Genomic DNA, 50,237 nt, shown 5'->3' on the forward strand with positions numbered 1-50,237 from the left:
GACGGTGCCGATGAGCGTTCCCAGCGACCGCAAGTCCTTCTTCGGCAAGATCTTCACACGGAGGGCGGCATGAGCCTTCTCAGCCTCTTCTCCCGGCGCGGCTCCGCGCCGGTGGCGCGCGAGCGCCTTCAGCTGATCATCGCCCACGAGCGGGCCGACAACGGGCGCTCCGACCTCGTTGTGACGCTGCGCGAGGAGATCCTCGCCGTGATCGCCAAGCACGTCGCCATCGAGCGGGACAAGGTCTCGATCACGGTGGAGCGCGGCGAGGGGGTCTCGACCCTCGGCGTCGACATCGAGCTGCCGCTGCCCGCGGCCGCCAAGCTCACCGGCGTCATCGAGACGGCGGCGAAGACCAAGCTCGCCGCGGCCTGAACGGCCGCGGACGCTCCCTACCGCGGCCGCAGGATGAAGGGCGGCGGGTTGTCGGGCTGCGTCGTCACGACCGCCGCCGGACGGATCACCGACCCTTCGGGCAGGCTCACACGGAAGCGGCCGATCAGGCGCGCGAGGGCGAGCGTCGCCTCGAGCAGCGCGAAATGGGCGCCGATGCACACGCGCGGACCCGCCCCGAACGGCAGGTAGGCGAAGCGCGGCGGCGGGGCCGCTCCCGGCAGAAAGCGGCCGGGATCGAACGCGTCCGGCTCGGGCCAGAGGCGCCGGTGCCGGTGCAGGACCCAGGGCGAGATCATCACCACGTCGCCGGGCTCGACCGTCCGTCCGCCGAGGTCGTCCGCCTCGCGGGCGGCGCGGGCGAGGACGAAGGCCGGCGGGTAGAGGCGCAGCGTCTCGTCGACGACCGCCCGCGTCAGCGGCAGGCGGCGCTCGCAGCCGTCGCCGAGATCGTCCCCGGCCGCCCGCGCCTCCGCGGCGACCGCCTCCTGGATATCGGGCGCCAGCGCCATCAGGTAGCTCGCCCAGAGCAGGGCCGCCGCCGTGGTCTCGTGGCCCGCCAGGATCAGGGTCGCGACTTGGTCCCGCAGCTGGTCGGGCGTGAAGGGGTGCCCGGTCTCCGGGTCGCGGGCCGCCACGAGGAGATCGAGGAGGTCGCGCGCGGCATGCGGCTGCGGGTCCGCGGCGCGCCGGGCGATGATGCGGTCGAGGAACGGGATCCAGCGGCGCCGGAACCGCGCGCGGGCGAGATCGAGGGGCGCCGGCCAGGACAGCGGCAGCAGCATGTCGAGGAGATGGGGCCGCCCCATCCGCTCGGCGTACTCCGCCACGAACCGCCGCAGCGCCGCGCCGTCGCTCTGCATGCCGACCGAGAACATGGTGCGGCCCGCGATCTCGAGGGCGAGGCCGTGCAGGGCGGGAAACAGCGGGACGGGCCCCTGCTGCGCCTGCGCCGCGAGCAGCGCCGTCGTCGCGTCGACCGCCCCCAGGATGTGCGGCACGAGCGCCTCCACGGCGCGCGGCGTGAAGGCCGGGGCGAGCGTCCGGCGCTGGTGGCGCCAGGCCGCGCCCTCGCTGATCAGGAGCCCGTCGCCGAGCACCGGGCGCAGGATGCGCACCGAGGCGCGGGTCCGCGCGTAGGCGGCCTGGTTGTCGATGAGGACGCGCCGGATCGCGTCCGGGTCGCTCACGATGAAGGTGTGCCGCCCGAGGAGGCGCCGCTGCACGATCGGCTCCTCGTAGGTGCGCTGCGGCCACGCCTCGACGGCGTTGCGGCGCAGGGCCGAGAGGTAGGCGGGCAGCGGCAGGTCGCGCGCCGGGGGCTCCGGCACCGGCGGCCTGGGACGCGGGCCCGGCGGCAGGCACAACGGCGCGTCGAGGGTGGTCCGACCCGAATCCATGACTGTCCCTGCCCGGGCCCCCGGCCCGCTTGATGCCGGAGCCGGCCGGAGGTGTAAACACGCCCGGATGCCGCCCGAGCCCCGCCCTCTTCCCTGGACCATCGACGGCGAGGGCCTGCGCCTCAGCGTCCGGCTGACGCCCCGCGGCGGCCGGGACGCCCTCGACGGGGTCGGCACCGGGGCGGACGGGCCGGCGGTCCTGCAGGTGCGCGTGGCCGCGCCGCCGGTGGAGGGCGCCGCCAACGCCGCCCTCATCGCGCTGCTCGCCAAGACGCTGCGGACGCGCCGCTCCGACATCGTGGTCCTGTCCGGCGAGACGGCGCGCCTGAAGGTCCTGCGCCTCGCGGGCGACGGACCGGCGCTCGCCGAGCGCCTCGCCGCCGTCCTCGGCGGCGTGTAGGGAAGGAATCGTCGCCCGGGGCGCTGGCCCTGCGGCCGGCCGCACCTACCTCTCCGCCCTCCCCCGTTCCCGCCCATCGACCCGAGCCTCCATGACCCTCGACCAGGGCCTCGCCTTCGGCCTGATCGGCTGCACCGTCCTGCTCTTCATCTGGGGCCGGCTGCCCTACGACCTCGTGGCGCTCCTCTCGCTGGTGGCGGGCGTCGCCATCGGCATCGTGCCGGCATCGAAGGCCTTCGACGGCTTCGCCGACGACATCGTGATCATCGTCGCGAGCGCCCTCCTGATCAGCGCCGCCGTCTCCCGCTCCGGCGTTGTCGAGAGCCTGATGCGCCCCGTCCTGCCCTACCTGCGGGCGCCGGGGCTGCAGGTGCCGGTTCTCGCCGGCGCGGTGATGGTCCTGTCGATGGTGACGAAAAACATCGGCGCCCTAGCCATCTTCATGCCGGTCGCCCTCCAACTCGGCCGCAAGACCGGCACGCCGGTCTCGCGGCTCCTGATGCCGATGTCCTTCGCCTCGCTGATCGGCGGCCTCGTCACCCTGGTTGGGTCCTCCACCAACATCATCGTCGCCAAGGTCCGCACCGACATCGTCGGTGAGCCCTTCGGCATGTTCGACTTCACGCCGGTGGGTCTCGGGATCGCGCTGATCGGCCTCGCCTTCCTGGCGGTCGGTTACCGGCTGCTGCCGAAGGACCGCAAGCCCGCGGGCTCTGGCATCTCCTTCTCGCTCGCCGCCTACGTCACCGAGGCCCGGCTGCCGGAGGGCTCGACGCAGGTCGGCGTCACCGTCCGGGAGCTCGAGGCGCTGGGCGACGGCGACGTCGCCGTCCTCACCGTGATCCGCGAGCGCTTCCGCCGCTACGTGCCGGGACCGGACTGGCGGCTGCGCGCGGACGACGTGCTGCTCCTGGAGGGGGAGCCGGAAGATCTGGAGCGGCTCGTGGCGCGGGCCGGCCTGGAGCTGACGGAGGGGCCCGCGGCGGCGGGCGGGCCGGTGAAGGTCGCCGAGGCCGTGGTGCCCTCCGACTCGCCGCTCGCCGGCGTCACGGTGGCGGGCGCCGACCTGCGGGACGCCCACGGCATCAGCCTGCTGGCAGTGAGCCGCAGCGACGGCGGCGTGACCGGGCGGCTCGCCAACCTGCGCCTGCGGGCCGGCGACGTGGTGGTGCTCCGCGGCGGCGGCGACGCCCTCGCCGACGCGCTCAAGGCCCTGCGCCTGCTGCCGCTCGCCGAGCGCAGCCTCAGCCTCGGGCACAGCCGGCGCGGCTACATCCCCATCGTGGTGCTCGGCGTCGCGATGCTGCTCATCGCACTTCACGTGGTGCCGGTGGCGATGGGCTTCTTCGGGGCGGCGGTGGCGCTGCTGCTCTTCCGGGTGCTCACCATGGAGGAGGCCTACGAGACGATCGAGTGGCCGGTGATCGTGCTGCTCGGCGCGCTGATCCCGGTGAGCGACGCGGTGCGCACCACCGGCGGCACCGATCTCGTGGCGGGCTGGATGTCCGGCCTCGTGCAGTACGTGCCGCCGATCGGCGCCGTCGCGCTGCTGCTGGTCGCCGCGATGGCGGTGACGCCCTTCCTCAACAACGCCGCCGCCGTGCTGGTGATGGCGCCGATCGGCGCGAGCCTCGCGGGCAAGCTCGGCCTCAACCCGGACCCCTTCCTGATGGCGGTGGCGGTGGGCGCGGCCTGCGACTTCCTCACCCCCATCGGCCACCAGTGCAACACGCTGGTGATGGGTCCGGGCGGCTACCGCTTCGGCGACTACGCCCGGCTCGGCCTGCCGCTCTCGCTGATGGTCGTCGTCGTCGGCACGGGGTTGATCGCGCTGTTCTGGCCGCTCTGATCCGGGTTCTCCAGCTCGGCCGCCAGCCGCAGCAGGGTCCGGCGCAGCCAGGCATGGGCCGGATCCGCGTCGTAGGAGGCGTGCCAGAGCATCGCCACCGCCACGTCGTCGAGGGCGACGGGCGCCGGGCTGACGCTGAGGCCGAGCGTGCCGGCGAAGAAATGCGCCACCCGCGCGTGCATCGTCGTGATCACCGGCGCGTCACGCACGAGGAAGGGCACGGCGACGAAGCTCGGCGTCGTCACCGCGAGGCTGCGGCGCAGGCCGAGCTTGGCCAGGGCATCGTCCACCACGCCGTGCGCCGTTCCGCGCAGGCTCGTCAGGACGTGGGGGAAGCGCAGGTAATCCTCCAGCGAGATCGGCGCGTCGAGGCCGACGCAGGCCGGGTTGAACAGGCAGACGTAGCGGTCCCGATAGAGCAGACGCGTCTTGTGGTGGGCTTGTCCCTCCGAGAACAGGCCGATGCCGAGATCGACCTGATCGGCATCGAGCTCGCCGAGGATGCGGGTGCGGTCGATCGTGCGCAGGAGGAGCCGCACGCCCGGCGCCTCCGCGCGCAGATAGGCGAGGAGCCGCGGCCCGAGCAGCACCTCGACGCTGTCGGGCAGGCTGACCGTGAAGATCCGCTCGACGGTGGCCGGATTGAAGCTGTCCTCGCGGCGGACGAGGCACTGGATCTGGCGCAGGGCCGCCCGGACAGGCTCGGCCAGCGCCATCGCCCGCGGCGTCGGGCGCATGCCCTCCGGCGCGCGGGTCAGCAGTTCGTCGCCGAACGTCACGCGCAGCCGGCCGAGCGCGCTGCTCATGGCCGACTGCCCGATCCCGATCCGGGCCGCAGCCCGCGTGACGCTACGCTCGGCCAGCAGCGCGTCGAGGGCCACGAGGAGGTTGAGATCGACCCTCGCCAGATCGACGTGATCAATAGTCATTACCGATCCAATCGGTTTGTTCCATGCTGCAGTGCAAAGCATATTCGTCTCACACGCAAGGGCGACGGGCCGCTTGCTCAGCAGGAAGACACGAAACTATGACCATCCGGACCACGATCCTCGCCGCCGCAGCCCTCCTCCCGGCCCTCTTCGCCACGACGACTGCGGACGCCGAGGGCCTGAAGCCTGCGCGCGGCGGCAGCATCGATCTCGGCACGCTCGCGGGCGTCGCCTACTACACGGCGGAGCCCGAGGGCTACCGCGTCGTCGTCACCCTGGCGCCCCGCGCGGCGGCCCCTTCCGTCCGCTTCGAGGCGGTGCTCGCCGAGGGCCAGAGGGTGACCCTCTCGGCTCCCCGCGGCACCGGACAGGCGGCCGAGGCGGTCGAGATCACCCGCCGGGGCGAGACCGTCACGGTGGCCCCGGCCCGCGGCGCCCAGGCCGCGGTGCAGGAAGCCGCCGCCCTGAACTAGGCCCGCCACCGGGACGGGGTCCGCCGCGCGGCGGGGCCCGTCTCGAATCTGCGCGCTCTCACCCGCCGATGAACAGCCCCGCGATGGCCGCGCTCGTGAGGTTCGAGAGCGTGCCGCCGAGGATGGCGCGCAGGCCGTAGCGGGCGATCTCGGCGCGGCGCTCGGGTACGAGGCTCGAGAAGCTCGCGAGCTGGATCGCGATCGAGGCGAGATTGGCGAAGCCGCAGAGGGCGAAGCACAGGATCGCGGTCGTGCGCGGATCGAGGCTGCCCGCCTTAAGGGTCGGGGAGATGTTCGCGTAGGCGAGGAACTCGTTGAAGGCGATCTTCTGGCCGAGCGCGCTGCCGACGAGGCCCGCCTGCTCCCAGGGGACGCCGAGGAGCCAGGCCAGCGGCGCGAACACGATACCGAGGATCGCCTCGATCGAGGCGGCCGGGTAGCCGACGAGGCCGCCGAGCCAGCCGACGATGCCGTTCGCCAGCGCGATCAGGCCGACGAAGGCGATCAGCATGGCGCCGACCGCGGCGGCCACCGCGAGCCCCTTCTGCGTGCCGTCGGCCGCCGCCTCGATGACGTTGACCGCCCTTCGCTCGCCGAACTCGACCCGCGTCGTCACGATCCGCGTCGGCGCGTCGGGCGGCACCAGGATCTTGGCGTAGAGGAGCCCGCCCGGGATCGCCATGAAGGAGGCGGCGATGAGGTAGGTCATCGGCACGCCGAGCGCGGCGTATCCCGCGAGGATCGAGCCGGCCGTCGAGGCGGCGCCGCCCGTCATCACGGCGAACAGCTCCGAGCCCGTGAGCAGCGGCAGGAAGGGCCGCAGCGCGACCGCGATCTCGCTCTGACCGATGAAGATGGTGGTGACCGCCGCGAAGGATTCGATCGGCGAGGTGCCGAGCACCCGCCGCAGGCCCGCGCCGACGAGGCGGGCGAGCCTCTGCATGAGCCCGAGATGGTAGAGCACGCCGATCAGCGCCGAGACGTAGAGGATCTGCGGCAGCACCCGGAATGCGATGACGAAGCCGCCGCCGCCGAACAGCTCGAACATCTTCGGATCGACGAGGCCGCCGAACAGGAAGGCCGCGCCCCGGTCGCCGTAGGCGAGGACCTGCGCGACGACGTCCGCCACCGCCCCGAGGGCCGCGCGGCCGGTCGGCACGAACAGGATGAGGGCGCCGAGACCGAACTGGAGGCCGAGCCCGGCGAGCACGGTGCGCGGCCGGATCGCCCGCCGGTTCGTCGAGGCCAGGACCGCGACCGCGATGAGGAGCGCGATGCTCGCACCCGCGTGGAAGACGCGCTCGACCATTCGATCCCTGCCCCTCTCGCCCTTCTTATCGCGGCTCTCATGCGCGATCTGGGCCAGAAGCGCCACGCCGCGGGGTCCTGCCTCCCTGGACCGAGCGGGCCGGTCCGCTAGCTTCCGGCGCCGGGCTGGGTGCCGGGAGAGCGGATTTGGCGGAAGGCTTCGCGCTGCAGGGCGCGGTCGGGGTCGTCACCGGAGCGGCGAGCGGCATCGGGGCGGCGCTCGCGATCGCGTTGGCGCGGCGGTCCTGCGACCTCGCCCTCGTGGACCGCGACGCCGAGGGGCTGAAGGCCGTCGAGGCGGCCGTCGCGGCGGCGGGCGCGCGCGCGAGCCGGCACGTCCTCGATCTCGCGGACGGGGACGCCATCCTGGCGCTGAGGGACGCGGTCGAGGCGCGTCACGGCCGGGTGAGCCTCCTCGTCAACAACGCGGGCGTGGCGCTCGGCGGCACCTTCGCCGAGACGGATCTCGCCGATTTCGAGTGGCTGATGGACGTGAACTTCCGCGCCGTGGTGCGGATGACCCACGCCTTCCTGCCCCTCCTGCTGCGCGAGCCCGCCGCGCAGGTCGTCAACATGTCGAGCCTCTACGGGTTGATCGCGCCGCCGGGCCAGGCGGCCTACGCGGCGAGCAAGTTCGCGGTGCGCGGCTTCAGCGAGGCCCTGCGTCACGAGCACGCCGGCGGCCGCCTCGGGGTCAGCGTGGTCCATCCGGGCGGCGTCGCGACGAACATCGCCCGCAGCGCGCGCCACCCGAAGGGCCTGGACCCGGCCGCGATCGAGCAGGGCCGCCGAGCCTTCGAGCGCTTCCTGCGGCTCGCGCCGGAGGCGGCCGCCGCCGAGATCCTGCGCGGCATCGAGCGGCGGGCGCCGCGGATCATCGTCGGCACGGACGCGCGCCGCGTCGCCCTGATCCAGCGCCTGATGCCGGTCGGCTACTGGCGCCTGATCGCCCGCCTCTCCGGACTGGAGCGCTGACACCGCATGGCGAGCCTGCGTGCCCACGTCTTCGCCTGGATGGTCCGCCGCAGCGTGCGCGACCGGCTCGGCCGGACCATCGACGTCGCGCGGCTGCGCCGCACCTTCGAGGCCCCGGGCTTCATCGAGCCCCGCGGCGTCACCTACGAGCCGGGCACGGTCGGCGGCATCCAGGGAGAGTGGGTGCGGCCGGCCGGCGGCGTGGCCAGGGTGCGCCTGTTCTACCTGCACGGGGGCGGCTTCGTCGCCTGCTCGCCCCGGACGCACCGACCGCTGACCGGCGCCTTCGCGCGACGCGGCTTCACGGTTTTCGCCCCCGACTACCGGCTCGCCCCCGAGCATCCCTTCCCGGCCGCCCTGGAGGACGCGCTCGCCGCCTGGGAGGCGTTCGCGGCCGATGGACCGGCAGTGATCGGGGGTGACTCGGCCGGCGGCAACCTCGCCCTCGCCCTGCTGCTGCGGGCGCGCGACCTCGGCCTGCCCCTGCCGCGGGCGGCCGCCCTGTTCTCGCCCGCCACCGACCTCCTCGGCACCGGCGCCTCCTTCATCGAGAACGGCGGGCGGGACGCCATGTTCGACCCCGAGGTGGTGCGCCACCTCGTCCCCCTCTACCTCGGCGAGGCGGATCCGGCGGACCCGCTCGCCTCGCCCCTCTACGGCGACCTCGCGGGCCTGCCGCCGCTCCTCCTGCATGTTGGCGCCCGGGAGGTGCTGCGCGACGATTCGGTGCGCTTCGCCGAGCGGGCGCGGGCGGCGGGCGTCCCGGTGGATCTTCGCGTCTTCCCCGTGGTGCCGCATGTCTGGCAGTTCGCCCACGCTTTCCTCCCGGAGGCCCGCGCCTCGCTGAAGGCGGCCTCGACCTTCCTGAAGGCGCATGCGAGAGCGGACGCCGATGCGTGAGGAGGGCGCGATGAGCGACGACGCCGGATCGGATCTGCCCTCGGGCATCCTCGCCGTCCTCATCGTCGGCGCTGGCTTCTCCGGCCTCGCCATGGGCATCCGCTGCCGCCAGGCGGGGCTCGGCCCCTTCCTGATCCTCGACAAGGGCGACGGGATCGGCGGCACCTGGCACGCCAACACCTATCCGGGCGCCGCCTGCGACATCCCCTCCCACCTCTACTCGCTCTCCTACGTGCCGAAATCCGACTGGTCGCGGCTCTATCCGCAGCAGGCGGAGATCAAGGCGTACCTCGAGGACACGGCCCGCGAGCACGGGCTCCTGCCGCACCTGCGCCTGCGCACCGCCGTCACGGGCCTCGCCTGGGACGAGGCGGAGGCCCTGTGGCGTGTCGAGACGAGCCGCGGACCCCTGCTGGCGCGGGCCATCGTCGCCGGCATGGGCGGGCTGCATCATCCGGCGCTGCCGGACATCCCCGGCCGGGACAGCTTCGCAGGCGCGGCCTTCCACTCGGCGGCCTGGGACCATGCCTGCGAACTCCGCGGCAAGCGCGTCGGCGTGATCGGCACAGGGGCGAGCGCCGTGCAGTTCGTGCCGCTCGTCGCGCAGGAGGCCGCCCATCTCACCCTGTTCCAGCGCACGCCGGCCTGGATCATGCCGAAGCGCGACCGCCCCATCGGCGAGCGGGCGCAGGCCGCCTACCGGCGCCTGCCGCTGGCGCGGCGGCTGTTCCGCGAGCGCCTGTTCTGGATCCACGAGCTGCGCGCGCTCCTCGGCTTCACCCGGGTGTCGAAGCTCACCGACCAGGCGGAGGCCATCGCCCGGCGCCACCTCGCCCGGGCCGTGCCCGACCGGGCCCTGCGGGAGAAGCTGACTCCGCGCTACCGCCTCGGCTGCAAGCGCGTGCTCATCTCGGACGATTTCTACCCCGCCCTGATGCGCGAGACCGTCACCCTGGAGACCGGCCGCATCGCTCGCATCACGCCGGGCGGAGCGGTGATGGAGGACGGGAGCGAGCACGCCCTCGACGTCCTCGTCTACGCCACGGGCTTCGACGTGACGGGCAGCTTCCGCAGCCTGCCGGTGACCGGGCGCGGCGGGCTGACCCTGGCGGAGGCGTGGCGCGACGGCATGGGCGCCTTCCAGGGCATCGCGGTGGCGGGCTTTCCCAACCTGTTCCTGCTGATGGGGCCGAATACCGGCCTCGGCCACAACTCGGTGATCCTGATGATCGAGGCGCAGGTGGAGCACGCCCTCTCCGGCCTCCTGGCGCTGAAGCGGCGAGGCCTCAGCGCGATGGAGGTGCGACCGGAGGCGCAGGCGCGTTTCCTGGCGGGCGTGCAGGCGCGGCTCGCCGACAGCATCTGGCAGGCCGGCGGCTGCCGGAGCTGGTACCAGGACGAGACGGGGCGCAACGCCGCGATCTGGCCGGGCTCCGTCCTGGCCTATCGCCGCGGGGCGCGCCGGGCGCGGCTGTCGGACTATCGCCTGCGCTGAGGACGGAACAGGCACCTCAGCCCGCCCGTTGGTTCGGCAAAGCTTGCGCCGCGCCGCGGCGCCTCTGAGGATTCTGCCATGAGCCTGATCGGACGCATCGTCACCAAGATCCTCGGCAACGAGAATCGCCCCGTCTCCCGCGACGATCGCAACGCGGATTCGAGCAACCTCGTCGGCCGGATCGTCACCAAGATCCTGCGGAAGTAAGCCGGGGTCGCCCTCCGCGTCACGGGGTGCCGCCCGAGCGGCATCCCGGGCGTGGGCTCCCCTACTGCCCGTTGGCGACCGCCGCCGCGACCGCCCTGGTGACGGGGGCCGCCGGCACGGTGTGCTCCCAGAAATTGCCGAGCCGCGCCTTCTCGTAGCCCGCCTGGTAGAGGTTGCGCATGTAGGCGGTGTCGAAGCCGCGGGCCGCCGTCGTGGCGGGTGCGCGCTCGTCGATGTAGGTGAGGTTGAAGCCGATCTTGTTGGCGCGGGTGAAGGCGTAGGTGGTGGCGAGCGTCGCCCGGCTGCGGGCCCGGCTCGCCGTGGTGAAGGAGCGCTCGACGATCGAGAGCGTGTTGTTGCGCGTGACGTCGAATTCGGGCTCCAGCCGCCCGTTGATCACCACGTAGATGTTGGCCCGGCCGTTGGTGCGCAGGCGCCCGTCCCGCAGCAGGAACGACTGCGGCAGGGTGAAGACCGGGGTCACCACCGACCCGTCGACGTGGAGTTCCTGGAAGGCGCTGTTGCCCGCCTGCACGTCGATGAGCTGCGGGGGGAACACAGCCGGGATGCTCGCGGAGGCGGTGAGTACGTCGCGGAACAGCTCCACCGCGTTCGGCGCCCCGCTCGCGGCGATGGCGCCCATGTTCCAGATCACGGCGCGCTGGGAATCGAGGTTCGTCGTCACGACGAGGAGGCGGCGGCCCTTGGCATGCTCTTCCGCCACGGCGGCGAGGAGATCGGGCGTGACGTAGCGGCCGATCAGGTCGCGCAGGCGCCCGTCGCCGAACAGGCCGGAGCCGAACAGAACGTTGGTCAGGCTCGGCGACTGCACCAGGGTCTCGGCGACGCCGCTCGTGTAGATGTCGGTGAGGTAGGCGTCGTAGGCCGGCCCCAGGAAGGCGAAGGGCGCGATGAGCGCGCCCGTGCTGACGCCCGAAACCAGGGTGAATTCCGGCCGCGTGCCGGAGGCGGTCCAGCCGTTCAGTACGCCCGCCCCGTAGGCCCCGTCGCCGCCGCCGCCCGAGAGGGCGAGATAGGCGAAGGGCTGGCGGCGCTCGGGCCGGGCGGCGATCTGCGCGAAGGTGTCGGCCGAGGCGTCGGATGAGACGCGCGCGTCGGGGATGTTCGGAATGCTCGCGAAGGCCGCCTGCTCGGCCGTGTAGGAGACCCGCGGCAACGACGAGCAGGCGGAGAGAGCGCCCGCCAGCCCGAGCGCGATCAGCCCGCGCGAGATCCCGAACCGACGCGCCATGGCGAGTGTCCCTGTGCCCCGGTCCTGACCGCTAACCCCCAGCCGAACGAGCTTGGCCATTCTAACGTTCCGCCCCCGGCGCGGCAATCGCGCATCGCGCGCCGGGCTGATGCACGGGGGCCACAGATCCGTGCCGTCTCGCACCCGGCAGGCGAGCGCGCGGCCCACCTCGGCCTTTGCCGGTGGAAACCAGAGCGCCCCCGGCAGGACGGCCGAGTGTCGACTCTTGCATCGTCCACGAGCCCTCTTGTAGGTTCATCCGCGTCGCCAGGGGGCACGCCCCCGGCGGCCATCACCAGTGGCGCAACCGTTCGGACTTTGCACCGGCCGCCCCGCAATGCGGGAGCGCGCGGCATCAGTGCGGCTGTCCCGCGCGACGAGCTGCCCTGGCTGCCCGGGGGGACGGGCGCGGTGATCGCAGCGTTCAGGAGGGGGCGACGATGGAAGCAGGCCTGAGCTGGACGGACGAGCGCGTGGATCTGCTGCGCCGTCTGTGGGAGGACGGGCAGAGCGCGAGCAAGATCGCCGCGCAGCTCGGCGGCGTCACCCGCAACGCGGTCATCGGCAAGGTGCACCGGCTCGGCCTCGCCGGCCGGGTCAAGGCGGTGCCGGCCCCAGTCAACGGGCGCCGCAAGCCGGAGCGCGAGGCGGAGGCCGAGGCGTCGCCGATCGAGGTGATGGAGGAGGCGCCCGAGCCCATCGCCATCACGGCGCACCGGCCCGCGCCCGATTTCCCGCCGCCTGCGGCGCCGACCGCCGACAGCGTGCCGCTGGCGGTCTCCGAGCGCGTCACGATCATGGATCTGCGCGAATCGATGTGCCGCTGGCCGATGGGCGATCCGACGACGCCGGAATTCCGCTTCTGCGGTGCCCGCTCGATCACCGGCCTGCCCTACTGCACGCACCATGCCCAGATCGCCTACCAGCCCGCCGCCGAGCGCAAGCGCGACCGGCGCGTGGCCGGCTTCCGCTGAGGCGCCCACGGGCCGTCTGCGAAGCGCAGGCGGCGACGCCTTCGCGCACCGCCTGCGGAGCGGTCGCGCAGGGGCTGATCGCGTCACGACGTTGGATGTTCGCCGGCCCTGACCGAGTCCCCGCGCCGAACGTCTGCCCGGGCTCGGCGGCCGGATCGCGCCGGCCCTACTCCACGCCCGAGAACATCTCGTCGAAGGAGTAGCCGGAGCCGCGCACCGTGCGGATCGGGTCCGACTGGCGCGGCCGGTTGATGGCTTTGCGCAGGCGGCCGACATGGACGTCCACCGTGCGCTCGTCGATGTAGACGTCGTGGCCCCAGACGCCGTCGAGGAGTTGCTCGCGGGAAAACACCCGTCCCGGGCTCTGCATCAGGAACTCGAGCAGCTTGAACTCGGTGGGGCCGAGGTGGATCTCGCGACCGGAGCGCCGGATGCGGTGGCTGACCCGGTCGAGCTCGATGTCGCCGGCGATCAGCAGGTTCGCCACGTGGGCGGGCTTGGCGCGACGCAGCAGGGCGCGCACCCGCGCCAGCAGTTCGGGCACGGAGAACGGCTTGACGATGTAGTCGTCCGCCCCCGTGCCGAGGCCGCGGATGCGGTCCCCCTCCTCGCCGCGGGCCGTCAGCATGATCACGGGCAGCCGCTCCGTCTCGCGCCGCGCCCGGATCCGCCGGCAGAGCTCGATCCCGGACAGGCCCGGCAGCATCCAGTCGAGCAGCACGAGATCGGGTACCTGCTCGGCGAGGCGCAGTTCCGCCTCGTCGCCGCGAGCGGCGGAATCGACGGTGAAGCCCTCGGCTTCGAGGTTGTAGCGCAGGAGGAGGGTGAGGGCCTCCTCGTCCTCCACGATCAGGATCCGCGTGCTCATTGCTCGCGCCGTTCCGAAATTCCTCAGACGCCCGCGGCCGGCGATACCGTCGCGTAGTTCGACGCGTCGTTCTTCGGGCGATCGATGGCCAGGGTCTCGCCCGTGGCGAGGTAGTGGATGGTCTCCGCGATGTTGGTGGTGTGGTCGCCGATCCGCTCCACGTTCTTGGCGCAGAACAGGAGGTGCGTGCAGAACGAGATGTTGCGCGGGTCTTCCATCATGTAGGTCAGGAGTTCCCGGAACAGGGAGTTGTAGAGGGCGTCGATCGCCCCGTCCCGCTCCCAGACGTCGTGGGCCGATTTCACGTCCCGGCTCGCGTAGGCGTCGAGGACGTCCTTGAGCTGCTCCTGAACGAGATCGCTCATGTGCTGGACGCCGAGCACGATCTTCTGCGGCTGGGTCTGGTCGCTGATCGCAAGCACGCGCTTGGCGATGTTCTTGGCCAGATCCCCGATCCGCTCGAGGTCGCCCGAGACGCGGATCGCCGAGATGGTCTCGCGCAGGTCGATGGCGAGCGGCTGGCGCCGGGCGATGAGAAGGACGGCGCGCTCCTCGATCTCGCGCTGAAGCACGTCGAGGCGCTTGTCGGCGGCGATAACGGCCTGGGCAAGCACCGTGTCGCGGCGGACGAGCGCGTGGCTCGCATCGGCCATCATCTTCTCGGCGATGCCTCCCATCTCGGAGATCGAGCGGCGCAGGTCGTCGAGGTCGTTGTCGTAGGAGGTGACGATGTGCTCGGACATGCTCGTGATCCTCGGGGTCGGGCGCGGGAGCGTGCGTGCGGGATGGTGCCGGCTCAGCCGAAGCGGCCGGTGATGTAGTCCTGCGTCTGCCGCTTCTCCGGGTTCATGAAGATCCGGGTTGTGGGGCCGAACTCGACGAGCTCGCCGAGATACATGAAGGCGGTGAACTGCGAGATGCGCGCCGCCTGCTGCATGTTGTGCGTGACGATGGCGATGGTGAACTCGTCGCGCAGCTGCTCGATCAGCTCCTCGATGCGCCCCGTCGAGATCGGGTCCAGGGCCGAGGTCGGCTCGTCGAACAGGATCACCTCCGGGCGCTGCGCGACGGTGCGGGCGATGCAGAGGCGCTGCTGCTGGCCGCCGGAGAGGCCCATGCCGGACTGCTTGAGCTTGTCCTTCACCTCGTCCCAGAGGGCGGCCTTGCGCAGCGATTCCTCGACGCGCAGGTCGAGATCGGCCTTGGGCAGGCGCTCGTAGAGGCGCAGGCCGAAGGCGACGTTGTCGTAGATCGACATCGGGAAGGGCGTCGGCTTCTGGAACACCATGCCGACCCGGGCGCGCAGCTCGTTGAGGTCGACCTTCGGGTCGAGGATGTTCTGGCCGTCGAGGAGGATCTCCCCGTCCGCCCGCTGCTCCGGGTAGAGGCTGTAGATCCGGTTGAAGGTGCGCAGCAGCGTCGACTTCCCGCAGCCCGAGGGGCCGATCAGGGCCGTGACCTGGCGGTCGTGGAAGTTGAGGTTCACGTTCTTCAGGCCGTGGAACGACCCGTAGTAGAAGTCGAGGTTCTTGACCGCGATGCGCACGGGCGCATTGGCATTGGCCTGGCTGCGGCCGCTGAGCTGCGCGCTGACGGCGGGGGAGGCGCTCATCGGAGAGGTTCCTTCGGGAGGCCGGTCGGCCGGAAACGGTTGCTGCGGAGGCGGGCGCTCAGCGCGCCCGCTCGGACTTGACGACGAGGCGCGCCACCATCGAGAGGGCGAGGATCGCGACCGTGATGAGGAGGGCCCCCGCCCAGGCGAGGCCCTGCCAGTTCGGATAGGGCGAGAGGGCGAACTGGTAGATCATCACCGGCAGGTTCGCGATGCCGCCCATCAGGTTCGCGCTGAACCAGGAATTGTTGTTGAGCGCGGTGAAGAGGAGCGGCGCGGTCTCGCCGGCGATGCGGGCGAGCGCCAGGATCACGCCCGTGACGATGCCGGCCGAGGCCGCGCGCCAAGTCACGCTCATGATCACCCGGGAGGGCGGCGCGCCGAGGGCGGCGCCGGCCTCGCGCAGCGAGCCCGGCACGAGGCGCAGCATGTCCTCGGTGGTGCGCACGATGACCGGGGTCGCGATGATGGCGAGCGCCACGCCGCCGGCCCAGCCGGAATAGGAGCCCATCGGCCGCACCATCAGGGTGTAGACGAACAGGCCGATCAGGATCGAGGGGGCGGACAGAAGAACGTCGTTCAGGAACCGGATCACGTCGGCGAGCTTGGACCCGCGGCCGTACTCCGCGAGGTAGGTCCCCGCCATCACGCCGATCGGGGTCGCCACCACGATGCCGATGAAGGTGAGGACGAGGCTGCCGAGGACGGCGTTGGCGATCCCGCCGCCTTCCGATCCGGGGCCCGGCGTCGGCTGGGTCAGGAGCGTCGCGGAGAAGCCGCGCAGGCCCTCGATGATCAGCATCAGCAGGATCGAGCCGAGCACCACGGCGCCGAGCAGGGTGGCGAGCGTGCAGGCGATCCGCAGCGTGCGGTCGGCGACGCGCCGGCCGGAGCGGACCCGGCCTCCGGAGGGGGGGCGCCCCTGCGTCACGGCGGGGGTCAGGGTGTTGGCGGCATTCATCGGCGGCCTCCTCAGGCGACCTTGACGCGGCGCACGAGAAGCCGCGCGACGATGAGCACGATGAAGGTGACCACGAACAGGATGCAGCCGAGCGCCATCAGCGCGTTGAGCTGCATTCCGTCCGCCTCGTTGAACTCGTTGGCGATGCGCGAGGCGATGGTCGAGCCCGGATCGAAGATCGAGGCGGAGAGCCGGTTGGCGTTGCCGATCACGAAGGTGACCGCCATGGTCTCGCCGAGGGCGCGGCCGAGGCCGAGCATGATCGCGCCGATGATCGAGACGGAGGCCTGCGGCACGAGCACGTGGCGCACCACCTCCCAGGTGGTGCAGCCGATGCCGTAGGCGCTCTCGCGCAGGATCGTCGGGATCTGGTCGAGCATGTCGCGGGTGATCGAGGCCACGAAGGGCACGATCATGATGGCGAGGATGATGCCGGCGGTGAGGATGCCGACGCCCGAGGGCACGCGGGCATAGAGCAGCGTGCCGACGATGGGCAGGCCCTCGACGAGGTTCGAGACCGGCACCTGCACGAAGCGGGCGAAGAGCGGCGCGAAGATGAACAGGCCCCACATGCCGTAGATGATGCTGGGCACCGCGGCGAGGAGCTCGATCGTCATCGCGACGGGCTTGCGCGCCCAGCCGGGGCAGAGCTGCGTGAGGTAGACCGCGATGCCGAGGGAGAGCGGCACGCCGATCAACAGGGCGATCAGCGCCGAGGCGAGGGTGCCGACGATGGCGACCCAGGCGCCGAACTGCTCGGTGCCGATGTTCCAGGAGGTGGAGGTGATGAAGCCCGGCCCGAACTCGCGGAAGGCGGGCCAGCCGCCGTAGGCAATGGAGGCGAGGATGCCCGCGAGCACGAGGAGCACGATGATGGCGGAGGCGTAGGCGGCGCCGCGGAAGACGCCGTCGAGGCCCTTGCTCGGTGGACGGCGGATGCGGGTCGCCTCGGGGTGCGCCAGCGCGATCTCTTCGGTCAAGGAGGCCATCCGCAGTTCTCGTCGGTTCGAGGCGTTTAGCGCGCGGCGGTGCCGGATGCGAGCGGGGCAGGAGGCAGGCTCCCACTCCCGGCCGGGAGTGGGGGCCCGCTCAGGATGGAGCGGCCGGAGCCGCGGCTCACATGTTGAGAACGGGCTTGCCGTCCTTGCCCTTGATCTGCTTCCACTCCTCGTGGATCAGGCCGACGACGTTGTCGGGCAGGGGCACGTAGTCGAGCTCGGAGGCGAGCTTGTCGCCGTTCTTGTAGGCCCAGTTGAAGAACTTGAGCACCTCGGCGGACTTCGCGGCGTCGGCCGCGTCCTTGTGGACCAGGATGAAGGTCGCCGCGGTGATCGGCCAGGCGCCGTCGCCGGCCTGATTGGTCAGCGAGATGCCGAAGCCCGGGGCGCCCTTCCAGTCGGCGCTGGCGGCGGCGGCCTGGAACGCCTTGTCGTCCGGCTGCGGGAACTTGCCGGCCTTGTTCTGGATCAGCGTGTGGCTCAGCTTGTTCTGCTTGGCGTAGGCCGACTCGACGTAGCCGATGGCGTTGGGGACCTGCTTGACGGTCGCGGTGACGCCCTCGTTGCCCTTGCCGCCCTGGCCGGCGGGCCAGGAGATGGTGGTGGCGGCGCCGAACTCCTTCTTCCAGGGCTCGGAGACCTGAGAGAGGTAGGTGGTGAAGATGTTCGTCGTGCCCGAGGCGTCCGAGCGATAGACCGGGGTGATGGTGGCGTCGGGCAGCTTCACGCCCTCGTTGACCGCGGCGATCTTCGGGTCCGACCACTTGGTGATCTTGCCGGCGTAGATGTCGGCCACGAGTTCGCCCGTGAGCTTGAGCTTGCCCGGCTCGACGCCCGCGATGTTCACCACGGTGACGACACCGCCCATCACGGTGGGGAACTGGACGAGGCCGTCCTTCTCCAGGGCGGGGCCCTTCAGAGGGGCGTCGGTGGCGCCGAAATCGACGGTCTTGGCCTGGATCTGCTTGATGCCGCCGCCCGAGCCGATCGACTGGTAGTTGAGGCCGGTGCCGGTCTCCTTGCGGTAGGCCTCGGCCCACTTCGAGTAGACGGGGAAGGGGAAAGTGGCGCCGGCGCCGGTGATGTCGGCGGACTGCGCCGGGAGGGCGAGCTGGATCGTCGCGAGGCCGATGGCGAGCGCGTAGCTGAAGGGTTTCACATGCGTCTCCGTTTGCTGCCGGGCGCTGGGCGCCGCTGCGTCCCGGTTCCGGGAGCCCAGGGGCCTTTCGCGGACGACCGCGGAAGCGGCCGGGGCTGCGATAGCCGCCCGACGATGCCGCCTCTATGACGGAGACATGACAGAGCGATGACAGCGGCCGGCCCGGCGCAAGCGCCTGCCCCGCTTACCCACTCCGCCGCGTGGCGCCTCGTGCGGTGGCCGGTGCGGTTCCGCGCGCCCGCGGCACCGCGCGTGCGGATGCGGCGGCCCGCGATGGCACGGTTTTGCCGCCTCGCGCGTTCCTCAATCGCTACGGTCGCGGATCCTCAGAGCGCGGCGCGTAGCCGGACGGATGCGATGGCGAGCGTGGACAACGGACTCTCCGCCCCACCGGCGGGTCAGGCGGACCGGAATCCGGCGGATCCCGGCGACGCCGCCTATCTGGAGTTGCACCAGCGGCGCGAGGCGCTGGAGCGCAGCCTCGCGCTCGTGCAGGTCCGGCTGCGCTGCGCGCCCGATGCCGCCGAGCGGGCCCGCGTGCAGGCGGAGGAGGAGGATCTGCTCAGGGAACTCGACCGGGTGCTGACCCAGATCCGTGCGGCCGAGTACAGGCGCCGGCCGGGCGCGCGGCGCTGGTGAGCCCTCAGGCGATCCGGCGCCGGTCGCGCTCCTTGTGGCGCAGGCGCAGGAGCAGGTCGACCTGCGAATCGGGGATCGGCTGCCGCTCGACGCTGTCCTCGTAGATCGAGCGGAGAGCGTGGCCGAGCCGGTAGCGGGTGTCCACGCTGAGGGCCGGCGCGGAGGGGCAGCCCTCCGCCGAGTAGCTATCAGGCTGGGCGGACTCCTCGCGCATCGTCTCTCCCCCTTGAGACAGGAACGCCGCCCCGCGCAGGTCGCGCGGAGGGTCGCCGCGAATCTCGCGCGGGATGGTTAACAATTCGTTACAGCCAAGTTCTGCTCAAGTGCGCGTCGTGACGACAACCTGCCGCGGCAAATCTGAGCGCGCCCGCGTCAACCGAATACGACGCGCGACCGTGTCGCATCTTGCGCCGGCGCCGGGCCTCAGGCCTCCGCACCTTGGAGAAGGCGGGCCGCTGCCGCGCGCGCCTCGTCGGTGACGGTCGCGCCCGCGAGCATGCGGGCGATCTCCTCGCGGCGCGCCTCGACGGGCAGCGTCGCGACCCGCGTGGCGACGCGGTCGCTGCCCTTCACGGAATCCTTGGCGATGAGGAAGTGCGTCTGCGCCCGCGCCGCCACCTGGGGAGCGTGGGTGACGGCCACGACCTGCACGTTGCGCGACAGGCGGGCGAGACGCGCGCCGATCGCGTCCGCCACGGCACCGCCGACGCCGGTATCGATCTCGTCGAAGATCAGGGTCGGGGCCGAGCCCTTGTCGGCGAGCACCACTTTCAGGGCCAGCATGAAGCGGGAGAGCTCTCCGCCGGAGGCCACCTTCATCATCGGTCCCGGCCGGGTGCCCGGGTTCGTCTGCGCCCAAAACTCGACCCGGTCGCTGCCCGCGGGGTCGCGCGATTCGGGATCGGTGGCGATCTCGGTGATGAAGCGGGCGCGCTCCAGCTTCAGCGGCGGCAGCTCCGCCCTGACCGCCGCGTCGAGGGCCTTGGCGGCGCGTCGCCGGCCCTCGCTGAGCTTGCCCGCCGCCTTGGCGTAGGCGGCCTCGGCGGCGTCGAGCTCCTGCTGCAGGCCGCCGAGCGCTTCCTCGCCCGCGTCGATCGCGGCGACATCCGCCTCGTAGCGCTCGCGGAGTGCCGCGAGGTCGTCCGCCGCCACGTCGTACTTGCGGGAGGCGGCCCGCAGGGCGAACAGCCGCTCCTCCACCCGCTCCAGCTCGCGCGGATCAAACTCGGTCTCGGAGAGGGCCGCGTCGAGGACGCTGCGCGCCTCGTCGAGCGCCACCAGGGCGGCGTCGAGGGCGGCGACGCAGGGCTCGACCAGGGCGGGGAGCTGCGCCGCGCGCCGCTCCAGCTTGCGCACCGCCGAGGACAGGTGGGCGCTGCCCGAGTTCGGGCCGCCGACCGCCTCGAGCGCGTCGTTGAGCTCGCGCGCCACCTTCTCGCTCTGCTGCATCACGGTGCGGCGCTCGGCGAGCGTCGCCTCCTCGCCCGGCTGCGGATCGAGGGTGGCGAGCTCGTCCACGGCGTGGCGCAGGAAGTCGGCCTCCTTGCGCGCAGCCTCCACCCGGGCGCGCTGCTCGGAGAGCGTGCTGCGGGCCTTGCGCACGCGCCGGGAAGCCTCGGCCACCGCGGCGAGCGGCCCCTGCAGACCGCCGAAGGCGTCGAGGATGGCGCGGTGGGTGGAGGGGTCGGCGAGCGCCCGGTCGTCGTGCTGGCCGTGGATCTCGACGAGGGCCGCGCCGATGGCGCGCAGCACCTGCACGCCCACCGGCTGGTCGTTGACGAAGGCGCGGGTGCGCCCGTCCGCCATCTGCGTGCGGCGCAGGATCAGGTCGCCCTCGGTGTCGATCTCGGCCTCCGCCGCGATGGTGCGGGCCGGGTGGTCGAGGGGTGCGTCGAACACCGCGGTGACGCTGCCCTGGCCCTCGCCGTGGCGCACGAGGCGGCCGTCTCCGCGCCCGCCGAGGGCCAGCGCGAAGGCGTCGAGGAGGATCGACTTGCCCGCACCCGTCTCCCCGGTCAGGACGCTGAGCCCCTCGCGAAAATTGAGCTCAAGCTTGTCGATCAGAACGATGTCGCGGATCGCAAGCTGCACGAGCATGCCGCGTCGGAAGCCCTGTCGTACTCTGGAAAGCCGTCATGTAAGGCGAAGCGCGGCGGAGCGCACGCCGAAAATGCGTCGCGGGCGAGGCGGCGTCGGCCGGCTTCGCCCGCGGGTCGTCCCGGAATGCCCCGCGGTTACTGCGCGGAGGCGGTGCGGCCGGTCACGGAGGAGAACATCCGGCTCAGCCAGGAGCCCTTCTCCTCGCGCGGCTCCAGGCCGCCGGTCTGCAGGAGGGCGTGGGCGTCCTTGTACCAGGGCGAGTCGGGGAAGTTGTGTCCGAGCACGGCGGCCGCGTTCTGGGCCTCCTGGGTGATGCCGAGCGCCATGTAGGCCTCGACCAAGCGCTCCAGCGCCTCCTCGGTGTGGCGGGTCGTCTGGTAGCGGCTGATCACGTCGCGGAAGCGGTTGATCGCCGCCGGGAAGTTGCGCCGCTGCAGGTAGTAGCGGCCCACCTCCATCTCCTTGCCGGCGAGCTGGTCGCGGGTGATCTGGATCTTGGCCTTGGCGTCGTTGGCGTATTCCGAGGTCGGATAGCGCTGGACGAGTTCCTGGAGGGCGACGAGGGCCTTCTCCGAGCGGTCCTGGTCGCGGGTCACGTCCGGGATCTGCTTATACTGCGACATCGCCATCAGGTACTGGGCGTAGGCCGCGTCCTTGCTCGCCGGGTGGCGCTGCAGGTAGCGCTTCGAGGCGTTGATCGCGTCGTCGTACTTCTGGCCCTCGTAGTTCGCGTAAGCGGTCATCAGGAGCGCTTTGCGGGACCAGTCCGAGTAGGAATACTGCTTGTCGAGGTCGCCGAACTTCTTGACCGCGCCCTCGTAGTCGCTGTCTTCCATCTTGGCCAAGCCCTCGCTGTAGAGCTTGTCCGCGGGGACGTCCGGCACGACCTCGGGCTTGTACTTCTCGGCGAAGGGATTGATCGAATCGAGCGCGTCGCAGCCGCCGAGTCCGAGGCCGAGGACGCTCAGGAGCACGGCCGCCAGCGCACCGCGGTTCGGATAGGTGACAGGCATTTGCGGTTCATTCCCCAACAGGCGCGGCTCGTTCTGCGAGAGCCTCGCGCCGCCAAGCCATCACGAGTGTCGTGCCGGCGGGCGGGGACCATGCCACGGCGCCCGGCGCCGTCGCCTCCCCTGAGAGCCCGCTCTTCACAGACGATTTACCCTGGCGTCCAATTCGGGCGTGAAAACGGCGGGCGGGCCGCCGGCTCGATCGGATGCGGCCTGTGTCTTGAGGGTTACAGGTCGCCCGCGAAGGCGGCGATCCCGAGGCCGACGCCGAACTCGGCCAGCGCGCTCTCGCGGCGGCCGCCCTGGGCCTCGATGACCGCGTAGTTGGCGCGGTCGGAGAAGAGGGCGGTGAGCACGCCCACATTCATGCGGTGGCCGCCGCAATAGGAGCGGTAGGCCCCCTGGATCGGCAGGCCGGCGAGCGCGAGGTCGCCGACCGCGTCGAGGAGCTTGTGCCGGACGAACTCGTCGGCGAAGCGCAGGCCCTCCGGGTTCACCACCGCGGTCTCGCCGACCGCGACCGTGTTCTCCAGGGAGGCGCCGAGCGCGAAGCCCGCTTTCCAGTAGCGCTCCACGTCCTTCATCATCCCGAAGGTGCGGGCGCCCGCGATCTCGCGGCGGTAGGAGGCGGGGGTGAGGTCCATGGCCTTGCGGCTGCGGCCGATCACCGGGCTCTCGAAATCGATCTCGACGTCGAGGCGGAAGCCCCGGTCGATGGGGCGGAGCTCGGCGAAGGCGCGGCCCACCTCGATGCGGACGGGACGGATCACCTTGATCCATCTGCGGGGCGCCCCGCAGGCCCCGACGCCGACGGCGTCGATGGCCCGTACGAAGGGAAGGGCGCTGCCGTCGAGGATGGGCATCTCCGGCCCGTCGATCTCGATCAGCGCGTTGTCGATACCGAGTCCGTAGAGGGCCGACATCAGGTGCTCGACGGTGGCGACCGCGCCGGTCGCGACATCACCGATGACGGTGCAGAGCTCGGTTGCCGAGACGCAGGCGTGGTGGGCTTTGATGAACCGGTCGTTGCCCGTGGGCATCCCGGTGCGGAGGAAGGCGATACCGTGATTGGCGGGAGCGGGATGAATCGTGATCTCCGCCGGATTCCCGGAATGGACGCCGATACCGGACAGCGTCGTCGGAGCCCTGAGGGTCGTTTGTTGGTTCGTTCGCATTCCTTAGCCCTCGGCCGCGATCGGGCTGTCCGGCGCGATGACCGCGCGCGAAAGCCCTCTCAGATCCGTCCGCTGCTTGGTGCCCCTGCGTGCGCTGGCTGTCGAAACCGCCGCGCTTCGTCGTTCCGAAATTTTCTATAGCGGCGCCCAAATGCCCGGCCAAATCACGGATTCTTACGCTCTGTTACAGCGGGCAGTTGCGGACACGAATCCAAAAGCGCTTTTCGATCAGTGTGTTAACAAATAGTTAACGGCGGGCGGTTGTAGACCGGCGGCTGTTGCAGAAAAAGCTCAGCGCTCGGAGCACCACCCTGCATGCCGCCCCGGGAGCGGATCGTCCGAGCCCGTTCGGCCCCGGTTTCTGAGCCGGCTGCGTGTTCGCGCGAGCGGCCCGGACCCCGGCCGGACCGGTTCCGAATGTCCCCGGTTCGCGCGCCTTCGGACGAAGTGTGAGGAGATCGGCGCTGCCGGGACCTACGACCCGGGAATCACCGCGGGTGAGCCCTGCGGGAGGCACCGCACGCGTGTCCCGGGGCTCGCGCAGCGCGAGCCCCGGGACGGGTCACGGCACCGGAGATCGGACCTCGCCGGAGCGAGGTCCGCCGCGTCCTCAGTTCGCCTGGCGGCGGAGGAAGGCGGGGATCTCCAGCTGGTCGTCGTCCATCATCCGCGGAGCCGGCGCGACGCGCCCCTGCGGGTCGAGGTTCCCCTGCGCGGGCCGGTAAGCCGGAGCGGCGGGCGCGCGGGGCGCCGGCGGCGCCGCCGGGGGCAGGCTGTGCTGTGGGGCCGCTGCCGTCCGGACGGGTGCCGGGGCGGCCTCGGGCTCCTCGCGGCGGCCGCCGAAGCCCACCGTGGCGAGGCGACGCAGCAGCGTCATCCGCTTCGAATCGGCCGGGGTCTCGGCCTGCTCCTCGCCGCGGCTGGCGCGGATCTGGGCTTGGCCGATCGGCGGCAGTTCATGGATCTGCGGCATGCGCGGCGGACGGGCGAGCGGGGCGGCGGCCGAGGCCGGCGCGGCGGGGCGCGGCGGCACGAACGGGCCGGCGGCCAGCGGGGCAGCGGGCTCGGCCTGCGGGGCGGGCGGGGCCGCGTAGGGCACCGCGACGCGAGGCTGCGCCTGGGTCAGCACGACGTCGTCACGCACGACGGGTGCCTGAGCCTCGGCCCGGAGGTCCGCGGCGGCGATCATCGGCTCGAGAGCCGCGGGGCGCACGGGCATGCCGAGGCTCGCCGCCTGGGGAGCATGCGAGACGGCGTGCGAGAGGGCCTGGGCGGCCGAGGGGGCGGCCTGGAGCGGGCTCTGGGCCGTCATCGCCTGCGGCGCCGGCTCGGGGGCGCGGGCGGCGGGCTGGGCGGCGCGGGCGCGGGCCTCGGCGCGCAGGCGCTCGGCGACCTCCGCGATGCGCTGCTCGGTCTGCACGATCTCGGGGTTGTTCGGCGAGTTCGCCGAGATCAGGGCCGGCTCGATGCCCGTGGCGACGACCGAGACGCGGATGATGCCGTCGAGGCTCTCGTCGAACGTGGCGCCGAGGATGATGTTGGCTTCCTGATCGACCTCCTCGCGGATGCGGGTGGCCGCCTCGTCGAGCTCGTACAGGGTGAGGTCGTTGCCGCCGGTGATCGAGATGAGGAGCCCGCGCGCGCCCTTCATCGAGACGTCGTCGAGGAGCGGGTTGGCGATGGCGGCCTCGGCGGCGCGGCTGGCGCGCTTCTCGCCGGACGCCTCGCCGGTACCCATCATGGCCTTGCCCATGCCGCGCATGATCGCGCGCACGTCGGCGAAGTCGAGGTTGATCAGACCCTCCTTCACCATCAGGTCGGTGATGCAGGCGACGCCCGAGTAGAGCACCTGGTCGGCCATCGCGAAGGCGTCGGCGAAGGTGGTCTTCTCGTTGGCGACCCGGAACAGGTTCTGGTTCGGGATCACGATCAGGGTGTCGACCGCGGCCTGGAGCTCCTGGATGCCGGCCTCCGCCGTGCGCATCCGGCGCATGCCCTCGAACTGGAACGGCTTCGTGACGACGCCGACCGTGAGGATGCCCATGTCCCGCGCCGCCCGGGCGATGACGGGCGCGGCGCCCGTGCCGGTGCCGCCGCCCATGCCGGCTGTGATGAAGCACATGTGGGCGCCCGAGAGCTGGTCGCGGATCTCGTCGATCACCTCCTCGGCGGCCGCCGAGCCGACCTCGGGGTGCGAGCCCGCGCCGAGGCCCTGCGTGACGCCGATGCCCATCTGGATGACGCGCTCGGCCTTGGAGGAGGTCAGCGCCTGCGCGTCGGTGTTGGCCACCACGAACTCGCAGCCGAGCAGGCCCGATTCGATCATGTTGTTGACGGCGTTGCCGCCGGCTCCGCCGACACCGAAGACGGTGATGCGGGGCTTGAGTTCCCGGATGTCCGGCGCCTGCAGACTGATGGCCATGATGCTCGACCCTCTCGTGACTTTCGCGATGTGCTGTGGCGCTCCGGAAGGAGCGCCGATGGCGTTTCAGGCCGCGGCGGGCCGATCCGGCCGCCGCGCCTCACTTCAGAAGCTCTGGCCGATCCAGTCGATGAGCCGGCCCAGGTAACCGTCCGTTCCGGTGCCCGCGAAGACGCCGTGCCCGCGAGGCTCGAAATGCTCCGCGTGGGCCACCTGCGGGTAGACGAGGAGCCCGACCGCCGCCGAGAAGGCGGGCCCCTTGGCGGCCTCCGGCAGGCCGCGGATGCCGAGCGGCCGGCCGATCCGGACCTGCCCCTGCATCACCCGCCGGGTGACCTCGGGCAGGCCGACGAGCTGGCTGGCGCCGCCCGTGAGCACCACTCTACGGCCCGCCTGCTCCGCGAAGCCCGCGTTGCGCAGGCGGTCGCGCACCAGTTCGACCACCTCCTCGACCCGCGGGCGGATGATCCGCACGAGGTGGGAGCGCGGCACGTGGGTCGGCGCATCGGCCTCGTCCTCGCCGACCCCGTGCACCGCGATCATGTCGCGCTCGTCGGAGGGCGTGGCGATGGCCGAGCCGTAGAGGGTCTTCAGGCGCTCGGCCGCGGCGACCCGCGTCGAGAGCCCGCGGGCGATGTCCATGGTGACGTGGTGGCCGCCCACCGCGACCGCGTCGCAGTGGACGAGGTGCCCGCCCGCGAAGACGCCGACGCTGGTGGTGCCCCCGCCCATGTCGACGACTGCGACGCCCATCTCCGCCTCGTCGTCGACGAGGGCCGAGAGGCCGGCGGCGTAGGGGGTGGCGATCACCGCCTCGACGCCGAGATGGCAGTGCTCGACGGCGAGCATCAGGTTGCGGGCGGCGGCCGCCTCGCTCGTGACGACGTGCAGGTCGACTCCGAGAGCGTCGCCGATCATGCCCGACGGGTCGATCACGGCGCCCTGGCCGTCGAGCGCGTAGCCCGTCGGCAGGGCGTGGAGCACGGCCCGGCCGGGGCTGACGGCGTGGGCGCTCGCGGTCTCCAGCACCCGCTCGACGTCCGAGCCCGTGACGGTGCCGGTGCGGACGTTGACCCGCGCCTCGAAATGCTGGGAGCCGAGCCGGCCGCCCGACATGTTCACGATGACCGACTGGACCTCGACCTTCGCCATCCGCTCGGCGGCGTGCACCGCCTGGCGGATCGAGGCCTCGGCCTTCTCCAGGTCGACGATGACGCCGCCCTTCAGCCCGAGCGAGCGCTGGTGGCCGATGCCGATGATGCGGGCGAGGTGCGTGCGGCCCTTGAGGGTCGTCAGCGCCTCGGCCGGCTGCAGCTCGGCGATGAGGCAGACGACCTTGCTCGTTCCGATGTCGAGGACCGAGAGCGTCGCGCTCCGGCGGGCGGAGAGCGGCTTCAGTCTCGGCGTGAGGCCGTGGTGGCTGTGCATCGAACGCTACCGGACGACGGGAGAGGGGATGGACGCGGGGCGGAGGGGGGAGCGGTGCGGGGCGCGGCTCATGTCGCGGTCCCCTTCTTCGGTTTCTTCTGGCTCTCGGCCCGGACGGCGGCGGCCTCCTCGGTCAGGCGCACCACGACGCGGTCCGGCATGCGCAGGTCGACCGCGATGATGTCCTTCTCCAGGATCTTCGCCTCGCGCTCGAGCCGCACGAGGCGGGCCAGAGCCGCGGCGGCCCCGCTCTCGGGCAGGCGCACGTCGACGCCGTCGAGCTTGAGCGTCCAGCGGCGTCCGGAGACGAAGGTTCCAGCCTTGACGCGCTCGCCGAGGGCGCCGGCCGCGCCGATCAGCGCGAGGTACTCGCCGAGCCGCGTGTTGGCTTCCTCGCCAACCACGAGGGGCAGGCTCGCGTAGCGGTCGTCCCGCATGGTGTCGATGACGGTGCCGTCGGCGGCGATGACGCTGATCTCGCCGTTCTTCTGCCAGAGGGCGGCGGGCTCGCGCTCCACCTGGTTGATGACGATCTCGTTCGGGTAGAGCTTGCGCACCGAGGCCGAGGCGATGAGCGGTACCCGCATCAGGCGCTCGCGGACCTCGTTCACGTCGAGGAAGACCACGGAGGAGCGGCCGTCGATGCCAGCGGCCTGAAGCACCTCGCGCTCGTACATCCGCGAGATGCCCGAGATGGTGACGCGCTCGACGCCGAAGCCGGCCAGCCGCGCGGCGATGTCGAGGGGGCGGCCGTGCTCGACGACGAACGCCTCGTAGCGCCCGCTCGCGATGAAACCCGTGACGGCGACGGCGGCGAAGGCGGCCGAGAGCCCGAGCGAGCCGGCATAGGCCGGCAGGCGCTCGGCGATGGGCGTCGCGGGCCGCGGCCGGCGGCTCCGGCGAAGGAAGCGGGGCAGGCGGCTCGCGAGACGGGCGCGCAGGCCGCCGTCACCGGGATACCCGGTGGGGCTCAGCGGCCCAGAGAAGCGTCCTCCACCATCCATCGGACGAGCTCACCGAAACTCAAGCCAGCGTGGGCTGCGATCTCCGGCACAAGGCTCGTCTGGGTCATGCCGGGTTGCGTGTTGACCTCCAGCACGACGAGGGCACCGGTTCCTCCCGGTGTATCGTCGTAGCGAAGGTCGGCACGGCTGACGCCCCGGCAGCCCAGTGCTTGATGCGCCGTTAACGCCAACTCTTGGACACGCTGGTAAACATTTGGTTTAATTTCTGCCGGCAGCACGTGGATCGACCCCCCGGCGGCGTACTTCGCGTCGAAGTCGTACCACTCCCCGGTGGCGGGCTTGATCTCGATCACCCCGAGGGCCCGGTCGCCCATCACGGCGCAGGTCAGCTCGCGGCCCGCAACGTAAGTCTCCGCAAGGACTTGCTCGCCGTAGGTCCAGTCGTCCGAGGCGAGGATCTGGGGCGGGTGGGAGCGCTCCTCGCGCACGATGATCACGCCCATCGAGGACCCTTCGGCGATCGGCTTGACGACGTACGGAGGGGTTAACGGGTGTGCTCTGGCTGCATCATGACGGTTAACGACGCGGCCCTCCGGCACGCTGACTCCGGCCGCCCGCATGACCGTTTTGGCACGCTCCTTGTGCATGGCGAGGGCCGAGGCGAGCACGCCGGAATGGGTGTAGGGGATCTTCAGGAGCTCGAGCAGGCCCTGGATGGTGCCGTCCTCGCCGGCCGGCCCGTGCAGCGCGTTGAAGGCGGCGTCGGGCCTGAGGGCCGTGAGCACCGTGGCGACGTCGGGCCCGGCATCGACGGGCGTGACGCGGTAGCCCTGCTCCTCCAGAGCCCGGGCGCAGGCGGTGCCGGAGCGGAGCGAGATCTCCCGCTCGGAGGACCATCCGCCCATCAGGACGGCGACGTGCTTGGACATGGGCGGGCTCGCGGGTTGGAGGTCGTCGGTACGATCAGGGATCGGCGAAATCGGTCACGTCGAACGGCCCGGCCCATTCGGAGAAGGCCGGGACGGAATCGTCTTCGCGGACGGCTTCCCGATACGGCAGCCCCGCACGGGACGTGGCGCTCCCGCGCAGCCGTCGTCCCGGCCGCGATCAGGCCGCGACGCCGATCCGCTTGATCTCCCAATGCAGCTCGACGCCGGAGGTCTCGCGCACGCGGCGGCGCACCTCCTCGCCGAGGCCCTCGATATCGGCGGCGGTGGCGCCGCCGCGGTTGATCAGGAAGTTGCAGTGCATCTCCGAGACCTGCGCGCCGCCCATCGTCAGGCCGCGGCAGCCGGCCGCGTCGACGAGCTGCCAGGCCTTGCCGCCGGGCGGGTTCTTGAAGGTCGAGCCGCCGGTGCGCTCGCGGATCGGCTGGGCCGCCTCGCGGGCGGCGGTGACCCGCTCCATCTCGGCCTCGATGGCCTCGCGCTCGCCGGGCCTTCCGCGGAACAGGGCGCTCGTGAAGATCACGTCCTCGGGCGCCGAGGTATGGCGGTAGGAGAAGCCCATCTCGGCGTGGCCGAAGGTGCGCAGGCGCCCCGTCCGGTCGATGCCGCGGGCCTCGACGAGGACGTCGGTGGTCTCGCCGCCGTGCGCGCCGGCGTTCATGCGCAGCGCGCCCCCGACCGAGCCCGGGATGCCGCGGAAGAAGGCGAGACCGTCGAGCCCGGCCTCGGCCGCCGCCTTGGCGAGGCGCATGTCGGGCACGGCGGTGCCGGCGCGCAGGCTCTGCCCGTCGATCTCGACGCTGCCGAAGGCTCTCCCGCCGAGGCGGATCACCACGCCCGGCACGCCGCCGTCGCGCACGATCAGGTTCGAGCCGAGGCCGATCACGGTCACGGGCACGCCGGCGTCGAGGCCGGCGAGGAGATGGGCGAGGTCCTCCTCGTCGGCGGGCGTGAACAGCACCTGCGCGGGGCCGCCGACGCGGAACCAGGTCAGGTCCGCGAGCGACGGGTTCGCCAGGAGCCGGCCGCGGAGTTGCGGGGCGCCGGCGCGAATCTGCGGGATGAGGTCAGGAAATCCGGTCATTCGTGTTCCCCCCTTCTCCCCGCGGGCGGGGAGAAGGATGCGCGGCGAGGATCGTGTCGGGCACGGACCCGATGGCGGTCGGGACGCCGCCGCCCGGGATGGGCCGGCCGCACGCCCTCACACCTTCAGGGCGGAGAGTTCCCCCGGCAGGGCGTAGGCCCACTGCGTGATGTTTCCGGCGCCGAGACAGACGACGTAATCGCCGGGCTTGGCGTGGCCCGCGACGATGCCGGCGAGATCCTCCGAGCGCTCGAGCGCCACGGCGTCGCGGTGGCCGCGCGACTTCAGGCCGGCGACCAGGCTGTCCCGGTCGAAGCCCTCGATCGGCTGCTCGCCCGCCGCGTAGACGGGAGCGACGATCACCGTGTCGGCGTCGTTGAAGCAGGTGCAGAAATCGTCGAACAGCGACTGCAGGCGGGTGTAGCGGTGAGGCTGCACCACGGCGATGACGCAGCCGTCCGTCGAGGCGCGGGCGGCCTTGAGCACTGCCTTGATCTCCACCGGGTGGTGTCCGTAATCGTCGAAGATCTGGGCGCCGTTCCACTCGCCGGTGCGGGTGAAGCGGCGCTTGACGCCGCCGAAGCCGGCGAGCGCCCGGCGGATGGCCTCGGGCGAGACGCCGAGCTCGTGCGCCACCGCGAGCGCGGCGGTCGCGTTGAGCGCGTTGTGCTTGCCGGGCATCGGCAGGACGAGATCCTCCATCTCCATCCGGAAGCCGGGACGGCGGTCGCGGATCATCACCCGGAAGCGGCTCTGGCCGCCGCGCAGGTCCACGTCGAGGAGGCGCACGTCCGCCTGCGGGTTCTCGCCGTAGGTGATGATGCGCCGGTCCTCGATGTGCCCGACGAGGTCCTGCACGATCGGATGGTCGATGCACATCACGGCGAAGCCGTAGAAGGGGATGTTGTCGATGAAGCGCCGGAAGGCGTCCTTGACCGCGTCGAAAGAGCCGAAATGGTCGAGGTGCTCGGGGTCGATGTTGGTGACGATCGCCACGTCGGCGGGCAGCTTCAGAAAGGTGCCGTCCGATTCGTCGGCCTCCACCACCATCCACTCGCCCTCGCCCATGCGGGCGTTGGTGCCGTAGGCGTTGATGATGCCGCCGTTGATCACGGTCGGGTCGAGATTGCCGGCGTCGAGCAGCGTCGCGACGAGAGAGGTCGTGGTGGTCTTGCCGTGCGTGCCCGCGATGGCGACGCAGGACTTGAAGCGCATCAGCTCGGCCAGCATCTCGGCCCGGCGAACCACCGGCAGTCGGCGCTCGCGGGCGGCCACCAATTCCGGGTTGTCACGGCGGATCGCGGTCGAGACGACCACGAGGGCCGCCTCCTCGACGTTCTCGGCCGCGTGGCCGACGAAGGTCTTCATGCCCTTCTCGGCGAGGCGGCGGACGTTGGCGTTGTCGTTGGCGTCCGACCCCTGCACCGTGTAGCCGAGGTTGTTCATCACCTCGGCGATGCCGGACATGCCGATCCCGCCGATGCCGATGAAGTGGATGGGTCCGAGCTTGTCGGGCAGCTTCATGGTCAGAACCGTTCCGTTCGGGCGCGTCGGCGCGGGATCGGGGTGATCAGGTGCGGGCCGCCGTCTCGACGACGACCGCGGCGAGCCGCTCGGCGGCGTCGTGGATGCCGGCGCTTTTGGCCGCTGCGGCGGCCCGGGTCAATTTCTCGGGATTTCCGAGGAGATCGACGAGCTCGGCCGTGAGCCGGTCCGGCGTGAAGGCGCTCTGCGGGATGGCGAGCGCCGCGTCGATCCGGCTGAGGGTGGCGGCGTTGGCCGCCTGGTCCTGGTCGAGAGCGCCCGGCAGCGGAACCAGGATCGCGGGCCGGCCGATCGCGGCGAGCTCCGAGACCGTCGAGGCGCCCGAGCGCGCGACGACGAGGTGGCTCCCGGCCATCCGGGCGGGCAGGTCGCGGAAGAAGGGCGCCGCCTCGATCCCGCGCAGGCCGAGGCTGAGATAGGCGTTCTGGACGGCGGTGAGATCCTCGGCGCGGGCCTGCTGGACGAGGGAAAGGCGCGCGCGCAGGTCCGCGGGCAGCTGCTCCACCGCCTTCGGCACCACCTCGCTCATCACGCGGGCGCCCTGGCTGCCGCCGAACACGAGGAGCCGCAGGTCGTCCCCGGGCCCGAGCGGCGGCAGCGGGGTGCGGGCCGCCTCGAGCACGGCCGGGCGGAGCGGGTTGCCGGTGTGGATGCGCGGCGCCCGCGCCTTGGCGGGCACGCCGCGCACCTCGGCGAAGCCCGTGCAGATGGTGCGGGCGCCGCGGGCCAGGAAGGCGTTGGCGCGGCCCATCACGGCGTTCTGCTCGTGCAGGACGGTCGGCACGCGCAGGATCTGCGCGGCGAGCATCGGCGGCACGGTGGGGTAGCCGCCGAAGCCGACGACGACGGCCGGGTTGATCCGCCGGACCTGCCGGGCCGCCTCGCCGAAGCCGCGCCCGAGCGTGAGGAGCGCGCCGGCGCGACGCACCAGCGAGCGGCCCGACGGCGTGGCGGAGGGGATCGTCACGATCTCCGAGGCCGGGAAGTCCTGGGCGATCGAATCCACCCGCGCGTCGGTGGCGAGCGCCACCCGCAGGCCCCGCGCGCGCAGGGCGTGCGCCAAGCTCTCGGCCGGGAAGAGGTGGCCGCCCGTGCCGCCCGCGCAGAGCAGGACCGTCGCCTGGAACACCGTCACCGCATCACTCCCGCGACGGTGGCGGGCGCGGTGCCCGGCGGCTTCTGGCTCAGCATGGTCACGCGGGGGCGCTTGCGGGTGAGCGCGATGAGGAAGCCCATGCCGAGCGCCAGCGAGATCAGCGAGGAGCCGCCGTAGGAGACGAAGGGGAGCGTCATGCCCTTGGCCGGCATGAGCTGCGTGTTGACCGCCATGTTGATGCAGGCCTGCAGGCCGAACAGGGTGGTGAGCCCCGTGATGGCGAGGCGCGAGAAGGTGTCGTCGGTGCGCCGCGCCAGCTTCAGGCCGCGCATCACGATGAAGGCGAACAGCGCCAGGAGACCGAGACAGACCAGCACGCCGAACTCCTCGCCGGTGACCGAGAAGATGAAGTCCGTATGTGCGTCGGGCAGGTGGCGCTTGGCCACCCCCTCCCCCGGTCCGGTGCCGAACCAGCTGCCCGAGCGGAACGACTCGCGGGACCAGAACTCCTGGAAGCTGTCGCCCGAATCCTTGTTCAGGAAGCGCGAGATGCGCTCGCGGACGTGGTGCAGGAAGGTGTAGGCGGCGAACACCCCGACGAGGCCCGCCGCGCCGAGGCCGGCCACCCAGAACCAGTGCAGGCCCGCCACGAAGAACAGGGCGCACCAGACGATGGTGATCAGCATCGTCTGCCCGAAATCGGGCTGCAGGATCAGCGGCACGATGGTGACGGGCAGGAGCAGGATGGCGAGGAAGCCGCCCGGCATGTCGCGGCGCTGCGCGCCCTCCGAGAAGGCCCACGCGGCGACCACCACGAAGGCGGGCTTCACGAACTCCGAGGGCTGCAGGCCGAAGGAGCCGAACTGGATCCAGCGGTGCGCGCCCTTGATCTCGGGCCCGAACTTGCCGGCCAGGATGCAGAGCGCCACGCCGACCACCCAGGTCACGAGGGCGACCCGGCGGACGTGGCGCAGCGACAGGAAGGAGACCGCGACGATGAGCAGGATGGTCGGAGCGAGGTAGAGCGCCTGCCGGTTCAGGAAGTAGAAGGTGGGCAGGCCGATGCGCTCGGCCACCGGCGGGCCGCCGCCCATCAGGAAGACGAGGCCCGCCACCATCAGGGCGCCGAGGGCGGCGAGCAGGCCGCGGTCGACGGTCCACCACCAGTCGGTCAGGGGCGTGCGTTCCGCGCGGGACATCATGGCGAAGGGCGTGCTCCGTCCGGGGGACGCCCGGGGAGGAGCGTCCGACAGCCGGCGGCGATCCTGTGCCCGAATGGTAAACGGTCTCTTATGGTTATCGCTTTCTGACGTTCGATACCCGTCAGGGTAGCGTCGGCACGAGTTCGCGCACGAGCTCGCGGAAGCGGTCGCCGCGCTCCTCGAAGCTGCGGAACTGGTCGTAGGAGGCGCAGGCCGGCGAGAGCAGCACCACGGGCTCCGGCGCGGCCGAAGCGGCCGCGCCCTCGGCGGCGGCGCGGGTCGCCACGTCGAGGGTCTCGCAGCGGGTGTAGGGCACGGCGCCCTCCAGGGTCGCCGCGAAGGCGTCGCTCGCCGCGCCGATCAGGTAGGCGTGGGCGACGCGGGAGAACAGCGGCACCAGCGGGTAGATGCCGCCCTCCTTGGCCTTGCCGCCGAGGATCCAGTGGATGTCGCGGAAGGCGGTGAGCGCCTTCTCGGTCGAATCGGCGTTCGTCGCCTTCGAATCGTTGACGAAGAGCACGCGGCCGCGGCGGGCCACCTCCTCCATGCGGTGGGGCAGGCCGGGAAAGCTGCGCAGGGCCGCCTGCAGCGCCTCGCCGGTCACGCCGAGGGTGCGCACGGCGGCGGCCGCCACCGCGGCGTTCTGCCAGTTGTGGGCGCCGCGCAGGGACCCGATCCCGGTGAGATCCGCCACCACCGCGTCGCCCTCGCGGATCACGCCCTCCTGGGCGACGAGCCCGTCGACGGGCGTCAGGGCCTCCGTCGGCCCCGCCACGTGGACCCGCACCGTCGGCCCCTCGCGCCGCTCGGCGATGAGCCGGCTCGGGCCGTCGTCGGTGCCGACGACCGCGAGGTCGGCGCCCGCCACCAGCCGCTCCTTGATGGCGGCGTACTGCTCCATCGTGCCGTGCCGGTCGAGGTGGTCCGGCGTGATGTTGAGGAGGATGCCGACCGAGGGCGCGAGCGAGGGCGTCAGGTCGATCTGGAAGGAGGAGAGCTCGATCACGTGGACGCGGCCAGCCATCGGCGGCTCCAGCGAGAGGATCGCGGTGCCGATGTTGCCGCCCATCTGCACGTCGTGGCCGGCCTCCCGCAGGAGGTGGGCGATCAGCGCCGTCGTGGTCGACTTGCCGTTGGTGCCCGTGATGGCGACGAAAGGCGCACCCGGCGCGCTCTTCGCCCGCTCGCGGCAGAACAGCTCCACGTCGCCGATCACCGCGACGCCCGCGGCGCGAGCGAGCCCGACTGTCCAGTGCGGCTCGGGATGGGTCAGCGGCACGCCGGGCGACAGGACGAGGGCGGCGAAGTCCGACCAATCGGCCTCGCGCAGGTCGACGGTCGCGATGCCCTGGGCCTGCGCCCGCTCCATGCTCGCCGGGTTGTCGTCGCAGGCCGCGACCTCGGCACCGCCGGCCCTGAGGGCGAGCGCGGTCGCGAGCCCCGAGCCGCCGAGGCCGAACAGGGCGACGCGGCGTCCTTCGTAGGTGGTGACGGGGGTCATGGGCCTTCCGGTACGCGGGCGACGTCGTTTCGCCGCCGAAGGACCATATCGTCGCGGCTAGCGCAACTTCAGGGTCGCGAGGCCGGCGAGCGCCAGGATCACGGCGATGATCCAGAAGCGGATCACGACCTGCGGCTCCTTCCAGCCCTTCTGCTCGAAATGGTGATGGATCGGCGCCATCCGGAAGACGCGCTTGCCCGTGAGCTTGAAGGAGGCGACCTGGATGATCACCGACATGATCTCCAGCACGAACAGGCCGCCGACGATGGCCAGCACGATCTCGTGCTTCGTGGCCACCGCGACGGCACCGAGGAGGCCGCCGAGCGCCAGCGAGCCGGTGTCGCCCATGAAGATCTGCGCGGGCGGCGCGTTGAACCAGAGGAAGCCGAGGCCCGCACCGATCACCGCCCCGCAGACGATGGCGAGCTCGCCCGTGTCGCGCACGTAGTTCACCTGCAGGTAGTTCGCGGTGAAGGAGTTGCCGACGAGGTAGGCGATCACCCCGAAGGTGCCGCAGGCGATCATGACGGGGACGATGGCGAGGCCGTCGAGGCCGTCCGTGATGTTGACCGCGTTGCCCGCGCCCACGATCACGAAGCCGGCGAACAGCACGTAGAACCAGCCGAGGTTCAGGAGCGCGTCCTTGAAGACCGGGAAGGCGAGCTGGTTCTGCAGCGCGGCCGGCGAGTAGAGCGCGATCATCGTGCAGGCCGAGATCGCGATCAGCGCCTCCAGCGCCAGGCGGAACTTGCCCGAGAAGCCCTTGTGGGACTGCTTCGTGACCTTGAGGTAATCGTCGTAGAAGCCGATCGCGCCGAAGCCCAGCGTCACCACGAGGGTGATCCAGACGTAGTGGTTGCGCGGGTTCGCCCAGAGCAGCACCGCCACGATGGCGCCGGCCAGGATCATCAGCCCGCCCATGGTCGGCGTGCCGCGCTTGGTCAGGAGGTGGGATTGCGGCCCGTCCTCTCGGATCGGCTGGCCCTTGCCCTGGCGCAGGCGCAGCAGCGAGATGATCCAGGGTCCGAACCAGAACACGAACAGGCCCGCCGTGAACAGCGCGCCGCCGGTGCGGAAGGTGATGTAGCGGAAGACGTTGAGAGGCGAGAAGGAGCCGCTCAGGTCCGACAGGAGGTACAGCATCCGGGGCTCGGCCGCAGCAGGGTTCGATCGACGATGCGGGGCCGGGAGGGTGCGGCGACCTCCGGCCCGTCCGCGACCGCCCGAGGGTGGCCCGCGGCGCGAGGAGACGTCACGGCGCCGAGAGGGCGGCCGCGCGCTGTGATGGGTCGCCCGCGTAGCGGGCTTTGAGCGCCTCGACAATCCGTCCCATGCGGATGCTGTTCGAGCCCTTCACCATCACGGCGTCGCCGGGGCGCAGCGCGCCGAGCACCGGCTCGACGAGGTCGGCCGAGGCGGTGCAGGCGACGCCGCGCCGGCCGACCGGCAGCGCCTCGAACAGGTGGCGCATCAGCGGACCCGCGGTGAAGACGAGGTCGATCCCGCTCGCCTCGACGGCGGCGGCGAGCTCGCGGTGGTGGCGCTCGGCCGCCTCGCCGAGCTCCAGCATGTCGCCGAGCACCGCGATGCGGCGCCCGCGCGGGCCGGTCTCGATGGCGGCGAGCGTCGCCAGCGCGGCGCGGATCGAGGCGGGATTGGCGTTGTAGCTCTCGTCCACGAGGAAGGCCTCGCCGCCCTTCAGGGCGAGCGCCGTGCGCTCGCCGCGCCCGACCGGCGGCCGCAACGCCGCGAGCGAGAGGGCGGCGCGGGCGAGATCGGCGCCGAGGGCGTGGACGACGCCCATCACCCCGAGGGAGTTCATGGCGACGTGCCGGCCCGGCGTGCCGAGCTGATAGGTGACGGGGATTCCCATGACGGTGGCGTCGACCACGGAGAGGTCGGGCCGCAGCACGATGCGGTTCGCCCGGACATCGGCCTCCGGGTGCTCGCCGAAGGTGACGACGCGGCCGGCGCGCGAGGCCAGGGCGTGCGCCAGCAGGCGCGGGAAGTTCGGATTGTCGCGGTTGATCACGGCGACGCCGCCGGGCTTCAGCCCGGAGAAGATCTCGCCCTTGGCGTCGGCGATGGCCGAGAGCGAGCGGAAATGCTCGATATGGACAGGCTCGACCGTGGTGATCAGCGCCACGTCCGGCCGCACCATCGCGGTGAGCGGCAGGATCTCGGCGGCGTGGTTCATTCCGATCTCGAAAACGCCGAAGCGGCTCCCGGCCGGCATCCGGGCGAGCGTCAGCGGCACGCCCCAGTGATTGTTGTAGGACGCGATCGAGGCGTGGGTCTCGCCTTGCGCCGAGAGTACGTGGCGCAGGGCCTCCTTGGTGCCCGTCTTGCCGACGGAGCCCGTCACCGCGACGATGGCGGCCCGCGTCCGCGCGCGGGCGGCCTGCCCGAGGCGGCGCATGGCGTCGAGGACCGGGTCCTCGCCTTCCCCCGGCACCGCGAGCACGGGGCCGTGCGGGGCGAGGTCCGCGGCGCGGACCTCCGAGACGACCGCCGCGCCCGCCCCGCGCCCCAGCGCGTCGGGGACGAAGTCGTGCCCGTCGCGGGCCTCGCCGCGGATCGCGAAGAACAGGTCGCCGGGCTGAAGGCTGCGGGTGTCGATCGAGGCGCCGGTGATCGGGCGGGCCTCGCCGGCGAGGCGGCCGCCGGTGGCCGCGGCGAGGTCGTCGGCGGTCCAGAGCGGCGCGTCGGTCATCTGGTCGGTCATCCCCTCACCTCCGCGATCGCGGCGCGGACCACGTCGTGATCCGAGAACGGGAGCACGCGATCCCCCACGATCTGGCCGGTTTCATGACCCTTGCCGGCCACGACCAGCACATCGCCCGGCCCGAGGCCCGCGACCGCCGACCGGATCGCCTCGGCCCGGTCGCCGATCTCGGCGGCGCCCGGCGCCGCGGCGAGGATCGCGGCGCGGATGGCGGCCGGCTCCTCCGTGCGGGGATTGTCGTCGGTGACGATGACGCGGTCGGCGAGGCGGGCCGCGATGGCGCCCATCAGCGGGCGCTTGCCCCGGTCGCGGTCGCCGCCGCAGCCGAAGACGAGGACGAGACGCCCCGTCGCGAAGGGGCGCAGCGCCGTCAGCACGCCCTCCAGCGCCTCGGGCTTGTGGGCGTAGTCGACGAGGCAGAGCGCCCCATTGACCTCGCCGACCCGCTCCATGCGGCCGGGCACGCCCTCCAGATGCTCCAGCGCGGAGAAGACCGCCCCGGGGTCGGCATCGCCCGCCGGCGTCGCGAGGGCGAGGCCCGCCGCCACGAGGGCGTTCTCGACCTGGAATCCGCCCACGAGGGGCAGCCGCACCGTGTGCCGGCCGCCGGGGCCGAGGAGATCGAGCACCTGCGCGAAGCCCTCGGTCCGGGCGGCCTCCAGGCGGATATGGTCACCGGCCCGGCCCGTCGTGCGGATGTCGAGGCCGTTGCCCGCGGCCGCCTCGACCACGCGCTCGGCATAGGCGCCGTCGGCGTTGATGACGGCCGGCGTGCCGGGGCGGGCGAGCGTCGTGAACAGCCGCAGCTTCGCCGCGAGGTACTCCTCGACCGTGGCGTGGTAGTCGAGATGGTCCCGCCCGAGATTGGTGAATCCGACCGCGGAGAGCCGCACCCCGTCGAGGCGCCGCTGCACGATGCCGTGCGAGGAGGCCTCCATGGCGAGGTCGGTGATGCCCTCCTGCCGGGCGAGGCAGGCCAGCGTCCTGTGGAGCGAGACGGGGTCCGGCGTCGTCAGCGAGCCGTAGGAGGCGCCCCGGTTCGTCACGATGCCGACCGTGCCGAGGCTCGCGGCCTCGCGGCCGAGACGGGCGAGGATCTGGCGGGTGAAATCGGCGACCGAGCTCTTGCCGCTCGTCCCCGTGACGGCGACGACGGTCTCGGGCTGCAGGCCGTGGAAGCGGGCGGCGGCCAGCGCGAGGCAGCGGTGCGCGTCCGCGACGGCGATCCAGGGCACGTCCGGGTCGAGATCGGGCGGGGGAGCCCCCTCCCCCACCACCGCGATGGCGCCGGCCGCGACGGCGCCGGCCGCGAAGGCCTTGCCGTCGACCCGGGTGCCCGGCACCGCCAGGAACACGAAGCCGGGGGCGACCTTGCGCGAATCGGCGGTCAGGCCCGCGACGACGTAGTCCCCCGCCCCGTCGGTCGGGGCGTCGGGGAAGAGGTCGCTCAGCGTCGGGCCGATCGCGGTCATGCTCGCGTCCTCCGGGCCGACCTCGAGGGTCACGGGCCGCCCACCTGGGTGGCGTGGTAGGCGCCGAGCTTCACCATCAGCGGGAAGGGCTTGGCCGGCGGCTCGAAATAGGGCGGCAGGCCGAGGATCGGCGTCACGCGCTCGATCACCTTGCCCGTGACGACGCCGGAATTCCAGGCCGCCGTGGCGTAGCCGCCGCTCTCCGGCAGCCCTTGCGGCTCGTCCATCAGCGTGACGAAGAGGTATCTCGGCTTGTCCATGGGGGCGGCCGCCATGAAGGTCGTGAACAGGCGGTTCTTCACGTAGCGCCCGTTGATGACCTTCTCGGCCGTGCCGGTCTTGCCGCCGACGAAGTAGTAGGGGATCGCCGCCTTCTTGGCCGAGCCCTCCACAGCGTTGAGCCGCATGATGAAGCGCATCGCCTCGCTGGTCTCGGGCTTGAGCACGCGGGTGGCCTTGGCCATCGCCTCCTCGGGGGTGGTCTTGAGGAAGGTCGGCGTCATCAGGAAGCCGCCGTTCGAGATCGCGGCGACCGCGGCCGAGGCCTGGAGGGGGGCGACCGCGAGGCCGTGGCCGAAGGCGATGGTGATCGTGTTGATCTCGGTCCAGCGCGGCGGGATGATCGGGGCGGCCGATTCCGGCAGCTCGGTCCGGAGCCGGTCGAGCAGGCCCATCCTCTTCAGGAACGCCTTGTGGCCGGGCACGCCGACGCCGAGGGCCATCTTGGCCGAGCCGATGTTCGAGGAGTGCGTGAACACCTCCGGCATCGTGATGACGCGGTTGGTGCCGTGATACTCGTGGATCTTCTGGCGGCCCCAGTTCAGCACGCCGCCGCGGGTGTCGAACGTCGAGTTGACGGTGTACTTGCCCGACTCGAGCGCCATAGCGAGCGTCATCGCCTTGAAGGTCGAGCCCATCTCGTAGACGCCGACGTTCATGCGGTTGATGCGGTCGTCCGAGAGCGCGTCGACCGGGTTGTTCGGGTCGAAGTCGGGCATCGAGACGAGGGCGATCACCTCGCCCGTGGTCACGTCCATGATCATCGAGGCGCCGGCCTTGGCCCGGAAGTGCTCGATGCCCTTGGCGAGCTCGTCGCGCACGGCGAACTGGGCCCGCAGGTCGATCGAGAGCTGCACCGGCTTGAGGTCGGTCTGCTTGCCGACGAGGCCGAACTCGTTGAGCGCCCGGTTGCCCTGGTTGTCGATGTACTTCTCGATGCCGGCGATGCCGATGTTGTCGAGGTTCGTCACGCCGAGGATGTGGGCGGCGGCCGTGCCGTTCGGGTATACCCGCTTGTGGTCGGGCAGGAAGCCGATGCCCGGGATGCCGAGCCGGTGCACCTCGGCCTGCTGCTTCGGGGTCAGCTCGCGCTTCACCCAGACGAAGCCGACGCCCTTCCTGCCGGGCTTCGGCGTCAGCTTGGCGCGCAGTTCCGTGGCGTTCAGGTCGGGCAGGACGGCGGTGAGAAGCTCCACCGCCTCGTCCTTGTCGTAGATGTTGCCGGGCTCGGCGAAGACCGAGACGGTGCGGATGTCGGTGGCCAGCACCTCGCCGTTGCGGTCGACGATGTCGGGCCGGATCGCCGTGGTGGAGGCGGCCGCGACCCGGTGCTCCTGGCTGGGGGGCTCGCCGAAGGCCGCCATCATCAGGAGGCGCACGCTGATCGCGCCGAAGACGCCCGCGAAGGCGAGGCCGACGAGCCCGACGCGGGTGTAGGAGCGCTCGATGGCGAGGCGGAACATCGAGCGGACGAGGTTCATGACCGGGCTGCGAGCCTGCTCGCCGTGATGGTCGGCGATCTCGGGCGCGCCGGATTCGGAAGGGTGATGCTCGGATGCCTCCCAGGCCGCCGCCTCGGCCGGAGCCGCCGCGTCGACAAACTCGGGATGCGGTCCGTCCCCGGGACCCTGGGGCGCGCCGCGGCCGGGATAAGCGTCTTCGGACACGGGAAGCTACCTCGAAGCCGTCGTGGGGAAGGCGGTGGCGGATGCGCCGGCGGATGCGCCGGCGGATGCGCTCCTGGGCGTGTGGGTCGCGGCCGGCCGGGTCGTGGTCGTGGTGGTGCGGGTCGTCGTCGTGACGGTCCGGGTGATCGAGCCCGTGGTGCGGGGCTCGGCCGGGCCCGGCTTCTCCTTGGGCGTCGCCGTGGCGGCGAGCAGGCGGCCGATCTCGTCGCCGCGCTCGGGCCGGGCCGGCAGGTCGGAGAGGCGGGCGAGGTGCTCGGTGCCGATCGGCTCCAGCGCGATGTGCTTCTCCACCGCCGCCTGCAGCCGGTCCGGCCGGGTCAGGAGCTGCCACTCGGCCCGCAGCACCGCCACGGCCTGCCGCTCCTTGTGGAGCTGGCTCTTCAGCTTGGAGACCTGGCCGGCGAGGTTCAGGGTCTCGTACTTCGTCGAGTAGGCGTAGATCGCCGAGGCGACGAGGCCGAGGACGGCGAGCACGTTGAGGAGACGGATCACCGGCGCGGCCCTCCGCGAGTGGCGCTGGCCGGCAGGCTCGCCAGCATCTCGATCGCCGCCAGCGGCTCCGGCACGGGGCCGTCCGTGCGCTCGGCGGCGCGCAGCTTGGCGGAGCGGGCGCGGGGGTTGCCCGCCATCTCCGCCTCGTCCGGCAGGACCGGCCCCTTGGTGACGGGCTGGAAGCTGCGCGGCACCGGCCGGGCGACGCTCGGCACGTGCCGCGACGCCTGCACCGCCCGGCCGCTGCGGGCGGAGAGGAACTGCTTCACGATGCGGTCCTCCAGGGAGTGGAAGGTCACCACGGCGAGGCGCCCGCCGGGCCGCAGCGCGCGCTCGGCCGCGTGCAGGGCGCGGACCAGCTCGCCGAGCTCGTCGTTGACCGCGATGCGCAGGCCCTGGAAGGTGCGGGTGGCCGGGTGGATGCCGCTGCCGGGGTCGGCCCGCACCACGCCCGCCACGAGCTCGGCGAGCTCGGCCGTGGTCTCGATGGGGCCGCGGCGGCGGCGCTCGACGATGGCGCGGGCGACCGCGCGGGCGCGGCGCTCCTCGCCGTAGTGGAACAGGATGTCGGCGAGCGCCGCCTCCTCGGCCCCGTTCACGAGGTCGGCCGCGCTCTCGCCGGAGCGCTCCATGCGCATGTCGAGCGGACCGTCCTGCCGGAAGGAGAAGCCGCGCTCGGCCTGGTCGATCTGCATCGAGGAGACGCCGATGTCGAGCACCACCCGGTCGGCGGCGGCCTCGCCGAGGCCCTGCAGGATCGCGTCGAGGTCGCCGAAGCGGCCGGGCACGAGCCGCAGCCGCCCGCCGGATTCCGCGACGAGGCCCTGCCCGCCCGCGATGGCGGTGGGGTCGCGGTCGATCGCGACGACGCGCTCCTGCGGGTGGGCGGCGAGCAGCGCCCGGGTGTAGCCGCCGGCGCCGAAGGTGCCGTCGACCGAGAGGCCGGCCTCCGCGACCGCGAGCGCCTCCAGCACCGGCCCGAGCAGGACCGGCACGTGCGGGGCGGCGCCCTCTCCCGGCAGGCCGGGCCCGCCCGCCCGGGGCCTGGACGGGGACGGCTTCGCCGTCGGGGGTCTGGCCGGGCGGCTCATCGCGGCCTCGCGCCGGGACAAGGGGCGGGGCGAGGGGCGAGGCAACGAGCGGTACAAGGGGCCGGGCGCCGAATCCGGCGCGGGATCCTGACGGCGTCGTCCGGAGCGGGTTCGATCATGTCTGCCTGCAGCGTCCGCGGCCCGCATGCGCGCGGGCCGGATCGTCGATGCCCTTCCGGAGGCGCGGGAGCGCGCACGGGCGGTCACTCGGAGAACGCGCGACGCGTCCGCCGATCCGAAAGGTGCCGTTGACGGGATGTTGGCGGGTACCATGGGCTTCTGAGGATCGTCAACGCATGCAACCGCAGGATCGCAGGCGCCGATCAGACCTCAGCAAGGTTAACCGACGGTAAGGAAACGCGCGAAAATCGCGTGGCCTCGCACCGGGCCCTCGCGCCGGGCCGGCGGGCGGATCAGCCGGCCTGTAAGCCGGGTTCTGTAGGGCGAAGGCCGGCCTCGCGGCCGGCCCGCGCGTGGCGGCCATTCCTCTGGGACGGTCGTTGCCGACCGCCTCGAGCAACCAACCCGGGCGACCGGCCTGGAGAGTGGGCCTGCCACCCCTCGCGGGGGGCGCGTCGCCCCTATTCGGTCTTGCTCCCGGTGGGGTTTGCCGTGCCGTCCGCGTTGCCGCGTCCGCGGTGCGCTCTTACCGCACCCTTTCACCCTGACCCTGCATGCAGGGCGGTCTGCTCTCTGTGGCACTGTCCCTGGGGTCGCCCCCGCCGGACGTTATCCGGCACCGTCTCTCCATGGAGCCCGGACTTTCCTCCCCGGACGGATGAAGTCCGGAGCGGCCGCCCGGCCGGCTGATCCGGGGCGTGCTGTGCGCCCGGACGCGGGCGGGGTCAAGCGGCCGGGAGCGGGCCGGCGGGCCCGCGCCGCGCCTGCCCGCCCGCTGGGCATGCCCGGAATTTCACCGCTCGGTTGTATGACGGGGGCCGCCGCCTTAGCTTCCGGAGCGAGGGCTGCGGGCCTTCGGCCGGCGCCCCGCCGAACGCGCGACACGCGATGAGGAGGCGAGCATGGGACCGCAGGACACGACCTGGACCCTCGAATCCGTCCAGCAGCTCACCGAGATGGCGCGCGAGCGCCTGCCGGTCTCGGTGATGAGCCTCAAGCTCAAGCGGCCGATCGAGGCCGTCTCGGCCAAGCTCGCGGAGCTCGGCATCACCCCCGCCGCCGAGACAGGCGCCGGCTGAGCCCACCGGAGCCCGCGGCAGCGCCCGGCCTCAGAGGCGCGGCGCGCGCGCGCGACGTGCCCGGCTGCGGGAGGCCGGGCGCCGCCGCTACCACGTGCCGGTGTTCTCCATCGAGGCCCAGGGCTCCTGCGGGGGCTTGGCCTCGCCCTTCTGCAGGATCTCGATCGAGATGCCGTCGGGCGAGCGCACGAAGGCCATGTGCCCGTCCCGCGGCGGCCGGTTGATGGTGACGCCCGCGTCCTTCAGGCGCTGGCAGAGGGCGTAGATGTCGTCGACCCGGTAGGCGAGATGGCCGAAATTGCGCCCGCCCGTGTATTCCTCCGGATCCCAGTTGTAGGTCAGCTCGACGAGCGGCGACTTCGTCGCCTCCGCCCGCTCGGCATCGCCCGGCGCGGCGAGGAAGACGAGGGTGAAGCGGCCCTTCTCGTTCTCCACCCGGCGCACCTCCTTCAGGCCGAACGCGTCGACGTAGAAGGCGAGCGCGCGGTCGAGATCCGCCACGCGGACCATCGTGTGCAGGTATTCCATCTGAGCTCTCCCGGCTGACCGGGCCCTATCTGGCCCTCCGGCCGGGCGGGTCAACGCCGGCGCCCGCCTCGCGGCACGCGCCGCGTCACGCCTCTGGCCCCGGCGTTGCGTCGCGGGGCTGAGCCGTGAGAAAGCGGGGCCCCTGCCCCGGCTGCCGGAGGATCCATGCGCACCGAGACGCCCCAGACGATCCGGCTGGAGGATTACCGGCCGAGCGACCACCTGATCGACCGGGTCGATCTCGACATCCGCCTCGCGCCCCACGACACCCGCGTCTCGGCGACCCTCGCGGTGCGGCCGAACCCGGCGGGCGTGCCGGGCGCGCCCCTCGTCCTCGACGGGGACGAGCTGACCCTCCTCGGCCTCGCCCTCGACGGGCAGGCGCTGCCCGCGGACGCCTTCGCGGCCTCGCCGGGCGGCCTGACCCTGCACGCGCCGCCGCAGCGGCCCTTCACGCTCACGGTCGAGACGCAGATCGACCCGACCGCCAACACCAAGCTGATGGGCCTCTACCGCTCGGGCGGCGTCTACTGCACCCAGTGCGAGGCGGACGGGTTCCGGCGCATCACCTACTTCCTCGACCGGCCGGACGTGCTCTCCGTCTACACGACCCGCATCGAGGCCGACCGGGAGGAGGCGCCGGTGCTGCTCGGCAACGGCGACCCGGGCGAGGCGGGCGCGGTGCCGGGCACAGGCCGCCACTTCGCCGTCTGGCACGATCCGCACCCCAAGCCCGCCTACCTGTTCGCGCTCGTCGGCGGCCGGCTCGACCGGGTCTCGGCCCCCTTCACGACGATGGAGGGCCGCGCGGTGACGGTGGCCGTCTACGTCGAGCCCGGCAAGGGCCCGCGCGCCGACTACGCCCTCGACGCCGTGCTGCGCTCGATGCGCTGGGACGAGGCGGCGTTCGGGCGCCCCTACGACCTCGCCGTGTTCAACGTCGTCGCCGTCTCGGACTTCAACATGGGGGCGATGGAGAACAAGGGCCTCAACATCTTCAACGACAAGTACGTGCTCGCCGACCCGGAGACCGCCACCGACACGGACTACGCCAACATCGAGGCGGTGATCGCCCACGAGTACTTCCACAATTGGTCGGGCAACCGCGTCACCTGCCGGGACTGGTTCCAGCTCTGCCTGAAGGAGGGCCTCACCGTCTTCCGCGACCAGGAATTCTCCTCCGACATGCGCTCGCGGGCGGTGCACCGGATCGGCGAGGTGCGGACGCTGCGCGCCCGCCAGTTCCCCGAGGATGCGGGCCCCCTCGCCCACCCGGTGCGGCCCCGGGCCTACGCCGAGATCAACAACTTCTACACGGCGACCGTCTACGAGAAGGGCGCCGAGATCGTCCGGATGATCCGCACCCTGCTCGGCCCCGCCGCCTTCCGGGCGGGCATGGACCGCTACTTCTCCGAGAACGACGGCCGCGCCGCCACCGTCGAGGACTTCCTCTCGGCTTTCGCGGCCGAGAGCGGGCGCGACCTCTCGGCCTTCGCCCGCTGGTACGAGCGGCCCGGCACGCCGCGGGTGAGCGCGGCGGGCAGCCACGACGCGCAGACGGGCCGCTACACGCTGAGCCTGCGCCAGAGCCTGCCCGGCGGGGACGGGGCGCCCCTCGTGATCCCGGTGGCGCTCGGCCTCGTCGGCGCCGCCGGGCCCCTCGAAGCCACCTGCGAGCGGGTGCGCGACGGGGTCTTCGTGCTGGAGGCCGCCTCGGACACGATCACCTTCGCGGGCGTGGCCGAGCCGCCGGTGCCCTCCCTGTTCCGGGGCTTCTCGGCGCCGGTGCGCCTGGAGATGGACCTCGGCGACGCCGAGCGGCTGACCCTGCTGCGGCACGACACCGACCCGTTCAACCGCTGGCAGGCCGCCCAGAGCGTGGCGATGCGGCTGATCCTCGACCGGGCGACCGCGCGCGCGCAGGAGGCCGAAGGTGCTGAAGGGGCCGAGGGGGCCGAGGAGGCCGGCCCCGCCGCGGCGGCCTACGCGGCGGCGCTCGGCGCCTTCCTCGACGCGGAGGCGCTGGCCGACCCCGCCTTCGCCGCCCTGGTGCTCGGCCTGCCCGGCGAGGGGGACGTGGCCAACGAGATGGGGCGCGACGTCGACCCGGACGCGATCCACCGCGCCCGCCAGGCCCTGCGGCGGCATCTCGGGCGGAGCCTGCGCGGGCGCCTCGACCCCTTGCGCGCGGCGCTGGCGCCGGCGGCCGGCGCGCCGTTCAGCCCGGACGCGGCCTCGGCCGGCCGCCGGGCCCTGGCCAACGCCGCCCTCGACCTCCTCGGCATCGCCGACCCCGAGGCCGGGACACAGGCAGCCGAGGCGCAGCTCGCCGCCGCCACCAACATGACCGACCGCCTCGCGGCGCTCTCGGTCCTCGCCCAGATTCCCGGGCCGGCGCGGGAGCGCGCGCTCGAGGCCTTCGGCGAGCGCTACGCGGACGAGCCCCTCGTCCTCGACAAGTGGTTCGCCCTCCAGGCCACGATCCCCGAGGCCGGCACGCTCGAGCGCATCGCCCGCCTGCGCCGCCACCCCGCCTTCGCCATGACCAACCCGAACCGGGTCCGGGCGCTCATCGGCAGCTTCGGCCTCGGCAACCCGACCCAGTTCGCGCGGGCCGACGGGGCCGGGTTCGCGCTCCTCGCCGAGACCGTCGAGGCCCTCGACCGGGTGAATCCGCAGATTGCGGCCAAGCTTCTCACAACCTTCGGTTCGTGGCGGATGCTGGAGCCCGCAAGGTCTTCCAGAGCCGGCGAAATCCTCTCCCGGATGCAGGCCCGGCCGGGCCTCTCGCGGGACGTCACCGACATCCTGGCGCGAACCCTAGCCGGCTCGTTAACGCATTCTTAAGTAAAGGGAATTCCGAATCGAGCGGGGCCTTGCGGCCGTCCGGACACGAGGGCCCGCTGTCAAGCGAGGCCGCGAGAAAGCCGTGGACAAGTCGCCCGCCCGGATGATCATATATCCATGATTCGGGGCGAGCGTTCCTTCCGCTCCGGGACATCACCGAAAGCGACGAGGTTCGGCTATGCCGGAGGCGGATTCCGCTTCCCTCTCCGCGCGCGCGGATACGATTCTCGGCATTCACCGGCCCTCGCGCGCCACGCACGCCCACTTCGTGCGGGCGGAGACGTGGCTGCGCTACGCCGTCCCCGCGCTGCTGGCCACCTTCCTCGCCTGCCTCGGCGGCGTCGCCGCCCTCCATCTCCAGATGCAGCGGGAGGACATCGTCCACGCCGCCTCCGCCGAGGTCGAGACCTTCGCGCGGCTCGCCGCCGCCGCCCTGCCGGGCGAGACCGGCGCCACGGCCGCCGACCGGCTCCCCGCCCTGCTGCCGCCGGCCGCGCTGCCGAGCGGGCGCCGCGTCCTGATCGTCTCGCCGACCGAGCGGATCCTGGCCGCCCACCCGCCGCTGCCGGGCGCCGCCCTTCTGCCGGAGGTGATCGGCGAGACCCAGGCCCTCTCGATCCTCGCCGAGCGGGCCGGGGTGATGAGCGTGACGCTGCCCGGCGGCGAGGCGGCGCTCGCCGCCCTGCACCGCCTGCCGGGGGAGAACGCGCCCCGCGTCGCCGTGGTGCAGCCGCTGGGCCACGCGCTGGCCGCCTGGAGCGAGCGGGCCCGCAACCAGGCGATCCTGCTCGGCGCGGCCGGCCTCGTCATCGTCGGCATCGCGGTGGCCTACGGCCTCCAGACCCGGCGCGCCCACGCGGTCGACCGGCTCTGCGAGCAGATCAAGCAGCGCCTCGACACGGCGCTCGGCCGGGGCGGCTGCGGCCTCTGGGACTGGGACATCCCGCGCGGGCGCATCTACTGGTCGGACTCGATGTACGCGCTTCTCGGCTACCGGCGCGAGCGCGAGTTCCTCTCCTTCGGCGACGTCAACGCCCTCGTCCACCCGGACGACGGCGACCTCTACAGCCTCGCCCGGGGGCTCGCCGCCAACCAGACGATGGTGGACCACGCCTTCCGCATGCGCGGGGCCGACGGCGCCTACGTCTGGCTGCGCACCCGCGCCGAGATCGTGCCCGACCCGAACGACGGCGGGCGCCACCTCGTCGGCATCGCCGTCGACGTGACCGAGCAGCACAACCTCGTGGAATCGACCGCCACCGCCGACATGCGCCTGCGCGACGCCGTCGAGGCGATCTCGGAGGCGTTCGTGCTGTGGGACACGGGCAACCGGCTCGTGCTCTGCAACTCGAAATTCCGGCACCTGCACGCGCTCAGCCCCGAGGACGCCCAGCCCGGGCGCCGCTACGGCGAGATCATGGGCCGGGGCGTGCTGCCCCGGGTCCGGCGCGAATTGCCCGACGCGGAGCACGCGGGCGCCACCTCGCGGACCTTCGAGGCGGAGCTCGCGGACGGCCGCTGGCTGCAGATCAGCGAGCGGCGCACCAAGGACGGCGGCTACGTCTCGGTGGGCACCGACATCACCAACCTCAAGCGCCACCAGGAGCAGCTCGTCGCCTCCGAGCGCGAGCTGATCGAGACCGTCAAGGACCTCAAGCGCTCCCGCCGCACCCTCGAATTGCAGACCCAGCAGCTCGCCGACCTCGCCGAGCGCTACCTCGACCAGAAGGCCGCCGCCGAGAGCGCCAACCAGGCGAAGTCCGAGTTCCTGGCCAACATGAGCCACGAGCTGCGCACGCCGCTCAACGCCATCATCGGCTTCGCCGAACTGATGGAGACCGAGGTCTACGGGGCGCTCGGCTCGCCGCGCTACGGCGAGTACTGCCGGGACATCCGCTCCAGCGGCAACTACCTGCTCTCGGTCATCGACGACATCCTCAACATGTCCCGCATCGAGGCGCACCGGGTGAAGCTGGTGCGGCGGGAGCTGCCCCTGGACGCGGCCGTGAAGGGCGCCCTGAAGCTCGTGGCCGAGCCCGCCCGCGCGAAGTCGCTCGCCGTCACCGTCGATCTCTGCCCCGGCCTGCGCCTGCTCGCCGACGAGCGGGCGCTCCAGCAGATCCTCGTCAACCTGATGCAGAACGCCGTGAAGTTCACGCCCGCCCAAGGGCGCATCATGGTCCGGGGGCGCCCCTCCGGCGACCACGTGCACATCTACATCGAGGACAGCGGCATCGGCATCCCGAAGGCGGCCCTGCCGAAGCTCGGCGCGCCCTTCGCGCAGGTGGAGACCAACCTCACCCGCAGCCACAACGGCTCGGGCCTCGGCCTCGCCATCGCCCGCTCCATGGCCGAGCTGCACGGGGGCGCGCTGCGCATCCGCTCCGAGGAGGGGCTCGGCACGGTCGTGCTCGTGCGCCTGCCCGCCCCGACGCCGGACCGTCTGCGGGCGGTCGCCGCGGAGGATTCCTCGCAGCAGACCGTGGCGGCGCTGCGCGAAGCCTCGGGCGCCAGCCTGCGCCCGAGCCCGGTCCACCCGGCGGTGGTCTGAGGCCGGCGCCCACCTCTCCCGTCCGGGAGAGGGGACCCGCGCCCGATTTTTTCGGATCTGCACCAGAGGAGACGGGGGCTGCACCATCACCTCTCCCG

The 50,237-nt window shown here is 72.2% G+C and carries 43 protein-coding genes and 1 other RNA gene; 13 read left to right on the forward strand and 31 right to left on the reverse strand.

What is annotated here, in order from left to right; genetic code table 11:
- Window positions 1–69: 69 nt before the first annotated feature.
- Window positions 70–375, forward strand: coding sequence for a cell division topological specificity factor MinE (minE, locus tag MOX02_RS20295; RefSeq protein ID WP_147027616.1), 306 nt, complete (start codon window positions 70–72; stop codon window positions 373–375).
- A 17-nt stretch (window positions 376–392) separates the two neighbouring features.
- Here minE and MOX02_RS20300 read toward each other — a convergent pair whose 3' ends face one another.
- Window positions 393–1,793 (reverse strand): cytochrome P450, encoded by a 1,401-nt coding sequence (locus MOX02_RS20300; RefSeq protein WP_147027617.1) that lies wholly within the window; start codon window positions 1,791–1,793, stop codon window positions 393–395.
- 67 nt (window positions 1,794–1,860) lie between these two features.
- Between MOX02_RS20300 and MOX02_RS20305 the strand changes: the two genes are divergently transcribed.
- Window positions 1,861–2,193, forward strand: coding sequence for a DUF167 family protein (locus MOX02_RS20305; RefSeq protein WP_147027618.1), 333 nt, complete (start codon window positions 1,861–1,863; stop codon window positions 2,191–2,193).
- Window positions 2,194–2,284: 91 nt separating this feature from the next.
- Window positions 2,285–4,042 carry an SLC13 family permease gene (locus MOX02_RS20310; protein ID WP_147027619.1) on the forward strand — a complete coding sequence of 586 codons (1,758 nt, stop codon included), beginning with the start codon at window positions 2,285–2,287 and terminating at the stop codon, window positions 4,040–4,042.
- On the opposite strand, the gene MOX02_RS20315 is transcribed toward MOX02_RS20310, so the two are convergent.
- A complete protein-coding gene (locus tag MOX02_RS20315) occupies window positions 3,961–4,971 on the reverse strand; it encodes a LysR family transcriptional regulator (protein WP_147027620.1) in 1,011 nt (336 codons plus the stop codon). The genes MOX02_RS20310 and MOX02_RS20315 overlap by 82 nt on opposite strands.
- Before the next feature lie 98 nt (window positions 4,972–5,069).
- Here MOX02_RS20315 and MOX02_RS20320 point away from each other — a divergent pair, with 98 nt between their 5' ends.
- Window positions 5,070–5,444 (forward strand): hypothetical protein, encoded by a 375-nt coding sequence (locus MOX02_RS20320; RefSeq protein ID WP_147027621.1) that lies wholly within the window; start codon window positions 5,070–5,072, stop codon window positions 5,442–5,444.
- A 58-nt stretch (window positions 5,445–5,502) separates the two neighbouring features.
- Here MOX02_RS20320 and MOX02_RS20325 read toward each other — a convergent pair whose 3' ends face one another.
- Window positions 5,503–6,753, reverse strand: a complete 1,251-nt coding sequence (locus MOX02_RS20325) for a NupC/NupG family nucleoside CNT transporter (protein ID WP_147027622.1) — start codon at window positions 6,751–6,753, stop codon at window positions 5,503–5,505.
- 146 nt (window positions 6,754–6,899) lie between these two features.
- On the opposite strand from MOX02_RS20325, the gene MOX02_RS20330 reads away from it, so the two are divergent.
- The 4 genes from MOX02_RS20330 (at window position 6,900) to MOX02_RS20345 (ending at window position 10,329) form a co-directional block, all read left to right on the forward strand.
- A complete protein-coding gene (locus MOX02_RS20330) occupies window positions 6,900–7,727 on the forward strand; it encodes an SDR family NAD(P)-dependent oxidoreductase (protein ID WP_147027623.1) in 828 nt (275 codons plus the stop codon).
- A 6-nt stretch (window positions 7,728–7,733) separates the two neighbouring features.
- Window positions 7,734–8,627: an alpha/beta hydrolase gene (locus MOX02_RS20335; RefSeq protein WP_147027624.1), complete on the forward strand. Its 894-nt coding sequence runs from the start codon at window positions 7,734–7,736 to the stop codon at window positions 8,625–8,627.
- A 10-nt stretch (window positions 8,628–8,637) separates the two neighbouring features.
- A complete protein-coding gene (locus MOX02_RS20340) occupies window positions 8,638–10,122 on the forward strand; it encodes a flavin-containing monooxygenase (RefSeq protein WP_147027625.1) in 1,485 nt (494 codons plus the stop codon).
- Window positions 10,123–10,200: 78 nt separating this feature from the next.
- Entirely contained in the window at window positions 10,201–10,329 is a 129-nt protein-coding gene (locus MOX02_RS20345) for a TFIIS helical bundle-like domain containing protein (RefSeq protein ID WP_147027626.1), read from the forward strand.
- Between the two features lie 61 nt (window positions 10,330–10,390).
- Here MOX02_RS20345 and MOX02_RS20350 read toward each other — a convergent pair whose 3' ends face one another.
- Window positions 10,391–11,581 carry a patatin-like phospholipase family protein gene (locus tag MOX02_RS20350; protein WP_147027627.1) on the reverse strand — a complete coding sequence of 397 codons (1,191 nt, stop codon included), beginning with the start codon at window positions 11,579–11,581 and terminating at the stop codon, window positions 10,391–10,393.
- Window positions 11,582–12,021: 440 nt separating this feature from the next.
- Between MOX02_RS20350 and MOX02_RS20355 the strand changes: the two genes are divergently transcribed.
- Entirely contained in the window at window positions 12,022–12,555 is a 534-nt protein-coding gene (locus tag MOX02_RS20355) for a GcrA family cell cycle regulator (protein WP_147027628.1), read from the forward strand.
- 166 nt (window positions 12,556–12,721) lie between these two features.
- On the opposite strand, the gene phoB is transcribed toward MOX02_RS20355, so the two are convergent.
- The 6 genes from phoB to pstS all read right to left on the reverse strand — a co-directional run bounded on the left by phoB (window position 12,722) and on the right by pstS (window position 18,153).
- Complete coding sequence (gene phoB / locus MOX02_RS20360) at window positions 12,722–13,423, reverse strand: phosphate regulon transcriptional regulator PhoB (protein ID WP_147027629.1); 702 nt, start codon at window positions 13,421–13,423, stop codon at window positions 12,722–12,724.
- Between the two features lie 23 nt (window positions 13,424–13,446).
- On the reverse strand, window positions 13,447–14,166 hold the full coding sequence (gene phoU, locus MOX02_RS20365; RefSeq protein WP_147027630.1) for a phosphate signaling complex protein PhoU: 720 nt from the start codon (window positions 14,164–14,166) through the stop codon (window positions 13,447–13,449).
- A 53-nt stretch (window positions 14,167–14,219) separates the two neighbouring features.
- Complete coding sequence (gene pstB, locus MOX02_RS20370) at window positions 14,220–15,035, reverse strand: phosphate ABC transporter ATP-binding protein PstB (RefSeq protein ID WP_147027631.1); 816 nt, start codon at window positions 15,033–15,035, stop codon at window positions 14,220–14,222.
- A 58-nt stretch (window positions 15,036–15,093) separates the two neighbouring features.
- On the reverse strand, window positions 15,094–15,996 hold the full coding sequence (gene pstA / locus MOX02_RS20375) for a phosphate ABC transporter permease PstA (RefSeq protein ID WP_147027632.1): 903 nt from the start codon (window positions 15,994–15,996) through the stop codon (window positions 15,094–15,096).
- A gap of 11 nt (window positions 15,997–16,007) precedes the next feature.
- Window positions 16,008–16,985, reverse strand: coding sequence for a phosphate ABC transporter permease subunit PstC (gene pstC, locus MOX02_RS20380; protein WP_147027633.1), 978 nt, complete (start codon window positions 16,983–16,985; stop codon window positions 16,008–16,010).
- A 127-nt stretch (window positions 16,986–17,112) separates the two neighbouring features.
- Complete coding sequence (pstS, locus tag MOX02_RS20385) at window positions 17,113–18,153, reverse strand: phosphate ABC transporter substrate-binding protein PstS (protein ID WP_147027634.1); 1,041 nt, start codon at window positions 18,151–18,153, stop codon at window positions 17,113–17,115.
- Between the two features lie 357 nt (window positions 18,154–18,510).
- On the opposite strand from pstS, the gene MOX02_RS20390 reads away from it, so the two are divergent.
- Window positions 18,511–18,792: a hypothetical protein gene (locus tag MOX02_RS20390; protein WP_147027635.1), complete on the forward strand. Its 282-nt coding sequence runs from the start codon at window positions 18,511–18,513 to the stop codon at window positions 18,790–18,792.
- A gap of 4 nt (window positions 18,793–18,796) precedes the next feature.
- Here the strand turns inward: MOX02_RS20390 and MOX02_RS20395 are convergent, their stop codons facing one another.
- From MOX02_RS20395 to rnpB, 20 genes are all read right to left on the reverse strand, one after another.
- Window positions 18,797–19,006, reverse strand: coding sequence for a hypothetical protein (locus MOX02_RS20395; protein WP_147027636.1), 210 nt, complete (start codon window positions 19,004–19,006; stop codon window positions 18,797–18,799).
- Between the two features lie 209 nt (window positions 19,007–19,215).
- A complete protein-coding gene (gene recN / locus MOX02_RS20400; RefSeq protein ID WP_147027637.1) occupies window positions 19,216–20,889 on the reverse strand; it encodes a DNA repair protein RecN in 1,674 nt (557 codons plus the stop codon).
- Between the two features lie 137 nt (window positions 20,890–21,026).
- Complete coding sequence (locus MOX02_RS20405) at window positions 21,027–21,905, reverse strand: outer membrane protein assembly factor BamD (protein ID WP_147027638.1); 879 nt, start codon at window positions 21,903–21,905, stop codon at window positions 21,027–21,029.
- 224 nt (window positions 21,906–22,129) lie between these two features.
- Window positions 22,130–23,077, reverse strand: coding sequence for a UDP-3-O-acyl-N-acetylglucosamine deacetylase (gene lpxC, locus MOX02_RS20410; protein WP_147027639.1), 948 nt, complete (start codon window positions 23,075–23,077; stop codon window positions 22,130–22,132).
- A 610-nt stretch (window positions 23,078–23,687) separates the two neighbouring features.
- Entirely contained in the window at window positions 23,688–25,499 is a 1,812-nt protein-coding gene (gene ftsZ / locus MOX02_RS20415; protein WP_147027640.1) for a cell division protein FtsZ, read from the reverse strand.
- Between the two features lie 105 nt (window positions 25,500–25,604).
- Entirely contained in the window at window positions 25,605–26,927 is a 1,323-nt protein-coding gene (ftsA, locus tag MOX02_RS20420) for a cell division protein FtsA (RefSeq protein WP_147027641.1), read from the reverse strand.
- A gap of 68 nt (window positions 26,928–26,995) precedes the next feature.
- On the reverse strand, window positions 26,996–27,931 hold the full coding sequence (locus MOX02_RS20425) for a cell division protein FtsQ/DivIB (RefSeq protein WP_147027642.1): 936 nt from the start codon (window positions 27,929–27,931) through the stop codon (window positions 26,996–26,998).
- Window positions 27,898–28,821: a D-alanine--D-alanine ligase gene (locus MOX02_RS20430; protein ID WP_147027643.1), complete on the reverse strand. Its 924-nt coding sequence runs from the start codon at window positions 28,819–28,821 to the stop codon at window positions 27,898–27,900. The genes MOX02_RS20425 and MOX02_RS20430 overlap by 34 nt, the downstream gene beginning before the upstream one ends.
- Window positions 28,822–28,999: 178 nt before the next feature.
- Window positions 29,000–29,923 carry a UDP-N-acetylmuramate dehydrogenase gene (murB, locus tag MOX02_RS20435; protein WP_147027644.1) on the reverse strand — a complete coding sequence of 308 codons (924 nt, stop codon included), beginning with the start codon at window positions 29,921–29,923 and terminating at the stop codon, window positions 29,000–29,002.
- Between the two features lie 117 nt (window positions 29,924–30,040).
- Window positions 30,041–31,447 carry a UDP-N-acetylmuramate--L-alanine ligase gene (gene murC / locus MOX02_RS20440; RefSeq protein ID WP_147027645.1) on the reverse strand — a complete coding sequence of 469 codons (1,407 nt, stop codon included), beginning with the start codon at window positions 31,445–31,447 and terminating at the stop codon, window positions 30,041–30,043.
- 46 nt (window positions 31,448–31,493) lie between these two features.
- On the reverse strand, window positions 31,494–32,603 hold the full coding sequence (gene murG / locus MOX02_RS20445; RefSeq protein ID WP_147027646.1) for an undecaprenyldiphospho-muramoylpentapeptide beta-N-acetylglucosaminyltransferase: 1,110 nt from the start codon (window positions 32,601–32,603) through the stop codon (window positions 31,494–31,496).
- Window positions 32,600–33,766 (reverse strand): FtsW/RodA/SpoVE family cell cycle protein, encoded by a 1,167-nt coding sequence (locus MOX02_RS20450; protein ID WP_147027647.1) that lies wholly within the window; start codon window positions 33,764–33,766, stop codon window positions 32,600–32,602. The genes murG and MOX02_RS20450 overlap by 4 nt, the downstream gene beginning before the upstream one ends.
- 121 nt (window positions 33,767–33,887) lie before the next feature.
- Window positions 33,888–35,267: a UDP-N-acetylmuramoyl-L-alanine--D-glutamate ligase gene (gene murD / locus MOX02_RS20455; RefSeq protein ID WP_147027648.1), complete on the reverse strand. Its 1,380-nt coding sequence runs from the start codon at window positions 35,265–35,267 to the stop codon at window positions 33,888–33,890.
- A 57-nt stretch (window positions 35,268–35,324) separates the two neighbouring features.
- Window positions 35,325–36,410: a phospho-N-acetylmuramoyl-pentapeptide-transferase gene (gene mraY, locus MOX02_RS20460; protein ID WP_147027649.1), complete on the reverse strand. Its 1,086-nt coding sequence runs from the start codon at window positions 36,408–36,410 to the stop codon at window positions 35,325–35,327.
- Window positions 36,411–36,519: 109 nt separating this feature from the next.
- On the reverse strand, window positions 36,520–37,980 hold the full coding sequence (locus tag MOX02_RS20465; protein WP_147027656.1) for a UDP-N-acetylmuramoylalanyl-D-glutamyl-2,6-diaminopimelate--D-alanyl-D-alanine ligase: 1,461 nt from the start codon (window positions 37,978–37,980) through the stop codon (window positions 36,520–36,522).
- An 8-nt stretch (window positions 37,981–37,988) separates the two neighbouring features.
- The gene (locus tag MOX02_RS20470; RefSeq protein WP_147027655.1) at window positions 37,989–39,464 is read right to left on the reverse strand and encodes a UDP-N-acetylmuramoyl-L-alanyl-D-glutamate--2,6-diaminopimelate ligase; all 1,476 of its coding nucleotides are present in this window, start codon (window positions 39,462–39,464) and stop codon (window positions 37,989–37,991) included.
- A gap of 29 nt (window positions 39,465–39,493) precedes the next feature.
- A complete protein-coding gene (locus tag MOX02_RS20475) occupies window positions 39,494–41,224 on the reverse strand; it encodes a peptidoglycan D,D-transpeptidase FtsI family protein (RefSeq protein ID WP_147027657.1) in 1,731 nt (576 codons plus the stop codon).
- A 192-nt stretch (window positions 41,225–41,416) separates the two neighbouring features.
- Entirely contained in the window at window positions 41,417–41,923 is a 507-nt protein-coding gene (gene ftsL, locus MOX02_RS20480) for a cell division protein FtsL (protein WP_147027650.1), read from the reverse strand.
- Window positions 41,920–43,014, reverse strand: a complete 1,095-nt coding sequence (gene rsmH / locus MOX02_RS20485) for a 16S rRNA (cytosine(1402)-N(4))-methyltransferase RsmH (protein ID WP_147027651.1) — start codon at window positions 43,012–43,014, stop codon at window positions 41,920–41,922. The genes ftsL and rsmH overlap by 4 nt, the downstream gene beginning before the upstream one ends.
- 409 nt (window positions 43,015–43,423) lie before the next feature.
- An RNA gene (rnpB, locus tag MOX02_RS20490) (RNase P RNA component class A) lies at window positions 43,424–43,824 on the reverse strand.
- Window positions 43,825–44,036: 212 nt separating this feature from the next.
- On the opposite strand from rnpB, the gene MOX02_RS31390 reads away from it, so the two are divergent.
- Window positions 44,037–44,213, forward strand: coding sequence for a hypothetical protein (locus tag MOX02_RS31390; RefSeq protein ID WP_170267938.1), 177 nt, complete (start codon window positions 44,037–44,039; stop codon window positions 44,211–44,213).
- An 87-nt stretch (window positions 44,214–44,300) separates the two neighbouring features.
- On the opposite strand, the gene gloA is transcribed toward MOX02_RS31390, so the two are convergent.
- Complete coding sequence (gene gloA / locus MOX02_RS20495) at window positions 44,301–44,741, reverse strand: lactoylglutathione lyase (RefSeq protein ID WP_147027652.1); 441 nt, start codon at window positions 44,739–44,741, stop codon at window positions 44,301–44,303.
- Between the two features lie 165 nt (window positions 44,742–44,906).
- On the opposite strand from gloA, the gene pepN reads away from it, so the two are divergent.
- Together pepN and MOX02_RS20505 are read left to right on the forward strand one after the other, a co-directional pair.
- Complete coding sequence (gene pepN / locus MOX02_RS20500; protein WP_147027653.1) at window positions 44,907–47,588, forward strand: aminopeptidase N; 2,682 nt, start codon at window positions 44,907–44,909, stop codon at window positions 47,586–47,588.
- 178 nt (window positions 47,589–47,766) lie between these two features.
- On the forward strand, window positions 47,767–50,139 hold the full coding sequence (locus MOX02_RS20505) for a PAS domain-containing sensor histidine kinase (protein ID WP_147027654.1): 2,373 nt from the start codon (window positions 47,767–47,769) through the stop codon (window positions 50,137–50,139).
- The last annotated feature ends 98 nt before the right edge of the window (window positions 50,140–50,237 follow it).

This window comes from Methylobacterium oxalidis, from assembly GCF_007992195.1.
Lineage (GTDB): Bacteria > Pseudomonadota > Alphaproteobacteria > Rhizobiales > Beijerinckiaceae > Methylobacterium > Methylobacterium oxalidis.

Coding starts and splice junctions, on each gene's coding strand:
- minE (WP_147027616.1), top strand. CDS start 70: ATGAGCCTTCTCAGCCTCTTCTCCCGGCGCGGCTCCGCGCCGGTGGCG.
- MOX02_RS20300 (WP_147027617.1), bottom strand. CDS start 1,793: ATGGATTCGGGTCGGACCACCCTCGACGCGCCGTTGTGCCTGCCGCCG.
- MOX02_RS20305 (WP_147027618.1), top strand. CDS start 1,861: ATGCCGCCCGAGCCCCGCCCTCTTCCCTGGACCATCGACGGCGAGGGC.
- MOX02_RS20310 (WP_147027619.1), top strand. CDS start 2,285: ATGACCCTCGACCAGGGCCTCGCCTTCGGCCTGATCGGCTGCACCGTC.
- MOX02_RS20315 (WP_147027620.1), bottom strand. CDS start 4,971: ATGACTATTGATCACGTCGATCTGGCGAGGGTCGATCTCAACCTCCTC.
- MOX02_RS20320 (WP_147027621.1), top strand. CDS start 5,070: ATGACCATCCGGACCACGATCCTCGCCGCCGCAGCCCTCCTCCCGGCC.
- MOX02_RS20325 (WP_147027622.1), bottom strand. CDS start 6,753: ATGGTCGAGCGCGTCTTCCACGCGGGTGCGAGCATCGCGCTCCTCATC.
- MOX02_RS20335 (WP_147027624.1), top strand. CDS start 7,734: ATGGCGAGCCTGCGTGCCCACGTCTTCGCCTGGATGGTCCGCCGCAGC.
- MOX02_RS20340 (WP_147027625.1), top strand. CDS start 8,638: ATGAGCGACGACGCCGGATCGGATCTGCCCTCGGGCATCCTCGCCGTC.
- MOX02_RS20345 (WP_147027626.1), top strand. CDS start 10,201: ATGAGCCTGATCGGACGCATCGTCACCAAGATCCTCGGCAACGAGAAT.
- MOX02_RS20350 (WP_147027627.1), bottom strand. CDS start 11,581: ATGGCGCGTCGGTTCGGGATCTCGCGCGGGCTGATCGCGCTCGGGCTG.
- MOX02_RS20355 (WP_147027628.1), top strand. CDS start 12,022: ATGGAAGCAGGCCTGAGCTGGACGGACGAGCGCGTGGATCTGCTGCGC.
- phoB (WP_147027629.1), bottom strand. CDS start 13,423: ATGAGCACGCGGATCCTGATCGTGGAGGACGAGGAGGCCCTCACCCTC.
- phoU (WP_147027630.1), bottom strand. CDS start 14,166: ATGTCCGAGCACATCGTCACCTCCTACGACAACGACCTCGACGACCTG.
- pstB (WP_147027631.1), bottom strand. CDS start 15,035: ATGAGCGCCTCCCCCGCCGTCAGCGCGCAGCTCAGCGGCCGCAGCCAG.
- pstA (WP_147027632.1), bottom strand. CDS start 15,996: ATGAATGCCGCCAACACCCTGACCCCCGCCGTGACGCAGGGGCGCCCC.
- pstC (WP_147027633.1), bottom strand. CDS start 16,985: ATGGCCTCCTTGACCGAAGAGATCGCGCTGGCGCACCCCGAGGCGACC.
- MOX02_RS20390 (WP_147027635.1), top strand. CDS start 18,511: ATGGCGAGCGTGGACAACGGACTCTCCGCCCCACCGGCGGGTCAGGCG.
- MOX02_RS20395 (WP_147027636.1), bottom strand. CDS start 19,006: ATGCGCGAGGAGTCCGCCCAGCCTGATAGCTACTCGGCGGAGGGCTGC.
- recN (WP_147027637.1), bottom strand. CDS start 20,889: ATGCTCGTGCAGCTTGCGATCCGCGACATCGTTCTGATCGACAAGCTT.
- MOX02_RS20405 (WP_147027638.1), bottom strand. CDS start 21,905: ATGCCTGTCACCTATCCGAACCGCGGTGCGCTGGCGGCCGTGCTCCTG.
- lpxC (WP_147027639.1), bottom strand. CDS start 23,077: ATGCGAACGAACCAACAAACGACCCTCAGGGCTCCGACGACGCTGTCC.
- ftsZ (WP_147027640.1), bottom strand. CDS start 25,499: ATGGCCATCAGTCTGCAGGCGCCGGACATCCGGGAACTCAAGCCCCGC.
- ftsA (WP_147027641.1), bottom strand. CDS start 26,927: ATGCACAGCCACCACGGCCTCACGCCGAGACTGAAGCCGCTCTCCGCC.
- MOX02_RS20425 (WP_147027642.1), bottom strand. CDS start 27,931: ATGGATGGTGGAGGACGCTTCTCTGGGCCGCTGAGCCCCACCGGGTAT.
- MOX02_RS20430 (WP_147027643.1), bottom strand. CDS start 28,821: ATGTCCAAGCACGTCGCCGTCCTGATGGGCGGATGGTCCTCCGAGCGG.
- murB (WP_147027644.1), bottom strand. CDS start 29,923: ATGACCGGATTTCCTGACCTCATCCCGCAGATTCGCGCCGGCGCCCCG.
- murC (WP_147027645.1), bottom strand. CDS start 31,447: ATGAAGCTGCCCGACAAGCTCGGACCCATCCACTTCATCGGCATCGGC.
- MOX02_RS20450 (WP_147027647.1), bottom strand. CDS start 33,766: ATGATGTCCCGCGCGGAACGCACGCCCCTGACCGACTGGTGGTGGACC.
- murD (WP_147027648.1), bottom strand. CDS start 35,267: ATGACCCCCGTCACCACCTACGAAGGACGCCGCGTCGCCCTGTTCGGC.
- mraY (WP_147027649.1), bottom strand. CDS start 36,410: ATGCTGTACCTCCTGTCGGACCTGAGCGGCTCCTTCTCGCCTCTCAAC.
- MOX02_RS20465 (WP_147027656.1), bottom strand. CDS start 37,980: ATGACCGACGCGCCGCTCTGGACCGCCGACGACCTCGCCGCGGCCACC.
- MOX02_RS20470 (WP_147027655.1), bottom strand. CDS start 39,464: ATGACCGCGATCGGCCCGACGCTGAGCGACCTCTTCCCCGACGCCCCG.
- MOX02_RS20475 (WP_147027657.1), bottom strand. CDS start 41,224: ATGAACCTCGTCCGCTCGATGTTCCGCCTCGCCATCGAGCGCTCCTAC.
- rsmH (WP_147027651.1), bottom strand. CDS start 43,014: ATGAGCCGCCCGGCCAGACCCCCGACGGCGAAGCCGTCCCCGTCCAGG.
- MOX02_RS31390 (WP_170267938.1), top strand. CDS start 44,037: ATGGGACCGCAGGACACGACCTGGACCCTCGAATCCGTCCAGCAGCTC.
- gloA (WP_147027652.1), bottom strand. CDS start 44,741: ATGGAATACCTGCACACGATGGTCCGCGTGGCGGATCTCGACCGCGCG.
- pepN (WP_147027653.1), top strand. CDS start 44,907: ATGCGCACCGAGACGCCCCAGACGATCCGGCTGGAGGATTACCGGCCG.
- MOX02_RS20505 (WP_147027654.1), top strand. CDS start 47,767: ATGCCGGAGGCGGATTCCGCTTCCCTCTCCGCGCGCGCGGATACGATT.